General features: G+C 61.6%; 53 protein-coding genes, 2 tRNA genes and 2 pseudogenes (2 of these 57 running past the window's edge). 22 read left to right on the forward strand and 35 right to left on the reverse strand.

Translation table 11 applies throughout. The features are described from left to right. The 12 genes from atzF to ACQK2M_RS23020 form a co-directional block, all read right to left on the reverse strand. Positions 1 to 863 carry the 5' end (the start) of an allophanate hydrolase gene (gene atzF / locus ACQK2M_RS22965; RefSeq protein ID WP_425419732.1) on the reverse strand. Its footprint begins 883 nt before the window's first position, so 863 of the gene's 1746 nt are visible here — the first part of the coding sequence; its start codon is at positions 861 to 863; its stop codon lies off the left edge, out of view. A 222-nt stretch (positions 864 to 1085) separates the two neighbouring features. After that, positions 1086 to 1925, reverse strand: coding sequence for a fumarylacetoacetate hydrolase family protein (locus ACQK2M_RS22970; protein WP_425419733.1), 840 nt, complete (start codon positions 1923 to 1925; stop codon positions 1086 to 1088). Positions 1926 to 1949: 24 nt separating this feature from the next. Further along, positions 1950 to 3245, reverse strand: a complete 1296-nt coding sequence (locus ACQK2M_RS22975) for an L-fuconate dehydratase (RefSeq protein ID WP_425419734.1) — start codon at positions 3243 to 3245, stop codon at positions 1950 to 1952. 23 nt (positions 3246 to 3268) lie between these two features. Further along, complete coding sequence (locus ACQK2M_RS22980) at positions 3269 to 4003, reverse strand: SDR family oxidoreductase (RefSeq protein WP_425419735.1); 735 nt, start codon at positions 4001 to 4003, stop codon at positions 3269 to 3271. An 18-nt stretch (positions 4004 to 4021) separates the two neighbouring features. Further along, positions 4022 to 4474 carry a MaoC/PaaZ C-terminal domain-containing protein gene (locus ACQK2M_RS22985; RefSeq protein ID WP_425419736.1) on the reverse strand — a complete coding sequence of 151 codons (453 nt, stop codon included), beginning with the start codon at positions 4472 to 4474 and terminating at the stop codon, positions 4022 to 4024. 2 nt (positions 4475 to 4476) lie between these two features. Beyond that, positions 4477 to 5550 (reverse strand): Gfo/Idh/MocA family protein, encoded by a 1074-nt coding sequence (locus ACQK2M_RS22990; RefSeq protein WP_425419737.1) that lies wholly within the window; start codon positions 5548 to 5550, stop codon positions 4477 to 4479. Continuing rightward, a complete protein-coding gene (locus ACQK2M_RS22995) occupies positions 5543 to 5872 on the reverse strand; it encodes an L-rhamnose mutarotase (protein ID WP_425419738.1) in 330 nt (109 codons plus the stop codon). Before ACQK2M_RS22995 ends, ACQK2M_RS22990 begins: the two co-directional genes overlap by 8 nt. A gap of 3 nt (positions 5873 to 5875) precedes the next feature. Further along, positions 5876 to 6997, reverse strand: a complete 1122-nt coding sequence (locus tag ACQK2M_RS23000; RefSeq protein ID WP_223476527.1) for a mandelate racemase/muconate lactonizing enzyme family protein — start codon at positions 6995 to 6997, stop codon at positions 5876 to 5878. A gap of 4 nt (positions 6998 to 7001) precedes the next feature. Further along, positions 7002 to 8099, reverse strand: coding sequence for an ABC transporter ATP-binding protein (locus ACQK2M_RS23005; RefSeq protein ID WP_425419739.1), 1098 nt, complete (start codon positions 8097 to 8099; stop codon positions 7002 to 7004). Between the two features lie 2 nt (positions 8100 to 8101). After that, on the reverse strand, positions 8102 to 8968 hold the full coding sequence (locus ACQK2M_RS23010; protein ID WP_425419740.1) for a carbohydrate ABC transporter permease: 867 nt from the start codon (positions 8966 to 8968) through the stop codon (positions 8102 to 8104). Positions 8969 to 8970: 2 nt separating this feature from the next. Further along, a complete protein-coding gene (locus ACQK2M_RS23015; RefSeq protein WP_425419741.1) occupies positions 8971 to 9867 on the reverse strand; it encodes a carbohydrate ABC transporter permease in 897 nt (298 codons plus the stop codon). Positions 9868 to 9979: 112 nt separating this feature from the next. Next, positions 9980 to 11296, reverse strand: a complete 1317-nt coding sequence (locus tag ACQK2M_RS23020) for an ABC transporter substrate-binding protein (RefSeq protein WP_425419742.1) — start codon at positions 11294 to 11296, stop codon at positions 9980 to 9982. Between the two features lie 167 nt (positions 11297 to 11463). On the opposite strand from ACQK2M_RS23020, the gene ACQK2M_RS23025 reads away from it, so the two are divergent. Next, positions 11464 to 12246: an IclR family transcriptional regulator gene (locus tag ACQK2M_RS23025; protein WP_223476532.1), complete on the forward strand. Its 783-nt coding sequence runs from the start codon at positions 11464 to 11466 to the stop codon at positions 12244 to 12246. Positions 12247 to 12315: 69 nt separating this feature from the next. Next, complete coding sequence (locus ACQK2M_RS23030; protein ID WP_425419743.1) at positions 12316 to 13152, forward strand: amidohydrolase family protein; 837 nt, start codon at positions 12316 to 12318, stop codon at positions 13150 to 13152. Between the two features lie 106 nt (positions 13153 to 13258). On the opposite strand, the gene ACQK2M_RS23035 is transcribed toward ACQK2M_RS23030, so the two are convergent. The 4 genes from ACQK2M_RS23035 to ACQK2M_RS23050 form a co-directional block, all read right to left on the reverse strand. Next, positions 13259 to 14398: a carbohydrate ABC transporter substrate-binding protein gene (locus ACQK2M_RS23035; RefSeq protein WP_425419744.1), complete on the reverse strand. Its 1140-nt coding sequence runs from the start codon at positions 14396 to 14398 to the stop codon at positions 13259 to 13261. Beyond that, on the reverse strand, positions 14395 to 15555 hold the full coding sequence (locus ACQK2M_RS23040; protein ID WP_425417678.1) for a CaiB/BaiF CoA transferase family protein: 1161 nt from the start codon (positions 15553 to 15555) through the stop codon (positions 14395 to 14397). The genes ACQK2M_RS23035 and ACQK2M_RS23040 overlap by 4 nt, the downstream gene beginning before the upstream one ends. Beyond that, on the reverse strand, positions 15552 to 16127 hold the full coding sequence (locus ACQK2M_RS23045; RefSeq protein WP_425417677.1) for a MaoC family dehydratase: 576 nt from the start codon (positions 16125 to 16127) through the stop codon (positions 15552 to 15554). Before ACQK2M_RS23045 ends, ACQK2M_RS23040 begins: the two co-directional genes overlap by 4 nt. Positions 16128 to 16238: 111 nt before the next feature. Next, positions 16239 to 16361, reverse strand: coding sequence for a hypothetical protein (locus ACQK2M_RS23050; protein WP_425419745.1), 123 nt, complete (start codon positions 16359 to 16361; stop codon positions 16239 to 16241). Between the two features lie 300 nt (positions 16362 to 16661). Between ACQK2M_RS23050 and ACQK2M_RS23055 the strand changes: the two genes are divergently transcribed. From ACQK2M_RS23055 to ACQK2M_RS23075, 5 genes are all read left to right on the forward strand, one after another. After that, a complete protein-coding gene (locus tag ACQK2M_RS23055) occupies positions 16662 to 18008 on the forward strand; it encodes a substrate-binding protein (protein WP_223476537.1) in 1347 nt (448 codons plus the stop codon). A gap of 114 nt (positions 18009 to 18122) precedes the next feature. Continuing rightward, positions 18123 to 19151, forward strand: coding sequence for a branched-chain amino acid ABC transporter permease (locus ACQK2M_RS23060; protein WP_223476538.1), 1029 nt, complete (start codon positions 18123 to 18125; stop codon positions 19149 to 19151). A 3-nt stretch (positions 19152 to 19154) separates the two neighbouring features. Continuing rightward, on the forward strand, positions 19155 to 20333 hold the full coding sequence (locus ACQK2M_RS23065) for a branched-chain amino acid ABC transporter permease (protein ID WP_223476539.1): 1179 nt from the start codon (positions 19155 to 19157) through the stop codon (positions 20331 to 20333). Between the two features lie 10 nt (positions 20334 to 20343). Continuing rightward, entirely contained in the window at positions 20344 to 21162 is an 819-nt protein-coding gene (locus ACQK2M_RS23070) for an ABC transporter ATP-binding protein (protein WP_425419746.1), read from the forward strand. A gap of 23 nt (positions 21163 to 21185) precedes the next feature. After that, positions 21186 to 21920: an ABC transporter ATP-binding protein gene (locus ACQK2M_RS23075; RefSeq protein ID WP_223476739.1), complete on the forward strand. Its 735-nt coding sequence runs from the start codon at positions 21186 to 21188 to the stop codon at positions 21918 to 21920. Positions 21921 to 21975: 55 nt separating this feature from the next. Here the strand turns inward: ACQK2M_RS23075 and ACQK2M_RS23080 are convergent, their stop codons facing one another. Both ACQK2M_RS23080 and ACQK2M_RS23085 read right to left on the reverse strand, forming a co-directional pair. Beyond that, entirely contained in the window at positions 21976 to 24219 is a 2244-nt protein-coding gene (locus ACQK2M_RS23080) for a caspase family protein (RefSeq protein ID WP_425419747.1), read from the reverse strand. A gap of 65 nt (positions 24220 to 24284) precedes the next feature. Further along, positions 24285 to 24440 carry a hypothetical protein gene (locus tag ACQK2M_RS23085; RefSeq protein WP_425419748.1) on the reverse strand — a complete coding sequence of 52 codons (156 nt, stop codon included), beginning with the start codon at positions 24438 to 24440 and terminating at the stop codon, positions 24285 to 24287. Between the two features lie 111 nt (positions 24441 to 24551). On the opposite strand from ACQK2M_RS23085, the gene ACQK2M_RS23090 reads away from it, so the two are divergent. The 3 genes from ACQK2M_RS23090 to ACQK2M_RS23100 are packed head-to-tail and all read left to right on the forward strand — an operon-like array spanning position 24552 to position 28026. Beyond that, positions 24552 to 25712 carry an acetyl-CoA acetyltransferase gene (locus ACQK2M_RS23090; protein ID WP_425419749.1) on the forward strand — a complete coding sequence of 387 codons (1161 nt, stop codon included), beginning with the start codon at positions 24552 to 24554 and terminating at the stop codon, positions 25710 to 25712. Next, positions 25712 to 27226, forward strand: coding sequence for an AMP-binding protein (locus ACQK2M_RS23095; RefSeq protein ID WP_425419750.1), 1515 nt, complete (start codon positions 25712 to 25714; stop codon positions 27224 to 27226). Before ACQK2M_RS23090 ends, ACQK2M_RS23095 begins: the two co-directional genes overlap by 1 nt. Continuing rightward, positions 27223 to 28026 carry a 3-hydroxybutyrate dehydrogenase gene (locus ACQK2M_RS23100; RefSeq protein ID WP_425419751.1) on the forward strand — a complete coding sequence of 268 codons (804 nt, stop codon included), beginning with the start codon at positions 27223 to 27225 and terminating at the stop codon, positions 28024 to 28026. The genes ACQK2M_RS23095 and ACQK2M_RS23100 overlap by 4 nt, the downstream gene beginning before the upstream one ends. Before the next feature lie 34 nt (positions 28027 to 28060). On the opposite strand, the gene ACQK2M_RS23105 is transcribed toward ACQK2M_RS23100, so the two are convergent. Beyond that, positions 28061 to 28237 (reverse strand) — tRNA-Arg (locus ACQK2M_RS23105). Positions 28238 to 28426: 189 nt separating this feature from the next. Between ACQK2M_RS23105 and ACQK2M_RS23110 the strand changes: the two genes are divergently transcribed. Continuing rightward, a complete protein-coding gene (locus tag ACQK2M_RS23110) occupies positions 28427 to 29239 on the forward strand; it encodes an IS5 family transposase (RefSeq protein ID WP_425416307.1) in 813 nt (270 codons plus the stop codon). Here ACQK2M_RS23110 and ACQK2M_RS23115 read toward each other — a convergent pair. From ACQK2M_RS23115 to ACQK2M_RS23125, 3 genes are all read right to left on the reverse strand, one after another. Further along, a complete protein-coding gene (locus ACQK2M_RS23115; RefSeq protein ID WP_425419752.1) occupies positions 29231 to 31912 on the reverse strand; it encodes an AAA family ATPase in 2682 nt (893 codons plus the stop codon). The two genes, ACQK2M_RS23110 and ACQK2M_RS23115, sit on opposite strands and share 9 nt — an antisense overlap. Before the next feature lie 315 nt (positions 31913 to 32227). After that, positions 32228 to 34849: an AAA family ATPase gene (locus ACQK2M_RS23120; RefSeq protein ID WP_425419753.1), complete on the reverse strand. Its 2622-nt coding sequence runs from the start codon at positions 34847 to 34849 to the stop codon at positions 32228 to 32230. Then, positions 34846 to 35979: a metallophosphoesterase family protein gene (locus ACQK2M_RS23125; protein ID WP_425419754.1), complete on the reverse strand. Its 1134-nt coding sequence runs from the start codon at positions 35977 to 35979 to the stop codon at positions 34846 to 34848. Before ACQK2M_RS23125 ends, ACQK2M_RS23120 begins: the two co-directional genes overlap by 4 nt. A 614-nt stretch (positions 35980 to 36593) precedes the next feature. Here ACQK2M_RS23125 and ACQK2M_RS23130 point away from each other — a divergent pair. Continuing rightward, positions 36594 to 37613: a nucleotidyltransferase family protein gene (locus ACQK2M_RS23130; RefSeq protein ID WP_425419755.1), complete on the forward strand. Its 1020-nt coding sequence runs from the start codon at positions 36594 to 36596 to the stop codon at positions 37611 to 37613. Positions 37614 to 37799: 186 nt separating this feature from the next. Here the strand turns inward: ACQK2M_RS23130 and ACQK2M_RS23135 are convergent, their stop codons facing one another. The 3 genes from ACQK2M_RS23135 to ACQK2M_RS23145 all read right to left on the reverse strand — a co-directional run bounded on the left by ACQK2M_RS23135 (position 37800) and on the right by ACQK2M_RS23145 (position 39056). Continuing rightward, the gene (locus ACQK2M_RS23135) at positions 37800 to 38285 is read right to left on the reverse strand and encodes an RrF2 family transcriptional regulator (protein WP_425419756.1); all 486 of its coding nucleotides are present in this window, start codon (positions 38283 to 38285) and stop codon (positions 37800 to 37802) included. Between the two features lie 2 nt (positions 38286 to 38287). Beyond that, positions 38288 to 38701, reverse strand: a complete 414-nt coding sequence (locus ACQK2M_RS23140; RefSeq protein WP_425419757.1) for a group III truncated hemoglobin — start codon at positions 38699 to 38701, stop codon at positions 38288 to 38290. 142 nt (positions 38702 to 38843) lie between these two features. Then, a complete protein-coding gene (locus tag ACQK2M_RS23145; protein ID WP_425419758.1) occupies positions 38844 to 39056 on the reverse strand; it encodes an NnrS family protein in 213 nt (70 codons plus the stop codon). Here ACQK2M_RS23145 and ACQK2M_RS23150 point away from each other — a divergent pair. Continuing rightward, positions 39009 to 40330, forward strand: a protein-coding gene (locus ACQK2M_RS23150; protein WP_425420120.1) for an IS3 family transposase whose coding sequence is annotated in 2 segments (ribosomal slippage) — positions 39009 to 39315 and positions 39315 to 40330 — 1323 coding nt in all. Because the reading frame shifts where the segments join, the coding sequence is not laid out codon by codon here. The two genes, ACQK2M_RS23145 and ACQK2M_RS23150, sit on opposite strands and share 48 nt — an antisense overlap. A 34-nt stretch (positions 40331 to 40364) precedes the next feature. Here the strand turns inward: ACQK2M_RS23150 and ACQK2M_RS23155 are convergent. From ACQK2M_RS23155 to ACQK2M_RS23165, 3 genes are all read right to left on the reverse strand, one after another. Further along, positions 40365 to 40796 (reverse strand): PACE efflux transporter, encoded by a 432-nt coding sequence (locus tag ACQK2M_RS23155; protein WP_425419759.1) that lies wholly within the window; start codon positions 40794 to 40796, stop codon positions 40365 to 40367. Positions 40797 to 41229: 433 nt separating this feature from the next. Continuing rightward, positions 41230 to 42951 carry a SulP family inorganic anion transporter gene (locus ACQK2M_RS23160; RefSeq protein WP_425419760.1) on the reverse strand — a complete coding sequence of 574 codons (1722 nt, stop codon included), beginning with the start codon at positions 42949 to 42951 and terminating at the stop codon, positions 41230 to 41232. Between the two features lie 74 nt (positions 42952 to 43025). After that, positions 43026 to 43286, reverse strand: coding sequence for a helix-turn-helix domain-containing protein (locus ACQK2M_RS23165; RefSeq protein WP_425419761.1), 261 nt, complete (start codon positions 43284 to 43286; stop codon positions 43026 to 43028). 1025 nt (positions 43287 to 44311) lie between these two features. Here ACQK2M_RS23165 and ACQK2M_RS23170 point away from each other — a divergent pair. Next, positions 44312 to 44764: a hypothetical protein gene (locus ACQK2M_RS23170; RefSeq protein ID WP_425419762.1), complete on the forward strand. Its 453-nt coding sequence runs from the start codon at positions 44312 to 44314 to the stop codon at positions 44762 to 44764. Positions 44765 to 44863: 99 nt separating this feature from the next. Here the strand turns inward: ACQK2M_RS23170 and ACQK2M_RS23175 are convergent. Continuing rightward, a pseudogene (locus ACQK2M_RS23175) lies at positions 44864 to 44980 on the reverse strand (type I restriction-modification system subunit M N-terminal domain-containing protein); the annotation flags it as partial. Positions 44981 to 45106: 126 nt separating this feature from the next. On the opposite strand from ACQK2M_RS23175, the gene ACQK2M_RS23180 reads away from it, so the two are divergent. Together ACQK2M_RS23180 and ACQK2M_RS23185 are read left to right on the forward strand one after the other, a co-directional pair. Then, positions 45107 to 45406 (forward strand): hypothetical protein, encoded by a 300-nt coding sequence (locus ACQK2M_RS23180; RefSeq protein ID WP_425419763.1) that lies wholly within the window; start codon positions 45107 to 45109, stop codon positions 45404 to 45406. Continuing rightward, on the forward strand, positions 45393 to 46487 hold the full coding sequence (locus tag ACQK2M_RS23185; RefSeq protein ID WP_425419764.1) for a tyrosine-type recombinase/integrase: 1095 nt from the start codon (positions 45393 to 45395) through the stop codon (positions 46485 to 46487). The genes ACQK2M_RS23180 and ACQK2M_RS23185 overlap by 14 nt, the downstream gene beginning before the upstream one ends. Position 46488: 1 nt before the next feature. Here ACQK2M_RS23185 and ACQK2M_RS23190 read toward each other — a convergent pair. The 4 genes from ACQK2M_RS23190 to ACQK2M_RS23205 all read right to left on the reverse strand — a co-directional run bounded on the left by ACQK2M_RS23190 (position 46489) and on the right by ACQK2M_RS23205 (position 50459). Beyond that, a tRNA-Arg gene (locus ACQK2M_RS23190) sits at positions 46489 to 46565 on the reverse strand. A gap of 146 nt (positions 46566 to 46711) precedes the next feature. Beyond that, positions 46712 to 48220 (reverse strand): sensor histidine kinase, encoded by a 1509-nt coding sequence (locus ACQK2M_RS23195; protein ID WP_425419765.1) that lies wholly within the window; start codon positions 48218 to 48220, stop codon positions 46712 to 46714. 27 nt (positions 48221 to 48247) lie between these two features. Continuing rightward, positions 48248 to 49672: a dihydrolipoyl dehydrogenase family protein gene (locus ACQK2M_RS23200; RefSeq protein ID WP_425419766.1), complete on the reverse strand. Its 1425-nt coding sequence runs from the start codon at positions 49670 to 49672 to the stop codon at positions 48248 to 48250. A gap of 34 nt (positions 49673 to 49706) precedes the next feature. Next, the gene (locus ACQK2M_RS23205; protein ID WP_223476743.1) at positions 49707 to 50459 is read right to left on the reverse strand and encodes a TVP38/TMEM64 family protein; all 753 of its coding nucleotides are present in this window, start codon (positions 50457 to 50459) and stop codon (positions 49707 to 49709) included. A gap of 335 nt (positions 50460 to 50794) precedes the next feature. Between ACQK2M_RS23205 and rpmH the strand changes: the two genes are divergently transcribed. From rpmH to yihA, 6 genes and pseudogenes are all read left to right on the forward strand, one after another. Beyond that, positions 50795 to 50929: a 50S ribosomal protein L34 gene (rpmH, locus tag ACQK2M_RS23210; RefSeq protein WP_425419767.1), complete on the forward strand. Its 135-nt coding sequence runs from the start codon at positions 50795 to 50797 to the stop codon at positions 50927 to 50929. A gap of 20 nt (positions 50930 to 50949) precedes the next feature. Then, positions 50950 to 51384 (forward strand): ribonuclease P protein component, encoded by a 435-nt coding sequence (gene rnpA / locus ACQK2M_RS23215; protein WP_425419768.1) that lies wholly within the window; start codon positions 50950 to 50952, stop codon positions 51382 to 51384. Beyond that, positions 51374 to 53188 (forward strand): membrane protein insertase YidC, encoded by a 1815-nt coding sequence (yidC, locus tag ACQK2M_RS23220; RefSeq protein WP_425419769.1) that lies wholly within the window; start codon positions 51374 to 51376, stop codon positions 53186 to 53188. Before rnpA ends, yidC begins: the two co-directional genes overlap by 11 nt. A gap of 146 nt (positions 53189 to 53334) precedes the next feature. After that, positions 53335 to 53910, forward strand: a pseudogene (locus ACQK2M_RS23225) (fasciclin domain-containing protein); the annotation flags it as partial. A gap of 60 nt (positions 53911 to 53970) precedes the next feature. After that, complete coding sequence (locus ACQK2M_RS23230; RefSeq protein WP_223476744.1) at positions 53971 to 54495, forward strand: fasciclin domain-containing protein; 525 nt, start codon at positions 53971 to 53973, stop codon at positions 54493 to 54495. Positions 54496 to 54655: 160 nt separating this feature from the next. Beyond that, complete coding sequence (gene yihA, locus ACQK2M_RS23235) at positions 54656 to 55321, forward strand: ribosome biogenesis GTP-binding protein YihA/YsxC (RefSeq protein WP_425419770.1); 666 nt, start codon at positions 54656 to 54658, stop codon at positions 55319 to 55321. 3 nt (positions 55322 to 55324) lie between these two features. Here yihA and msrB read toward each other — a convergent pair whose 3' ends face one another. After that, positions 55325 to 55813 carry a peptide-methionine (R)-S-oxide reductase MsrB gene (gene msrB, locus ACQK2M_RS23240; protein WP_223476634.1) on the reverse strand — a complete coding sequence of 163 codons (489 nt, stop codon included), beginning with the start codon at positions 55811 to 55813 and terminating at the stop codon, positions 55325 to 55327. A 132-nt stretch (positions 55814 to 55945) separates the two neighbouring features. Next, a protein-coding gene (locus ACQK2M_RS23245; RefSeq protein WP_238484232.1) for a fasciclin domain-containing protein crosses the window boundary here: on the reverse strand, positions 55946 to 56077 show its 3' portion. The gene runs 345 nt beyond the window's last position; only the last 132 of its 477 coding nucleotides appear in the window; the start codon falls outside the window, past its right edge — the gene reads right to left on this strand; its stop codon occupies positions 55946 to 55948.

Below are 56077 nucleotides of genomic sequence, written 5' to 3' on the forward strand. Positions count from 1 at the left end.
GGCTCGAAATCGATCTCGCGGATCGTCGCGCCGAGCGCAGCCAGGCTGTCGAGATCGGCCTCATATGCGGCTTGCGCCATCGCATCGCCGAAGAACTGACGCTGGCCGGGCAATGGCACGCCGACGGTGATGTGCGGCGGCATCGGCGCGACGCCGGCCGGCGGCAAGTCACGCGACATGAAGTCGGCAGCGTCATAAGCCTGCGCAACCGCGGTGGCCTCGGCGGCATCGGCGACGGTCGCGGCGAAGACCGAGATCGTGTCGAGTGTCCGGCAGGCCGGCACCATACCGGTCGCCGACAGGAGACCGACGCTGGGTTTCAGACCGACGATCCCGTTCATGCCGGCGGGAATGCGGCCGGAGCCGGCCGTGTCCGTGCCCAGCGCGAAGGCGGCAGCGCCGATCGCGACCGCGACCGCAGAACCGGAGGACGACCCGCCGGGGATCAGCGCCGGATCGAGCGCGTTCTTCGGGACGCCATAGGGCGAGCGGACGCCGACGAGGCCGGTCGCGAACTGGTCCAGATTGGTCTTGCCGATGCAAATCGCGCCCGCCGCTTCCAGCCGGGCGACCGCGAATGCCGACACCTCGACCTTGTGGGCAAACTCGCGACAGGCCGCCGTCGTTTCCATGCCGCCGACGTCGATATTGTCCTTGACCGCGAAGGGCAGACCGAAGAGCGGCTTGCCTTCCGGGCCGGCCGCATCGAGCGCCTCCGCCTCGACGAGCGCTTCTTCCTCTGGTTTCAGGCTGATGAAGATCGCCGGATCGTCCGCGTCGCGGATTGCCGCGTAGGACTGGCGGACGGCATCCGTCGCAGAAAGCGTGCGCCACTGCGCAAATGACCGGCTTGATGTTCGCACAGATTATCCCTCCAGATTAAAATATAGGCAATTCAGCACGGATTGTATGCCGAATATCACTGCGCCTCAAAGCAGCAATATGCGTGCCAATCGGCCGCGCTCACGCCGCAGGAGGGTGGCGGTCGCGAAACGAGGGGGTGCGTTTGGAAGCGGCGACACATCCGCCGCTTCCGACACGGACCTCAATCGGTCCGCGTCATTCAAAGTGGAGTTATCGGCCGGTCAGGCCCTGCCGACGGTCTGGCGCTGGGTGCCAAGGCCCTCGATGCCGAGTTCGATCACTTCGCCACCCTTCAGGTAGACCGGCGGCTTCTGGCCCATGCCGACGCCGGGCGGCGTGCCGGTGGAAATGATGTCGCCCGGCTGCAGGCTCATGAAGCGGCTGACATAACTGACGAGGTGCGCGACGCCGAAAACCATGGTTTCGGTCGACCCGTCCTGGAAGCGCTTGCCGTCGACCTCGAGCCACATCTTCAGTTTCTGCGGATCGGCGACCTCGTCGGCGGTAACGAGCCACGGGCCGATCGGGCCGAACGTGTCGCAGCCCTTGCCCTTGTCCCATGTGCCGCCGCGCTCGATCTGGAATTCACGTTCCGAAACGTCGTTGACCACACAGTAGCCCGCGACGTGTTTCAGCGCGTCCGCTTCATCGATATAGGCGCCACCCTCGCCGATCACGACGCCGAGTTCGACCTCCCAGTCGGTTTTCTTGGAGTCGCGCGGGATCCTCACCTCGTCATTCGGACCGCAGATCGCGCTCGTCGCCTTCATGAAGATGACCGGTTCCGCCGGCACATCCGCGCCGGTTTCCGCGGCGTGGTCCGAATAGTTCAGGCCGATGCAGATGAACTTGCCGACGCGTCCGACGCAGGGACCGATGCGGCCGCCCGCGATTTCCGGCAATGCATCCAGTTCCAGCTTCGCGATATCGGCGAGGCTGTCGGGCCGCAATACGCCGTCGGCGATGTCGGCGACAATGGAAGACAGGTCACGCGCCTTGCCGTCGCCATCGAGGATGGCGGGTTTTTCGTGTCCGGGTTCACCGATGCGCAGCAGTTTCATGAATGTATCCTCTGGAACTCTATGTCAGGCGGCCTTGGTCGAACCGCCGTGGAAAATGTGACCCTTGATGGAGGCCGGTTTCATCTCGATGGAAAAGCCGGGTCTCGAAGGCGGCATGTAAGCCGCATCGCGAATAACACATGGTTCGACGAAATGCTCGTGCAGGTGATCGACATATTCGATCACGCGCCCTTCCATGGTTCCCGATACCGCCACGAAGTCGATCATCGAGAGATGCTGGACATATTCGCACAGCCCGACGCCGCCGGCATGCGGCCAGACGGGAAGGCCGAATTTCGCGGCCATCAGGAGGACGCCAAGCACCTCGTTCAACCCGCCCATGCGGCAGGAGTCGATCTGCACGATGTCGATCGCACCGCCGGCAATCATCTGCTTGAAGATGATGCGGTTCTGGCACATCTCGCCGGTCGCCACCTTCACCGGCGCGACCGCCTCACGGATGCGGCGATGGCCGGCGATGTCGTCCGGGCTGGTCGGCTCCTCGATGAAATAGGGATCGGCGAAGGACAGTTTCTTCACCCAGTCGACGGCCTCGTCGACCTCCCAGACCTGGTTGGCGTCGATCATCAGGAAGCGGTCGGGTCCCAGTTCCTCGCGGGCGATGCGAAGGCGCCTGATGTCGTCGTCGACATCGCGCCCGACCTTCAGCTTCACATGGGTGTAGCCGGCCTCCACCGCCTCGCGGCACAGACGGCGCAGCTTTTCGTCGGGATAGCCGAGCCAGCCGGCCGAGGTCGTGTAACAGGGATAGCCGCTCGCCTCGAGCTTCGCGATCCGGTCCGCCTTGCCCGGCTCGGCGGCCTTGAGGATCGCCAGAGCCTCCTCGCGCGTGATGGCGTCGGTCAGATAGCGGAAGTCGACGATATCGACGATTTCTTCCGGGCTCATCTCGGCCACCAGCCTCCAGACGGGTTTGCCTTCATGTTTGGCCATCATGTCCCAAACCGCGTTGACGATCGCCCCCGTCGCCAAATGCATCGCGCCCTTGTCCGGGCCGATCCAGCGCAACTGACTGTCGGAGGTGACATGACGCCAGAAGCGGCCCGGGTTTTCGATTATCCAGTCGAGGTCCAGACCGACGACGAGATGGCGCATGGCCTCGATCGCCGCGACGCAGATCTCGTTTCCGCGACCGATGGTGAAGGTCAGCCCATGGCCTTCCAGCCCGTCCGTGTCCGTCGTCAGCACGACATAGGCGGCCGAATAGTCCGGATCCGGGTTCATCGCGTCCGACCCATCGAGGTTCTGCGACGTCGGGAAGCGAAGATCGAATGTCTTGAGGCCGGTGATTTTCGTCACGGGATTACGTCCTTCAGGCGTTGTCAGATCGTCCAGCCGCCATCGATGGCGTAGGCCTGGCCGGTCGTGTAGGTCGCGTTGGCGAGGTGCAGCGCCAGGTCGGCGATTTCCTCCGGCGTGCCGATGCGGCCCATCGGCTGGCGCGCAATGAAGGCCGCGCGGGCGGTTTCGAAATCGCCCTGGGCCCGCATGCGATCGTGAAGCGACGGGCTTTCCACCGTGCCGGGGCAGATCGCATTGCAGCGGATCCCCTGGCCGACATAGTCGGCAGCCACGGCCTTGGTGAGGCCGATCACGGCGGCCTTGGTGGTGCCGTAGGCGAAGCGGTTCGGAACGCCCTTCATGGAGCTTGCGACGGACGCCATGTTGATGATCGATCCGCCGCCGCGCTCCAGCATCGAAGGAAGCACCGCGCGGATTGTCCTGATCATCGAGCGGACGTTGAGATCGATGGCGAAATCGAACTCCTCGTCCTTCATCTCCATGATCGACCCGGCATGGACGAAGCCGGCGCCGTTGAACAGCACATCCACGGGGCCCGTCTCCGCGACGGCGTTGCGGACATCGTCATCCTTCAACACGTCGAGCCTGCGGGTTTCGATCCCCGTCTCGCCGGCCAGTTCCGCCAGCGTCGTCTCGTTGATATCGGTCGCGACCACGCGCGCACCGGCAGCGGCGAAGGCCAGCGCCGTGGCGCGTCCGATCCCCTGCCCGGCCGCTGTCACCAATACGGTCTTGTCCTTGACCCAATCCGTCATGTCGTCTCCGTCGGCCCGTCAGGCGGGCTTGTTCTTGCGTTCCACGATGTGAATGTGATCGGCGACGAGAACGACCTCGTCACGCTGGTTGAGAACTTCCGTGCGCTCGACAACGCGGCCGGCATCCGGACGTTTCGGATCGTCATCCTTGGCGACGATCGTCACGCGGGAGCGGATCGTGTCGCCGATGAAGACCGGCTTGACGAAACGCAGCCGGTCATAGCCATAGGAAAACGCCACCGGATTGATGACGCTCGCCGTCAGCCCGACCCCGATGGAAAAGACCATCGTGCCGTGGGCGATGCGCTGGCCGAAAGGCTGCGTCTTCATGAACTCGGCATCCATGTGATGCGGGAAGAAATCGCCGGTATGGCCGGCATGGACCACGAAGTCGGTTTCCGTGATCGTGCGGCCATAGGTCATGCGCTCATGGCCGAGTTCGTAGTCCTCGAAATAGATCGTCTGTTCCATCGTCAGGGTCTTTGTTCAAGCGGTGTCGCGGGCGCTGCGGAGGAGGTGTAGGCGGCCTCGACGAGCGCCATCGTGTTCCAGGCGTCCTCGACCGAGCTCACCAGCTCGGCATCCTCGCCGGATACGAAGCGCTGGAGATTGGCCATGCGGCCGACAAAGGCGTCAGGAAACCACGCCCCTTCGAGAGGCACGGAAACCCACGCGTCGCCGCCCTTCGGATGAATCTCCAGTATATCCGGCTCGCCATGGGGATAGTCGAGATTGACGCCGAGTTGCAGATAGGCCGCGCCTTCGGTTCCGCAGACGCGGAACTCGCAGGCCTGGTATTTGCGGCCGAATTTGTGGTCGTGATTGATCGACAGCGCGCAACGCACCGTGTCGCCATAGTCGAGGATCGCGCTGGTGCGAGTCTGCGCCATATCGTGGCTCGGATGACCGAGCGATTTCGCGTGGACCCCTTGCGGGTCGCCGAGGATCTGGCGAATGAGATCCAGGTAATGGATCGAGTGCATGGTGATCTCGATGCGCGGCAGGCCCTTCAGGAAGGCCCACAACTCCCACGGCGTCGCCAGCGCCAGCCAGGCGTCGAAATCGACGACCTCGCCGAGCCACCCTTTCGCGATGGCGTCCTTCAGGGCCAGCATCATCGGCGCGAAGCGGAGCTGGAAATTGACCGCGGCCTTCAAGTCCTTCTCGCGGCAGATCTTGAGGATCTCCGTCGCGCCGGCGAGGTCGGAGCCCATCGGCTTCTGGATCAGGGCGGCCGCGCCGTCCGGCAAGGCGCGCAGAACGTCGGCATGAACCTTGGGCGGCGTCGCCAGATCGAAGATCGCTCCGGGCTCTGCCGCCGCTTCCTCGATGGAGGAATACGCCTTCACGCCCCATTCGGAGGCAAGCTTTTCGGCTTTCTCGATATCCGGATCGTAAAGGCCCGCGACCGGGAACCCGCCCTTCTTGTAGGCGGGAAAATGCGCGTCACTGACGATGGAACCCGCGCCGAAGGTGACGATGGGGCGCGGATCGGCGGGCAGCGGCCAGGACTGGCGCAGCGTCTTGGGATCGAAACGCTCAGTCATGATGGAAGACCTCCTCCATCATCGCCCACCATTCGCCGTCCGCACGGGTTTCGAACGGCTCCTGACAGGGCATGCAAACGTCCCACCATTCCTGCGTCTTCGGATCGGCGGCCATCTTGGCGGCGTCTGCGGCGAAATCCGAACCGTGATATTCCCAATAGCCGAAGAGCAGGTTTTCCGGCTCCTTGAGGAAAATCGAATAGTTGCGGATGTTGCATTGGGAGATCATGTCGAGGATCTCCGGCCAGACCGCCGCGTGCAGGCGCTTGTATTCCGCGACCTTCTCCGGCTTCAGGCCGATCACCATTCCCATACGCTGCATGGCTTACTCCTCCCGTTGCGTGACCGTCGTCGTGAATTCGGGGATGCTCTTTGCCCGCAGCGCGTCCCAGTCCCAGTCGATGCCGATGCCCGGTTCGGACGGGGCCAGCGCGTGACCGTCCTCGATGGCCATGCGGCTGGACGTCAGGTCGTCGAGTTGCGGGATGTATTCGACATATTTGCCGTTCGGCACGGCGCAGGTCAGGCTGACATGCAGTTCCATCAGGAAATGCGGGCAGACGGGAATATCGAAGGCCTCGGCCGCGTGCGCAACCTTCAGCCACGGGGTGATGCCCCCGATTCGACCGACATCGACCTGCACGATCGAACAGGCGCCCTTCTGCATGTATTCGCGGAAATGGCGGATCGAGTAGAGCGACTCGCCAATGGCGATCGGCGTCGCGGTCGATCGGGAAAGGCGGACATGACCGTCGATGTCGTCAGCGGGAAGCGGTTCCTCGAACCAGGCGAGATCGAGTTCGCGCAACCGATCGGCACGGCGGATCGCCTCGTCGACGGTAAAGCCCTGATTGCAGTCCGTCATGATCTCGTAGCCGTCGCCGACGGCGGCGCGCACCGCTGACAGCCGCTCGAAATCCTCCGACCCGTGCGGCCGTCCGATCTTCATTTTCGATCCGGTGAAGCCCTTCGACTTCGCGTCGAGCGCATCATCGACAAGCGCCTGCGTTTCGATATGCAGCCAGCCGCCCTCGGTGGTGTAGAGCGGACAGCGATCCTTGGCCCCGCCGGCGAGTTTCCACAGCGGCAGCCCCTGCTTGCGCGCACGCAGGTCCCAAAGCGCCGTATCGACGGCAGCGAGCGCGATCGAGGTGATCGCACCGATCGTGGTCGCGTGGGTGGCGAATTCGAGTTCGTGCCATATGCCCTCGATCATGTCTGCGTCGCGGCCGATCAGGCGCGGTGCGAGATGATCGACCAGAAGGCGCATGACCGACGAACCGCCGGTGCCGATCGTGTAGCTGTAGCCGGTGCCGACCGCGCCATCGGAATCCGTGATCGTCACGATCGGCGTTTCTTGGCTGACGAAGCTCTGTATCGCATCGGTGCGCCTGACCTTTGGAACCAGGTCGACCATGCGAAGCTCGACTTTTTCGATACGCGCCATCGCCCTACCTCCTCAGGGTCTTCCCGGTTTCGGCGTCGAACAGATGCGCCTGGCTGAGGTCGAAGCTGAGATCGACGGTCTGACCCGGCTGCAACGGCCTGGGATTGAGCATTCGGGCGATCCAGTCCTCGCCCGCGAATTCGGCGAAGACGAGGGTTTCGTTGCCGAGCGGTTCCGTGATCGACACCGGCACAGAAGCCGTGTGCACGTCATGCGCCTCGCCGGAATGGATGCCGTGACCGGCCGGATAGAGATCGTCCGGACGAAGGCCGAACACGACCTTCTGCCCCGCTGTTACCGCATCGCGAAACTCGGCCGGCAAAGGCAGCGTGTCGCCATTGGCGAAGGCGAGCTTGCCGTCATCGACGCTCGCCTCCTGCAAATTCATGGTCGGCGAACCGATGAACCCCGCGACGAAACGGGTTTCCGGCCGCTGGAAGACTTCCTCCGGCGCGCCGACCTGTTCGATATGGCCGTCGCGCATGATGACGATCCGGTCGGCGAGCGTCATCGCCTCGACCTGATCGTGGGTCACGTAGATGACCGTGGACTGGACCTTGGCATGCAGCTTCTTGATCTCGGTGCGCATCTGCATGCGCAGCTTGGCGTCAAGATTGGAGAGCGGCTCGTCGAACAGGAAGACATCGGGATCGCGCACGATGGCGCGGCCCATGGCGACGCGCTGGCGCTGTCCGCCGGACAATTGCGAGGGACGCCGTTCCAGCATGGTCTCCAGCCCGAGCGTCTGAGCCGCCTGCGCCACGGCCGCGTCGATCTCCGATTGCGAGCGGCCCGCGATCTTGAGCGAGAAGCCCATATTCTCGGCCACGCTCATATGCGGATAGAGCGCATAGGACTGGAACACCATCGAGATGTTGCGCTGGCGCGGCGGCAGGTCGTTCACCTTGCGGTCGCCGATACGGATCTCGCCGCCGGTGATGTCCTCCAGCCCGGCGATCATGCGCAGCGAGGTCGACTTGCCGCACCCGGAGGGGCCAACAAGAGCGATGAATTCACGGTCCTGGACCTCCAGGTTGATGGAATGCACCACCTCGAGACTTCCGTATTTCTTGACCAGGTTCTTCAGCGATACGGTAGCCATGTCTATCCCTTCACCGCGCCGGAGGTGAGACCGGAGACGAGGTGTTTCTGAACGATGAAAGTGAGTGTGAGCGCCGGGATGATCATCACCACGGCGAGCGCGCACATGCCGCGCCAGTCGATGGTGAATTCGGCGGTGTAGTCGAGCAGGCCGACCGGCAGCGTCTTGGAATTGGTCGACCGCGTCAGCTGCGACGCCAGGGCGAATTCGTTCCACGAGATCAGGAAGGCGAAGATGCCGGCCGATGCGATGCCCGGGCGCGCCAGCGGGAATTCGACCTGCCAGAAAGCCTGCCAGCGCGTGCAGCCGTCGATCTGGGCGGCTTCGGCGAGGTCGCGCGGGACCTGGCGGAAGAAGCCGTCGATCAGCCACACCGTGAACGGGACGTTGAGCGCCACATAGGCGAGAATCATGCCGAAATGGGTGTCGATGATGCCAAGCTTCGCATAGACGAAAAACAGCGGCAGCGACAATGCGATGCCCGGCACGGTGCGCGTCAGCATGAAGCCGAGGAAGATCGCCGTCTTGCCGCGAAAACGGTAGCGCGCGAAGGCGTAACCGCCGGCCATACCCACCGCGAGCGCGATGACGGTCGAGGTGACCGAGATGATCACCGAGTTGCGGAAATACTCCAGAACCGGGATTCCGCCCTGCCCGACACCGGAAAACATCGCGATATAGGCGTCGAACGAAATCTCGTTGGGAATCCAGACCGGCGGCTTGGCCATGATTTCCACGGTCGGGCGCAAAGACGACAGCACGATCCAGAAACCCGGCAGGCAGATGATCGCCATGGCCAGGAACAGTCCGATCAGATGAGCGGCCTTCAGGAGGCTGCGTTTGAGGCGATGTCCGGCGTTCTCGTCCATGGTCACCACTCCGCGCCGACTTGCTGGCGGGCTTTTGCGAGCTGCCGGAAGAACAGCAGCGTGAACAGGATCGACAGAAGGATCGCGATATAGCCCATGGCGTTGGCGAGGCCCATGCGGGCATCGGAATAGGCGGTTCGCGCGATCAGCGTCCAGAGGATTTCCGTGCGGCCGGCAGGGCCGCCATCGGTCATGATCTTCACGATGTCATAGGCGCGCGCGATATCGAGCGAGCGGATGGTCATCGCGATGAAGGCGAAGGGCATGACGAAGGGCCACGTCACATAGCGGAAGCTCTGCAAGGGCGTGCAGCCATCGACCTTGGCCGCTTCGAGCGGTTCGCGCGGCATGGCCATCAGGCCCGCGAGAATGAAGATCGCGAAGACCGCCGTCGAGGACCAGATTTCAGCGATCAGGATGGAGATGAAAGCCAGTTGCCCATCGATGAGCCACGGTATCGCCCGATCGGTCAGGCCGAGCGACTGCAGGGCGTTGTTCACGAGACCGATATTGTCATTGAACATGAACTTGAACTGGAAGCCGACGAGGATCGGCGAGAACATCATCGGAAACATCATGATGGTGCGCAGGATCCGCTGTCCGCGAGAGGCCTTCTCGACCAGTAGGGCCAGAAGAAGACCCAGCACCATCTCGAGGTTGAGCGCGAAGGTGAGCAGAAGGACGGTGCGCCCGAAGGCGATCCAGAAGTCCTTGTCGGTCAGCAGGCGCTCATAGTTGCGGAAACCGATAAAGGTATAAATCGAATCCGGCCGCGTCAGCCGGAACGGCGTGAAGCTCGAATAGAGCGACAGCATAAGCGGCACCACGACCACTGCCGCCAGCACGATGAAAGCCGGCAAAAGCAGGAGCACATGCGGCGCGGGCTTCCACCCTCTCATTGTTTCCTCGTGTTCTTTTCGCGTGGGATGCGGGCGGTCGCCAGTGTCTTTGGCCCGGCGGTCCGGTCAAGGGAAAAGGGCGCGACCGAGCCGCGCCCTTTCGGGAGGAAGCTTAAAGCTCTCCGGCGTCCTCAAGGATTTCCTGGGCCTCGGCAGCCGCGTCGTCGAGCGCCTGCTGCGTGGTCTTGTCGCCGAGGATCGCGGCCTGAAGCTGCGGATAGACGGCGTTGGAAATCTCGATCCAGGACGGCGACTGGGGAACCGGATAGGCACCCTTGGCGGCTTCCTGGAAGGCCTGCAGCACTTCCTTGCGATACGGATCGTCCGCGGCCTCGGCAATCACCCAGTCCCAGACGGCGTCCCGCGTCGGCAGCGGACCGGCGGCGGCTTCGAGCTTCTGGCTGTCCTCGTTGGTGAGGAACCAGATGAGCGACGCGGCCGCTTCCTTGTTCTCGCAGCTCTCGGTGACCGAAAAGCCGTGATGGCCCGACCAGCCGGTGCGTGCGCCCGAGGACCCCTTGGGCGGCGCCACGACGCCGACATTGCCGGCAACCTTGGATGCGCCCGGATCGTTGAAGAAGCCTGCCCAGCCCGGCCAGTCCAGGTTGATCGCCACGGTGCCGGAGGCAAAGCCCTGACCGAGATCGTCCCAGAGATAGTTGGTCGTGCCGGCGGGAACCGCCTTTGCAGAGTAGAGGTCGACAAACCAGTTCAGAGCGCGAACACCGGCTTCGGAGTTGAAGGCCGGACGGCCGTCGGCGTCGAGATACTCGCCGCCCTCGGCGCGCAGCATCTCGTAGAAGCGGCCATTGATGGCCTCTTCCTTGCCGGCATATTGCGTGCCGTAGAAGTCCGGCGGATTGGCGAAGAACTTGGCCTGGTCGGTCACCTGCTCCCAGGTGTCCGGCGGCGCGAGATCGTAGCCGTACTGCTCCTTGAACGCGGCCTTGTTGTCCTCGTTCTCGTAGATGTCCTTCTGGTAGTACAGCGCCGAGACGTCGAACTGCGCGCGCGGCAGCATCACCAGCTTGCCGTCGAGTGTCGAGGCGGCGATGTTGGCATCGACATAGGCGTCGATCTCTTCAGCCGGAAGCAGCGCGTTCAGGTCGGTATAGATGCCCGGATATTGCGGCGCGAAAGATGAGTGGTTGGAGCCGACGCACCAGTTCACGGCGCCGACGGCGATATCCGACTTGATCTCCTTGTCGAGATCGAAGTGGTTCTTCTTGGAGATGACGTTGACCTTTGCGCCGGTCGCGGCTTCCCAATCCGCGATACGCGAATAGAGGTTTTCATATTGCTGACCGCCGATCAGCTTGGCATCGATGGTGACGCCTTCGAATTTGCCTGGCAAATCCTGCGCGAGCGCAGCCCCGCCGGCAACCAATGCGAGGACACCGGCGGATACGCCGGCCAATAGCTTGTTCATGAGCCTCCTCCCGAGACGTTTGATCATGATGGGCGATCCGCCCAAACCCTCACTGATGAGTGGTTCATTCATATACAAACACCTTCTTCACTGGCGGTCAAGGTATTCCTTGATTGTTATTTGGATTTTGTATGCGTATATGAATGATCGCATTCACGGAGAAAAGCATGGAACAGGAAGACGACCGCTACAGGGCTCCCGCCCTCGACAAGGGTCTCGATATCCTGGAATTGCTTGCCGATATCGACGGCGGCCTCACCCAGGCCGAGATCGCCAAGCGGCTCGGCCGCAGCCCCAACGAATTCTACCGCATGCTCGATCGTCTCGTGCGCCGTGGCTATGTCACCCGTATCGACGGCGACCGCTACTCGCTGACGCTGAAGCTGTTCGGCCTGGCGCAGTCGCATGCGCCGGTGCGCCGGCTGGTGTCCTTCGCGACGCCCTTCATGCGCGAACTGGCCGAGGAAACCCGGCAGGCGAACCAGCTCGCCGTCTTCGACCGCGGTTCGGTGGTCGTCGTCGCCCAGCTCGAAGCCCCCGGCTACTGGGGCATTTCGATCCGCGTCGGCTCCCATATCAGTCTCTACGACACAGGCTCCGGTCACGTCCTGCTGGCCTTCAGGTCGCAGGAAGAGCGGCTGATGATGATCAACGAGTACTCGCGCAGCACCGAGCATCCGACGATGGCGAAGGAGTTCTTCGACCGGCTCGACCAGATTCGCGAACGCGGCTACGAGATGATGCCGAGCGCGCAGACGGCCGGCGTCTACAACCTCTCGGCCCCCATTCTCGGACCGGACGGACGCGCCATCGCGTCGCTGACGATCCCCTATATCACGCTGGTCAACGTGCCCCAGGCGCCCGACATCACCGAGACGCTGGAGATACTCACCAAGACGACACGGCAGCTCTCCGAACTGGCCGGGGCGGGCACGAAACAGACCGCATAAATTCTTATTTGAATAATCTATTCTCCTGTGGGAGCATATTGGCGACACGGCTCGCGAGGAGGAAGCACCATGATCGTCGACACCCATCTGCACGTCATCGACCAGACAGCCCTCGACTATCCGTGGCTCGCCGGAGTCGAACCTCTGAACCGGAACTGGACCTATGACGACTATAAGCTCGAGGCGCGGCGGGCCGGTATCGACGCGACATTCCACATGGAAGTCGATGTCGCGCCCGAGAGGATCGAGGACGAGACAGCCTATGTCGGCACGCTCGCCGACCGCCCGAACAGCCTGATCGTTGCAGCCATCGCCTCCTGCCGTCCGGAAGACGAGGGCTTTCCCGCCTATCTGGAACGTCAGCAGGCCAATCCGCTGGTCAAGGGCTTCCGCCGCGTGCTGCACGTCATGCAAGACGACCTGTCGGAGGGCGCCCGGTTTCGAGAGAACATCAAGCTGCTTGCCGGCACCGGTCTGACCTTCGATCTCTGCGTCCTGCCCCGCCAGTTGGACAAGGCCATCGCGCTTGCCGATCTCGCGCCGGACGTCACCTTCATCCTTGATCATTGCGGCGTGCCGGACATCGCGGGCGACGCGCGCCAGCCCTGGCAGGACGGGATCGCCGAGCTCGCGAAACGGCCAAATGTGGTCGCGAAGGTCTCCGGTGTCGTCGCCTATGCGGACGCGGAGACCTGGATCGCGGACACGCTGCGCCCCTGGGTCGAACATACGATCAAAAGCTTCGGCTGGGACCGCGTGGTCTGGGGCAGCGACTGGCCGGTCTGTACACTCGGCGGCGGCCTGATGGCATGGGTCGCGGCAACCCATGCGCTGCTTGAAGGCGCAAGCGAAGACGAGCGCCGCAAACTGCTCTCGGAAAACGCCCGGCGGATCTGGAGCCTATAGCGAGCGGCTGGCGCACTTCAGATTATAACGGAATCACAATGCGCCGCCTCTCGCCTTTGGCTCGAATGCGCATTCCGTTGCTGATGTTTCAATCAGAAGCTGAATTTCACGCGCCGAAGCTCTTTGCGAACATCGCATTGATGTCGGCGATGACCGACGCGCCTGCTTCGCCGGCGAGAAGTCCCTCGTTCAAACGCTCCGACGCCGCTGCCTGGAATGCCATGTAGCCCTTGTGGCGCGGCCGTATCCAGGCATTGTCGAGCGTGCGGCGTGTGTTGCGATAGAAATCACTGGTCGCCGCATTGACCGTCTCGTCGTCCCATCCGTCCGCATGGCCCGGCTGTCCGCCGGCGGCAGCAAACGGTCCGCGCTGCACCTCGCCGCTCGCGATCCAGTAGGCGAATTCGGCGGCCTCGATAATGCGATCCGAGAACGCCGATACCGCGATGCCCGTGCCGCCGAGCGCAGAGCCGACCGGCCCGGTCCCGCCCGCATCCGGAATATCCGAGAAGGCGAGCCGGTTCGGTCGGAAGCCCGCAAGGCCGTAATTGACATAGCCGTAGATGAACGGAATGCAGGCGATCCCGCTATCCGCCTCGCAGACCCGCTCGAAGACCGCGATCGGGTCCATCGCGTAACACGCGTCCGGCACGTGGCGCATCAGGCCGGCGATTGCCTCGTAGACCCGCCCCCCGTCATCCGGCGCGATCAGGTCGCCCGGGCCTTCGGTCGCGCAGGGCGTGCCGAGATTGGCCGCAAGCGTATAGAACGTCATCAGCGAATGCGGCGGCCGCATCGGGATCATCACCCTGCCTTTGGCGGCAAGGTCCATCACCGCGTCGAAGCGAGTGGGCGCCACCCCGATCAGGTCCGGACGCCAGGCCTGCACCTGCGCCGCGGCATCGATGGGAAAGGCCCATTGATGGCCCTCCCATTCATAGCTTTCATAGGAGCCCCCGACGCTTCCTGCCGCAAGCCTCTCCCGCGCCTCGCCCGTGCCGTGCCGATCAAGCGGGACCAGGCAGTTCTGCGCGGTGATCTCGCCGACATGAGGATGGTCGATAACGATCAGGTCGTAGGATCGCGCCAGATCCTCGACCGGGTAGGATTCGAAGTCCTGCAGCGAGCGCTTGTCCCAGTCGATGTGAACCCCGGTCTTCTCCGCCCAGAGGCGCGAGCAGGCGATCATCGGATCGTAGCCGCGCGGATGGCTCCACGTCATACCTTTCAGGCGGATGTCGCTCAAAGACCGAACTCCTCGACGATCGCCGCCGTATGCTCGCCGACGCGCGGCGCGGCGCGGACGACGGCCGGCCGTTCGCCATTGACCCGGATCGGCGAACGCGTCGTCATGATCGAAACATTGTCCTCGCGTTCGACCGTCTGGAGGAGGTCGAGAACGTTGAAGCCCTCGCTTTCCATCAGATCGTCCCAGTCGAGCACCGGCGAGCACCAGATATCGGCGGGTTCGAAGATCTGCATCCACGCGTCCACCGTCTTCGTCGCAATCGCGCCGGCGATGAGCTTCTTGATGTCGTCTCGCGCGGTGAACCAACTGGCCGGATCAGCGCAATAGGGATCGAGCGATTCCAGCCCCATCAGGTCGCGCAGCCGCGAAATCGGCGTCATCGCGATGGCGATGAAGCCATTCTTCGCCTCGTAGACGCCATAGGGCGCGGAGAGATAGGCATGCGCGCTGCGAAAGCCGGACCGTTTCGGCATGCGCCGCCCGTCATTGAGATAAGTTGTCAGGACCTCGAACTGGAAATCGACCAGGGCCTCCAGCAGGCTCGTCTGGACATGGCTGCCCTCGCCCGTCATGCCGCGTTTGACGAGGCCGGCGAGCAGCCCCTGCGCCAGTGCTGCCCCGGCGAACATGTCGCCGACAGCAAGGCCCATCGGCACCGGGCCGTCGCCATCATCCCCGCTCAGCCACATGACCCCGGACCGCGCCTGGGCCAGCAGGTCCTGTCCCGGCCGCTTGACCCACGGCCCCTCCTCGCCATAGCCGCTGATCGAGCCATAGACGAGGCGCGGATTGATCGCGCGGACGGTTTCATAGTCGAGCCCGATACGCTCGATAACGCCTGGCCGGAAATTCTGGACAAGCACATCAGCTTTGGCGATCAGGCTCTTGAGGCGGGCGAGGTCGGCGGGATTCTTCAGGTCGACTGCAAGGCTTTCCTTGCCGCGATTGATGGCGTGGAAAATCGTCGAATCCCCGCCGATCTCGGTGTCGCTGAGATAGAGCGTGCGGGAAAGGTCGCCCGCGCCCGGGCGCTCGATCTTGATAACTCGCGCGCCGAGATCCTGCAGGCGCAATGTCGCATAGGGGCCCGACAGAAACTGGCTCATGTCGAGCACGACGAGCCCGGCAAGCGGCAAATCGGAACTGGTTGTCATGGTGCTTTCTGTTCGCTCTTGCGTTCCACCTGTTCCGCGAAATCAGCCGGGCTGCGGTATTTCACGGTTTGAAGATGCTCGCAGTAGAGGACGAGTTCGCCCTCGCCCTTGAACACTTCATAGGACGCGCGGATGAGCCCCATCTCCTCGTATTTCGGCTTTTTGTCGAGGTTGGTCCGGATCGTGTAGATCGTATCACCGATAAAGACCGGCTTGATGAAGCGCAGCTTGTCGTAGCCGTATGAAAAGGCGTTGATGCAATTGGTGGCCACCAGCCCGAGCCCGGCGGAAAACACGAAAGCCCCGGCCACCAGCCTGCGGCCGAATATGCCGTCGCTTTCGGCGAAATTCTGGTCCTGCACATAGGGGTGGATATCGACCACCAGCGTATTGAACAGGTGGCTCTCGCCCTCGGCGATCGTGCGCCGCAGGGAGCGAATGCGGTGGCCGGGCTGCCAGTCCTCGTAGAACCAGTTCTCCGAATTCCACACGGGGATGTCCGCGTGATCGCCGGGCATATCCGACGGATGCGTGCTGGACACCCCGACCGTGGGTGCAAAAGGGGTTCCCATGATTCCTCCCAAATTCTTATGTAAATAATATATTCACATATGGGAGCATGGTGCAAGCGTCGAATCCGGACCGGCTGAGCAGCACCGACTTCAGGTCGAGAGCGGCATCCATCAGGCTTTTGTGTAATCCCGCGCCGGCGCTTCGAAGACGTCTCGGGTCGCGCCTTCTTCCGCAATATCGGGGTCCTTCATCGCGATGAGATAGCCGGACAGCGCGCACATAGGTCTCGGCATTCGCACGACCCGGGCGTTGAGAATCAATTGCGGGAAGGCGTCAAACACACCTTACCGAGCGAATTCGGGAGCGATCTGGCGGAAGGACTTCCGCGAACAGTATCGATGCAACACGACGATACGGCGCAAAACTGCCAAAAAATTGGGCAGCTGCAGCAGATCGAGAGTCTTTTTGCGGCGGTCTGTACGCACAATGGATAATTGCGGCGGTTGCGGACGATCCGTTACTTACGACGCTCCGGCCGGGTTTTCCCGGAAGTTCTTTATCCGGAAACAAGTTCACTCTTTGGGAGGAGCCCTATGAGCAAGAAACTCATCGTCAATCGCCGTTCCGTACTTAAATACGGCGGCGCCGCATCCGTGGCGCTGGCAACACCGTATTTCTTTACCCGCGGCGCGCTCGCGCAGAGCAACGACTATCGCAACGCCCCGACCGGTGACACGGTCACTTTCGGTTTCAACGTGCCGCAGACCGGCGCCTACGCCGATGAGGGCGCCGACGAGCTTCGTGCATACGAACTCGCCGTCGAACACATCAATGCCGGCGGTGGCGGCATGCTGGACACCTTCTCGTCGAAAGCTCTGACGGGTGGCGTCAACGGCAAGAAGGTCGCCTTCGTGACCGGCGATACGCAGACCAAGTCGGATGCGGCTCGCGCATCGGCCAAGCGCATGATCGAGAATGACGGCGCTGTCGTGATCACCGGCGGTTCGTCCTCGGGCGTCGCCATCGCCGTCCAGGGCCTCTGCCAGGAAGCCGGCGTCATCTTCATGGCCGGCCTGACCCACTCCAACGACACGACCGGCAAGGACAAGCGCGCCAACGGTTTCCGTCACTTCTTCAACACCGAGATGAGCGGCGCCGCGCTGGCACCGATCCTCGAGAAGAATTACGGCCGTGACCGCAAGGTGTATCACCTGACCGCCGACTACACCTGGGGCTGGAGCCAGGAAGGCTCGATGCAGAAATACACCGAGCCCTTCGGTTGGGAAACTGTGGCAGCTGTCCGCACGCCTGTCGGCGCGGGCGACTTCTCGCAGTACATCACGCCGATCCTCAATTCCGGCGCGGATACGCTGGTGCTGAACCACTACGGCAAGGACATGGTCAACTCGCTGACCCAGGCCGTCCAGTTCGGCCTCCGCGACAAGCAGGTCAACGGCAAGGACTTCGTGATCGTCGTTCCGCTCTACTCGCGCCTCATGGTGCAGGGCGCTGGCGATGCCGCGAAGGGCATCTTCGGTTCGACGAACTGGCACTGGTCCCTGCAGGACGACGCCTCCAAGGCCTTCGTCAAGTCGTTCGGTGAGAAGTACGGCTTCCCGCCGTCCCAGGCCGCGCACACCTGCTACTGCCAGGCGATCCTCTACGCCGATGCCTGCCAGCGTGCCGAAACCTTCCGCCCGAGCGCGGTCGGTGCCGCTCTCGAGGGCTTCGAGTTCGACGGCCTCGGCAACGGTCCGGTCCTGTACCGCGCCGAAGACCACCAGTGCTTCAAGGACGTTCTGGTCGTGAAGGGTAAGGAAAACCCGTCATCGCCGTTCGACCTTCTGGAAGTGGTGGAAGTCACGCCGCGCGCCCAGGTTGAATACCCCGTCGATCTGCTCGGCGGCGAGCTGGGCCCGTACAACGACGGCGCGGCGTAAGCCTCACCTTCTGCACAAGAACAACCGGCCGCCTGTTTGGCGGCCGGTTGGCAACAGGGTACAATCAAGGTCCGAACGGGAGGAGCCGTCGGACCATTTCGGCGGTATATCGTTATGGATGCAATATTCCTTCAGATTCTGAACGGACTGGACAAGGGCGGCGCCTACGCGCTGATCGCGCTTGGCCTGACGCTGGTTTTCGGAACGCTCGGTGTCGTCAATTTCGCGCATGGCGCCCTCTTCATGATGGGCTCTTTCTGCGCGGTGACACTCAACCGGATCTTCAACATCTCGTTCGAGCGGGTGAGCGAAACCGAGGTGGACTTCCTCGGCAATCCGCTGAAGGAGAAGATTCCCTACCTGCAGCAATGGTTCGGCGCCGATGTCAGCAATTTCCTGCTGGAATGGTCGGTTCCGATGTCGATCCTGCTCGCCATCGTGGTCATGGGCATTGTCGGCGTGATCATGGAACGCGGCCTGATCAAGCATTTCTACAAGCGACCGCATGCCGACCAGATCCTCGTCACCTTCGGTCTCGCCATTATCCTGCAGGAACTGGTGCGCCACTATTTCGGCGCCAATCCGATTCCGCAGTCGGCCCCTGACGCTTTTGCCGGCGCCGCGAATGTCGGCGCATGGATCGGGCTTGGCGACAACGTCATCTATCCGTGGTGGCGGCTTATCTATTTCGTCTTCTCGGCGCTCGTGATCTTCGGCGTCTTCGCCTTCCTGCAATTCACCACTTTCGGCATGGTCGTGCGCGCCGGCATGCAGGACCGCGAGACGGTCGGGCTCCTCGGCATCAACATCCAGCGCCGCTTCACGATCGTGTTCGGGCTTGCCGCGGCCGTGGCGGGTGTGGCCGGCGCGATGTACACGCCGGTTCTGCCGCCCGACTACCATATGGGGATGGACTTCCTGGTCCTGTCCTTCGTGGTCGTGGTCGTCGGCGGCATGGGATCGCTTTCCGGCGCCGTCCTGGCCGGCTTCCTGCTCGGCATCCTTCAGAGCTTTGCCTCTATGAACGAGGTGAAATCCATCCTGCCCGGTATCGACCAGATCATCATCTATCTCGTTGCCGTCATTATCCTGCTCACGCTGCCGCGCGGGCTGATGGGACGCAAGGGCGTGATGGAGGACTAAGACATGCTATCGACTTTCACACGCAACGACTGGCTCCTGCTGATCGGGTTCGCCATCATCATCCTCGTCCTGCCATGGGCCCTGCAGCCCATTGGCGCCGCCTATCCGGACCTGCTGCAGAAGATCGCGATCTTCGGCATCTTCGCGATCGGCTTCAACATCCTGTTCGGCCTGACCGGCTACCTGTCCTTCGGCCACGCCGCGTTTATCGGCATCGGCTCCTACGTGTCGGTGTGGTCGTTCAAGCTCTTGACGATGAACGTGCTTCCGGCGGTCATCCTGTCGGTGGGCATGGCGGCGGTGTTCGCCTTCCTGATCGGCTACGTGTCGCTCCGGCGTTCGGGCATCTACTTCTCGATCCTGACGCTGGCCTTCGCGCAGATGAGCTACAACCTCGCCTATTCGGTGCTCACGCCGATCACCAACGGCGAAACCGGCCTTCAGGTCCGCGCGATCCGCGACAGCGCGGCGGTCTCGCTGCGTGACGGCGACGTGCGCCTGATCGACCAGGCGATGGGTATCCAGGAAATCGGCGTGCCGATCACCAATTTCTTCGGCATGAAGATGAGCGGCTATCCGGGCTTCTATTTCTGCGCCGTGCTGCTGATCATCTGCTTCTTCATCGCGATGTGCATCACCAAGTCGAATTTCGGCATGATGCTCAAGGCGATCAAGTCGAACCAGAACCGGCTGAACTACACCGGCATCCACACCCGCCCCTACCTGATCTCGGCCTTCGTGATCTCGGGCATGTATGCGGGCCTCGCCGGTTCGCTGCTGGCGGTCACCGACCCGATCGCGGGTGCCGAGCGCATGCAGTGGACGGCGTCGGGCGAAGTCGTTCTTATGACGATCCTCGGCGGCGCCGGCACGCTTGTCGGTCCGGTGCTGGGCGCCGGCCTGATCAAATATGCCGAGCAGAAGGTCTCCTCCTGGAACGAAGGTATCCTGCACCAGGCGTTCTCGGGTCTGCCGGACGGGCTACAGAACTTCTTCGTCGAGTTCTTCTCATTCTTCGTCGGCGAAGGCTGGCACCTGACGCTCGGCTTCCTGTTCATGGTGATCGTCATCTTCCTGCCCGGCGGGCTGATGGAAGGTGCGCGTCGCATCGCTTCAATCTTCCGCAAGCAGCGGACCGACAAGGCCGATGAGGCCAATGCCGTCGGCCAACCCGCGGAATAAGGGGAAAATCATGTCTGTTGCCGAAAACATCAGGGATGACGAGGACGACCGCGGCTTCAAGAGCGGTATTCCCGACAAGGTCCTGCATATCGACGACGTCCACAAGAGCTTTGCCGGGCTGCATGCCCTGTCCGACGTCGATCTCGACGTGCGCAAGGGCGAGACCCATGCGATCATCGGTCCGAACGGCGCCGGCAAGTCGACGCTGCTCAATGTCTGCGTCGGCCGCCTGAAGCCCGATCGCGGCGCGGTGATCTTCGACGGCGATACGCTGACCGGCAAGTCGCCGCACGAGATCAACCAGCTCGGCGTCGCCCGCGTGTTCCAGACGCCGGAGGTCTTCCTCGACCTGACCGTGCTGGAAAACGTCATGGTGCCGGCGCTGTCGAAACGGGACGGCCACTTCAAGCTCAATCCCTTCAAGTCCTTTGCCGGCGAGAAGGCGATCCGCGAAGAAGCGATCGACGTGATCCACAGCGTCGGCCTGCATGCGCAACTGAACGCGCCGGCGACAAGCATGTCGCGCGGCGACAAGCGGCGGCTGGAACTCGCCATGGGCCTGATCCAGCATCCCAAGCTGTTGCTGCTCGACGAGCCGACGGCCGGCATGGCGCGCCACGACACCAACGCCACCATCGATCTTCTCAAGAAGATCAAGGAAGGCGGCATGACCAAGGTGATCATCGAGCACGACATGCATGTCGTGTTCTCGCTGGCAGACCGCATCAGCGTGCTGGCCGGCGGACGCATCATCGCCCAGGGCACGCCCGACCAGATCAAGAACGACCCGAGGGTCAAGGAAGCCTATCTCGGGGAGGAGCAGGTATGACGGACGCAACAGATCCCGCCACAATGGTCCAGCCGAAGGCGGCCGATCCGAAATCGCAATATTTCGCGGTCCGCAACCTCAAGGCCTTCTACGGCGACAGCTACATCGTCCAGAACGTGTCCTTCGACATCAACGAAGGCGAGATTCTTGCCCTGCTCGGCCGCAACGGCGCCGGCAAGACCTCGACGCTGCGCACCATCGCGCGCGCCGGATCGCCGGAACTGCGCAACGGCGAAATCTGGCTGAAGGGCGAGCCCGTTCACAAGATGCAGTCCTTCCAGGCGGCACTTCACGGCATCCAGCTCGTCCCGGAAGACCGGCGCATCATTCCGGGCATGAGCGTCGAGGAAAATCTCGACCTCGCCTGCATCGCGGGCGAACTCGGCTGGGACTACGAGCGCATCTACGCGCTGTTCCCCCGGCTGAAGGAGCGCCGCAAGCAGGAGGGCACGACCCTTTCCGGCGGCGAACAGCAGATGCTGGCGATCGGCCGCGCCCTGGCGCGCGACCTCAAGCTCCTGCTTCTCGACGAGCCCTATGAAGGCCTTGCGCCGGTGGTGCGTCACGACATCGAGAAAGCGCTGATCGAAGTCCGCAACGCGGGCATCACGACGATCATCGTCGAGCAGAACGCGGTCGCCGCACTGAAACTCGCCGACCGTGCGATCATCCTCGATACCGGCGAGGTCGTCTATGACGGCTCGGCCAAGGAGGTGCTCGAAAACGAAAAGCTGCGCCACGACTACCTGGCGATCTGACCGCGATCATCGCAAACGACGAGAGCAAGGCCCGCCATCGCGCGGGCCTTTTTCGTCAGTCGTCGCGCGCGAGGAACACGAAATCGCCGCCGTCGTGCCCGGCTCCGTGGATCGGGCGAAAGTCGGGCGTCTGCGACGCGAGCGCGGTCACGCGGGACACGACCTTGTTGAACAGTTCGCGGGCGGAGAAGGCGCTCTCGTCGGGCTCCCTCAAGGCCCGCAACAGGGCATCGGCGAAAACGGAGTGGCCGTCGTCTCCGCCGCTGTCGAGCACCGGCTCATTGAGGCCCGACGAAATCACGATGCGCGAGCGCTTGTCGGCGAGGCGCTGGAGCATTCGGAGGCGATCCTCGTTGCCGGGCATTTCGGCGTCCTGATGTGTGCTGCGCAGAAGCATGCCGGAATAACAGCTGTCCGAGATCAGCAGGACGTTCTTCGCCCTCATGCGGTTGAGCGCCCGCGTGATGTCACCGGCATCGATATAGGTGGAATAGGCATTGGCCACCGCATCGGCCGGCAACCAGTAAGCGCTGCCACGTTCCTTGTATTCGCCGTGGCCGGCATAGAACACGACGACGCTGTCGCGCTCGCCGATCGCCTGCGAGAGCTGATCCATGAGAAGGCCGGTTTCACGCTGGCCGGCATTCTTCAGGAAGAGATCCAGCGTACCGCCCTGCGGCAGTTCCAACTCGGTCTGGAAGCCGTAGCGCTCCGACAGCACCCGAGCGAGCGCCTCGGCATCGCCGACGGGCGTCTGCAGATCGGATATGCCGCTGCCGTCGGCATAGTCCTGATTGGCGATCAGTACAGCATAGCGCTTGCCCTCCCCGATGACGGCCCGGATATCGCCTTCATAGAAGAGCTCGAAACGATGAGTGATCGCCTCGTTCTGGCGGGTCACGGCGAAGATCTCGACGACATTGACGCCCGCCTGCAGGACAAGTTCCGCCTCGAAACCGCGATCGGGCGTCAGAACGGCCGGCCTGCCATTGACCTCGACGGAAATCGGTTCGCCGCGAGACAGGACATGGCCGGCGACTCGGAGTTCGGGCCTCGTGCGCTTTCTGGCCGTGCGTGTCGTTTCCGGCGTGTCGATGACGATACGGCCCTCCTTCGGCCCGCGTTCGGGGCGGTCCTCCGCAATCAGGTCGAGATCCGGATCGGTAGTTATCATCCTGTACCGCTGGCGGCGCATGTCCATATCCGACCGCTCGGAAATATGCCGGGACAGCGCGCCGATCGTCGTCCGCTCGCTGACGGCAATGGCCGTCGCAAGCCGATAGGAAAACAGGCCGTATATCTTCCGGTCTCTCGGCGGCGCTGTGAGCGGAAGCTTCCGCTCCTGTCCGGCTTCGCCGCGCTGGGTTCCGTAGAACAGGGTCAGCGCCCCCGCCCTGGGCGAAAGCAATGTCGGCTCCCAGGTCACGGCCGCACCGCACGCAGTGAAGCTGCGCTGCCTTTGCGGACCGCACCACTGATCCTCGAGATCCAGTTTCGTATAGAGGCGCGGATCGATCTGCGCCTGGCGCGCTTCCAGAAGGAAGGTATTCGCCGAAGGCGCGTCGAGAATTACCGAGACGTCCGCACCGCGATTGCGTAGCACCGTCACCAATTCCGACAGCGCGGCAGCGCTCAGGACATCGCCATATCCGGGAGCGTGAAAATTCAGAAGTGCGAAGGGGCCGCCCGCGGCGATCGTGTCGCCTATCCCGTGCTTCATGGCGTCGCCGGTCAATTCATCGAGATTGCCCAGCTTCCTGCCGTTGGAAAACGGCCCGACACCTTCGTCCGGTACAGGGATGTATTCCGGGTCGACCGCGAAGCCCGAGAACTGGACGATTACGCTGTCTCCGCAATGCGTCGCCTCGGCGAGGGCGCGGGCCGCCACGGAGACGACCGAATAGGTCGCCTGATCTTCGCGGACAACGATCAGTTTATCGGGGTCCGCGCCGCGCAGCGCCAGCGTGTTTCGAAACAGTTCGACATCGTTATCCGGCCCCGGCAACCAGAAATTCTCGATCTCGAAACCCTTGCCTGCGGCAATGAACAAGCCCCGCGTCACACCCTGCCGCCCGGATTCGCAATCCGGCGGCGCAAGATCATCCGCATCGAACAGAGGCTGGTCCAGGCCGACGACGCGGTCGAGCAGACGCTGCAACTTCTGCTCGTCGGTCAGTTTGGCCTGCTCGGCCGGTTCCACCTTTTCGGCCGGTTCCTTCGGCGCGCCGACCGGCGTCATGCCGGCAGCGGCCTGGCCTGCATGGAGAACAAGGAGCAGCAATCCGAGAATTATCCGCATGGCGGAAGTATAATCACCTCCGGTTGCATTCACCATACGTTTGTCGATCCGGGCCGTCAGTGTGTTCAAAGCGGCACGCCGGAGAACTTGACCACCAGTTCGGCGATGTTGCGCGCGTCGAATATCTCGCGGAAGCGCAGGTTGCAGCGCCGGACGACCCTGTCCTCGGTCAGCACCGGCCCGACCGGCGCATTCTGAAAGGCAATTTCGTCACTCCTCATGCGGCCTGTCTGCCGCAAATGGCGCGCTGCGCCAAACCGCCTGTTTTCATATTGAATTGATCGCCTCGATCCGGAGTGCTTATTCTTGGTGCAATTGGAGGAGGAGACCTCATGGTTCATATCGTTGGCTGGGGCCACACCCCGTTCGGCAAGCTCTCTGCGCTGTCGCTCGAAGACCTGATCCGCGAGGCCGGCGCCGAGGCGCTCGCGCATGCCGGTGTTTCGGCTGACGATATCGACGGCATCTGGGTCGGTCATTTCAATGGCGGCATGGTACCGGACGGTTTTCCGGCCTCGCTGGCGCTGTCGATCGATCCGGGCCTCCGGTTCAAGCCCGCGACACGGCTGGAAAACGCCTGCGCCTCGGGGTCGGCGGCGGTTTTCGCGGCGCGCAACGCCATTCTCGCCGGCGAGGCGAAGATCGCGCTGGTGATCGGCGTCGAGAAGATGACGCATCTGCCGACGGCGGAGGTCGCGGCGGCGCTCGGTCATGCCTCCTACCAGAAGGAGGAAGCGGGCCTCTCTTTCCCGCAGGTCTTCGCGCAATTCGCCGAGGCCTATTTCGAGCGCTACGGCGATGCGACGGAGGCGCTGGCGATGATCGCCTCCAAGAACCACACCAACGGTGCGAAGAACCCGCTGGCGCAATTGCGCAAGCCGCTCGACATGGCGTTCTGCGCCACCGAGAGCGAGCGCAATCCGATGATCGCGCCGCCGCTGAAGAAAACCGACTGTTCACTGGTCTCCGACGGCGCGGCAGCGCTGGTGCTCGTCGCGGACGATCTCATCCCCGCCATGCCGCGCGCGGTAACGATGCGCGCCGCCGAACAGGTGAACGATTATCTGCCGATGTCGGCACGCGACGTGCTCGCCTTCGAGGGACCGCGCGAGGCCATCCGCCGCGCAATGCGCTCGGCGGGTGTCGAACTCGACAATCTCGATCTCGCCGAAGTGCATGACTGCTTCACCATCGCGGAACTGCTGATCTACGAGGCGATGGGCCTCACCGAGCCCGGCCGTGGCGTCGAGGCGTTGAAGAACGGTACGGTCTATCCGGGCGGCGCGCTGCCGGTGAACCTGTCGGGCGGACTGAAGGCCAAGGGCCATCCGGTCGGCGCGACGGGCGTCTCCATGCATGTGATGGTCTCGCGACAGGTGACGGGCGATGCCGGGGAGATGCAGGCGCCGGGCGCATCGACGGGCATGGTCTTCAACATGGGCGGCTCCGGCGTGGCCAATTACTGCTCGATCCTGGAAGCGGTGAAAACCTGATGAACCTCGCCTTGTGGCTTGAGCGGACGGCCGCCGTTTCCGGCGAGCGTCCCGCCCTGTTGCATGGCGAGACGGTCGTCGCGGACTACGCGACGTTCCATGCCCGCGCATCCGCCCTTGCGGCGGCGCTGGGCCGAGACGGCGTGAAGCCGGGCGACCGCGTGGCGCTGTTCATGAAGAATTGCCCGGACTATCTCGTCACGCTTTACGGCATCTGGATCGCCGGCGCGGCGGCGGCGCCGATCAATGCCAAGCTGCATGCGAAGGAAGCCGCCTGGATCATCAAAAACGCCGGAGCGAAGATCGTGTTCGTCACGCCCGATCCGGGGGCGGCCCTGGCCGAAGCGACCGACGCCGAGCCGATCGACATCTCGACGGATCGTTTCCTCGCCATGACCGACGGGCCCGGTCGGGTCGCGGAACCGAGGACGCCCGACGATCTCGCCTGGCTGTTCTACACGTCCGGCACGACCGGCCATCCCAAGGGCGTGCGCATCACGCATGGCATGCTGATGGCGACCTCGCTTTCCTATCTCGCCGATGTCGACACGGTGTCGGCCGACGACGCGGCGCTCTATGCCGCGCCGATGAGCCATGGCGCCGGCATCTACGCGCCGATGCATGTGCTCGGCGGCGCGCGGCATCTCTGCCCGATATCCGGCGGCTTCGACGCCGACGAGGTTCTAGACCTGTCGGAAAACTCCGGCCCGACCTCGATGTTCATGGCGCCGACGATGGTGCGGCGGCTGACGGACCGCGCGAAGGCGACAGGACGGCGCGGGGACGGCATCCGCACGGTCGTCTATGGCGGCGGGCCGATGTACCGCGCCGACATCGAGGAGGCGGTCGACTGGTTCGGACCGAAATTCATCCAGATCTACGGCCAGGGCGAGTGTCCGATGGCGATCTCGGCGCTGTCGCGCGCCGATGTCGCCGACCGGGCGCACCCGCGCTGGCGGGAGCGGCTCGTGTCCGTCGGCCGTGCGCAATCGGTCGTGGAGATCCGGATTGGCGACGCCGACGGAAATGCGCTGCCACCGGGCAAGATCGGCGAAATCATGGTCAAGGGGCTGCCGGTCATGCCGGGCTACTGGGACAATGCCGAAGCATCGCAGAAGACGCTGCGCGACGGCTGGCTGATGACCGGCGATGTCGGCACGCTCGATGCGGACGGCTATCTGACGCTGCAGGACCGCTCGAAGGACGTCATCATTTCGGGCGGCACCAACATCTACCCGCGCGAAGTGGAAGAGGCCCTGCTGACCCATGATGGCGTGCACGAGGTTTCGGTGATCGGCCGCCCCTCCACGGAATGGGGAGAGGAGGTGGTCGCCTTCGTCGTTCCAGCCCCCGGGGCGGTGCTCGATCCGGCGGCGCTCGATGCACATTGCCTGGCGCGGATCGCCCGCTTCAAGCGGCCGAAGGCCTATTTCGAAATCCGCGAATTGCCGAAGAACAATTACGGCAAGGTGCTCAAGACCGCATTGCGCAAAACACTGGAGGAGAGGACATGACCGACCTGACGGGAAAGACAGCGCTGGTGACCGGCTCGGTGCAGGGTATCGGGTTCGCCATCGCCAAGGCGCTGGCCGAAGCGGGCGCGCGCATCGCCGTGCACGGGATCGCGGGCGACACGCAGATCCACGAGGTCTGCGGGAAACTCCGGCAGGCGGGCGCGCCGGAGGCCGAATTCTTCGACGGCGACCTGCGCGGACCCGAGCAGATCGAGCGAATGATGGAGGCGGTGGCAGCATGGGGCGGCGCCGACATCCTGGTCAACAATGCGGGCATCCAGCACACCGCCCCGCTCGCCGAGATGCCGCGTTCCGTCTGGGACGACATGATCGCCATCAACCTGTCCGCGGCGTTCCACACGATGAAGGCGGCGCTGCCCGTCATGGCCGAGCGCGGCTATGGCCGGGTCGTCAATATCGCGTCGGTGCAGGGCATCATCTCATCGAAGGACAAGGCGCCCTATGTCGCCGCCAAACACGGGCTCGTCGGCCTGTCGCAGGTGGCGGCGCTCGAATACGCCGCGGCGGGCGACCGGACGAAAGGCGGCGTGACCGTCAACTGCATCTGCCCGGGCTGGACCAAGACCGCCATCATCGAGCCGCAGGTCCGCGACCGCGCCGAGGCGTTCGGCGGCGACAGGGATGCGGCGATCGCCGATCTCCTGAAGGAAAAGCAGCCGTCGCTGCGCATGTCCGATCCGTCGGAAATCGGCGCATTGGCGCTCTGGCTCTGCGCCCCGATCGCCCACAACGTCACCGCCACAGCAATTCCCATCGACGGTGGCTGGACGGCGCAATAGCTGACGGAAATTGGCCGAAGCGCCCCGGAAAAAATGGCGCGCCCGAAAGGATTCGAACCTCTGACCCCCAGATTCGTAGTCTGGTGCAACTTATTGAATTTAATGAATAATCTTGCAAACCGAGGCGGTTTTCGTGTTAAAGAAATCAAAGGGTTAGCAATAGGGCTGCAAACCAAATTTGCCTTCCCAGCTTAGCAGCCTGCGCAACCGCTTCAACACTGCCCGCGACAGAAGAGCGTGAGGGTTGGCCAAAACCCCTTTAAGTCAAAGGAATTCCGGAAGCAGTCCTTTCTCGTAGTTATGGCCGTTCTCAGAGGCCGTCCTGAAACTCGGGGCGAGGCTGGATGGCCGGTCCCGAATGTGATTCCAAACGGTTGTCAAAGCCAGTTTGGAGAGCCTCATGTGGACACCGGCCACCCGGCGGCAGCATAGCCGCGATCATCTGCGTTATGGAAGCGATCTGAGTGATGCGGAATGGGAAATTCTCGCCCCTTTCATGCCGGCGCCGGCAAGGACCGGCCGGCCGCGTCAATGGCCGATGCGCGAGATCATGAACGCCATCTTCTATGTGCTGCGGGGTGGCATCGCCTGGCGGCTTCTGCCCAAGGACTTCCCGCCGATGACGACGGTCTATGGCTGGTTCCTGCGCTTCCGCCGCGAAGGTCTGTTCCAGACAATCAATCACCACCTTGTCATGACCGATCGAGAACGGACCGGACGTGAGGCCAGTCCCTCGGCGGCGGTGATCGACAGCCAAAGCGTCAAGACCGTCGAGGCCGGCGGCCCCAGGGGCTTTGACGCTGGCAAGAAGATCAAAGGGCGCAAGCGCCACGCCATGGTCGATACCGATGGCCGGGCCTTGGTCATCCAGGCGCATCCGGCCGACATTCAGGATCGTGACGGTGCCGTCCCGCTGCTCAAGGCGTCACGACGATCCTTCCCTTTCGTCGAAATCACCTTCGCCGACAGCGCCTATGGCGCCCAGAGGGTCAAGGATGCAACATGCATCGCCATCGAGGTGGTCAAGAAGATCGCCAACCAGATCGGCTTCCACGTCCTGCCGCGCCGCTGGGTGGTCGAACGCACATTCGCCTGGATCAGTCGCAACCGACGGCTGGCCAAGGATTTCGAAGGCACCATCGCCTCCGCCGAGGTCTTCCTCTACGCCGCATCCGTCATGCTGCTCACACGACGACTGGCCCGGTCAGCATGAGTTTCGAGTCGGACTCTCAAGGCCTGATTTTCGATCCGATACCTTCTTATGAAAATCCTGTAGGGCTTGGAGGTCAGCTTCAATTGCTTCCTGTGACGGCAATTCAGATGGTAAATCCGCAGCTTGATCGTGCCCGGAATAGTGCGAACACCTCTTCATGCCCTCAAAGATCGCCGGATAATCTTCTGTTGGGTCGTAGCAGGCATGTTTTAAGCTTTGTGTCATGATCTCGGGGCGAAATCGCTGTATCGCGCCGTTGAACAAAATTTCCTCGACCAACCTTTCCCACGTCTCGCGCATGAGCGTATAGATGGCTGTGACCTGATCCCGGTATTCTGGAGAAGCGGGGTCATAGCCATCCCTGAAAAGCCGATTCTTGGCTTCGGTGAGTTCACCAATGCGCTGCTTGGTCTTTTTGGAATGGGACGGCTTTCCTGACTCATCTATTATGCCGAACTTAGTTCCACCAATGCTCATCATCCATTCAGCGTGGCATGGAACACCGACCCGTCGCGCTTCGTTCTCCACCATGTAGTGAAAAACGATATTATGCGTAAAGATGACCACCTGGCGTCCTGCGCCAGCCTCCGCAACAAGCCTCTTCGCCACGGCTTCCATGCGAGAGTGATCTAGTGAGGATACCGGGTCATCGACAATGATGCCGTGTTCAGCGCCAACTTCGTTCAACTCAGCAAGAAAACAGGACAAAGCAAGCGCCCTTTGCTCGCCTTCACTAAGCACATCGCTGTTGTTTCTCACACGCTGTTGGGCTGTTAGACCGATTTCGATAACACTGTCGCCCCCGGCACTTCTGTCCGAAAGATCGATCGGGATATGTGAAAGCCGCAGTGCTTTGAGTTCGTCAGAAAGCTGCGTCTTGAGACTGTCTGTTAGTAATGCACGCCGGCGCACCGTGAGTTGTCGCGCGATAGGCCCTGAAGCACATTTTTTCCGCGCGTCTTTAATCATCAATCGTTCGACGAGCTTCTTCTGGCGCTCGGCAACGATCTCGATTTCTTGGCTCAATCGCTTTGCATCTTCCAATTCTGCAGCTTCAGACAGGAGCGTATTCATTCGCTCACCGTCCGCTTCAGCCCCTTCGAGAGCTCCAATCTTCACTTGAAGGTTCGTGACGTCACTCTCGATCTTATCCAAAAGGTCGGCCGGCAGGTTCACCAATCGGTTGATACCATCGAACGAGCCTCTCTCGATCATTGCCGCTATAGCTGCCAAGCGGGCACCAAGCGCCGTGAAGGCTTCAGCTATCTCGCCCGAAAGCGCCTCGCGCGCGTCACTCATACCCGCGTAAGCGGCGAGCAACTCACCGGCTTGCCGTGCGGTTTTAATGCGGAGTGAGTTGATGGATCCTACAAGCTTGTCATAAGCCTCTCTTGCATCCTTGCTATCACTCGCGGCACGCCCGGAGATATAGCGATCGAATTCGGTCATGCGTGCCGCGGCTTCACCATCTAGGCGTTGCTGGCAAAGGACACAGGTATCTCCCGTGACAAGCTTGGGATCTTCATGATCGGGGAACGCTTCACCGGCAAATTCACGCGCGTAAATTAGCATCTGACGCCAGGCTGCCGTGCCTATTTCCGGGATCGGCATACCGTCACCAAGGCCCAGCGCGGCCGCTCTAGCGGCCTCAGCCTTGGTCACGAGTTCGGTGTGCGTTTCGACAAGTTTGGTGACACCTCCGTCTCCAAGCCACGCAAGATGGCCGGCAAGCTCGGTCTTCATATTTTCGAGCTCCTGCTTCGCTGTTCTATGCGCGCGAAGCTGAACTAAAGGATCATCGCGAATACTGTTGCTAATGCGCTGGAGATCCGCTTCCTTTTCGTTATCCCATTCCGCGAGCGCCCTAAGAGCAGCTTCTTCGGGCAGGTCAGCTCGAGCGGTTTCTGATGAGAGCTTGGCCAACGCCCGCGATACCGCCGTGTCTTCGTTATAGCCGGCCGGAAGAGGCGTCCTAATCGCAGTCTCGAGTATATTCTCGCGCGCTTCGAAGTCACCATCGATAGCCTTTGCCGCAAGTGCCAGCTTGTTAATCAGATCGAGTTCGTATGGGAGAAATTCTACTTTGCGATCCTTGTCGACATATAGGCGCGCGGATTCTGTATCGAATACGGAAACCCGTGCCAACTCCTGCGGTGGCGGATCACCTCGTTTCCAGGTCGCCTCCCGACGCTCCGGCTCTCCCCCTTCAACGCCGAATACAAGATCAACCTCCGGCGGATCAGGCGGAGCTTCCTCATAAACGTTTCCCTTGAGTTCTTGGGGGCTCAAAGAGCGGCAAAGCTGTTTCGCTATCCGGCAGTATCCGCTCTTCCCGGAAGCATTGGCACCGTGGACAAGCGTGACACCGCGCTTGGCAAACCTAATTGGAGGTTGATCGCTAGCGAGCCTGTCAATGCGACGCACAGGCCCGATAGAGCCGAGGATCGTTCTGGGCGCATCTGTTGCGGCGTCAGATAAATGTTCGACACCCAGTGGAATTACCAACGGAACTTTGTCGTCATACAGCCCAACATCTTTCTCAATTATCTTGCTAAGAGCTGTGAGATCGTCATCAGTCAACTCTCCGGTAGTCGCTATTCGCCGAAGCGCGTCTTTTTGCCAATCAGGGCGCCCTTCTTGATTCGACCATGAGAGAAGCTCTTCAAACGACATTGCTCATCACCGCGCTGAACTTGGATCCTCGAACAAACCATAGTCGTAAGTCGATGACCTATACCAGTGGCAGATATAAAAGTTCATTAGTAAATCTTTGCGGTGCGCAGTCTTATTCAGCACTGCACATGCTACAAGTGGCCGATCGCGACATACTTGAGACGAGTCTTGAAGGCCGACCTTGGTCGGACGCCGCCAACTCTCCGTGCGCTAACTTCGCTACGCGATGTTAGCTCCGCTTCCCACCAATGGCTGGCTGGCGGCGTTCTCGGTGGGGACGTATACGCTTCGTTGAAGATTGAGAGCTTCCCCTTCTCAATCTATTGATGCCGTTGCCGGACTTGCAGGCGCGATGGAAAGGCTGCGACCGCCGAGATCGCGGAATGCCCTCTGTCGGCAGGTAAAAACGATGATCTGCTGGTCCCTTGCCTCACGCGTAAGGGTATCGAACATACGCTCGATTCGATCGTCATCGGTGTAAATAATCGCATCATCGAGGATGATGGGCGCGGCATCGCCGGCCTTCGCAAGAATCCTGGCGAACGCCAGGCGCACAAGGAGTGCGATCTGCTCCTTGGTGCCACCGGAGAGGACATCGAAGTCCTCCTCCGTGCCCGCGCGAACGAGTGCCGTTGGCAGGACGTCATCGGCATCGAGGTGGAGTTCGGCCTCCGGCCAAAACAGCCGGATGAGGGGCACGAGCTCAGCCAGAACTGGCTCAACATAGCGATCGCGCGCAGCGGCACGCGCACTTTCCAGAGCCAAATCAAGCCGTTGGAGAACCGCTACTTCGAACTCGATCTCGGCAAGTTTCTGGCGGGCCTGTTCCAGCCGTGTCGAGACATCTGCCAGTTCCTCGTCGACTGCTTCACCGGAATAGAGATCAATTGCCGTGTCGAGGCGCTGCAATTCCAAGCGAAGTTCCTGGCGGTCCCGGTCAGCGCGTTCGACGACGGAACGCGCGCGCTCGAACGCGGCTGTCGCCGCATCGAGATCTGGTGCGGTCTTTTCGATCTCTTTCCGCTTGCTACCGGCCTCCGCAAGAGCTGCCTCTAACGCGGGGAGTTGCTGCCGGAGAGTCTCTATTCCGGCCTCCAGCTCATCAAGATTTTCCAGGATGTTCCGCGACCTGGTCACCCGGGCTTCGGCCGCCTCGACAGCGGCTGCCGCGCGCGCCTCTTCCGACTTGGCATGGCTCAAACGTTCGCGTGCCTTTTCGAGATCTAGCATGACAGTATCGCGCGCCGCCTTCGCGTCCCGTTCGGCCTGCTCGGCTTCAGCCTGATCCGGCAGCTCACCGGCATTGGCCACATCTTCCGGAAGGGCCGCAATCCGCTTGCGCAGCGCCTCGATACCGTCGGGCGCCTCGGCAGCCAAGGCTGCCTTAGCGTCACGAAGCTGAGCCTCGACATCCTGCCGCTTGCGTCCGGACTCCCGTGCCGCCGCAATGTCCAGAAGGCCCAGTGATTGCAAGCGATCCGCCAGCGCAGCCTCGGCTTTTTCAAGATCCTGTTCTCTAGACCCGGTGGGTGTTTCGACAACCAGGCGTCCAACTCCGGCAATATCGATCGCCGCACCGCCGGGGACCGGGAACCGGACGCCGTCGGCGAGAGCCGAACCGTCGATAACAACCGAACCCGAGATACCTCCGTCGTAGTGCATGGTCACAGAAGCCGCCTCGCTTTCACGCAGGTGCTTCAGCGCCTGGATCTGTGCGCCGAATTCCTCGAGACCCTGGAGCGTCTTGACATCGATCTCGATCTCGGCCGCAGCCTTCGCATTTTCGACTTTCTGCCGCAGATCTTCGGCCCTTGCGAGCCGCTGCGTTAGTTCCGCCCTGCGCTCAGCAGCCGAAGCCGCCGACCTGGCTTGCAGGACACGGCGCAATGTGTCGGAGGTAGATGCAAGCGCCTTTTCGGTTCCCTCGAACCGTTGCGCAACGTCGGCATGTTCAGTTTCGGCATTTCGCCTCGCGCGTTTGCATTCTTCGAGAGTGCCCGCTTGGTCGGCAAAGAGGTCGCGTGCCTGCTTCGCTTCTGCGATCGCCTCCCCCTGCACTTTCAATTTGTCCTGGGCGCGACCAACCTCATGGAACCTGGATTTCTCGGATTCGATCGCTTTCTCAAGCGTTTCCGCATGACGTTGAGCTTCCGAAAAAGCGGCTTCAGCATTCTGTCGCCGCTCCTTCCGATCACGGTCGGATTCCGGATCCTCTATTGCCGCAAGCTCGCGCCGCACTGCATGCCTTCTGTCGATCTCCTCACGGAGCCTGGAAGCCTTGGCCGAAAGTTCCTCGTGCTTAGTTTCAAGGGCTGCAACAAGCTCTTCGGCCTCATTGAGCGGACCGCCCCTCCTAGACTTTCCGCTCTTAGTTGTGAGATATCGCTCCAACTCTTCGCTGCAGAGACGGCGCGCGACCTCCATTCGCCGGCCACCGGTCATCGCTTCGACTTCTCCGGCAACCGAAGACAACAGATCGCGGCGCGCGGTCAGACTTGCATCGTCATTCTCCAAACCGATGATGCCCTGCCTGACCCACAAGAGCCCAGCGGGTCCGCCATTCTTCGGCGACTTGAGAGCGGCGGAAAGCCAGTCCTCAGCATCGTCGCCCTGCTTGACCAGGCTGCCATCGCGGAACACACGCGCTTCGCCTTTGCGGTTTTTTGCCCACCGCTTTTCCACTTGGAAGACTTGGCCGCCAAGTTCCATTTCAAGCGCCACTTCAGGGTCGCCCCCGGCATGTGGCGCCAAGCTGGACACTTCCTTGTCCCAAGAGCGGTGACCCTTGAAGAACAAGGCATGCAGCGCATCGAAAATGGTGGACTTGCCGTTCTCGTTGGGCGCAGCGAGCACGTTGAGCCCGGAAGTAATGCCGGAAATCTCGACCGGATCCGTGAACCGGCGGACGTTATTGAGACGGATCTTGCGAAGTTTCACTGTTCCTGCCTCCTCGCAAACCCATAGAGACGGCGGAGCGCCGCCGCGGCGATGGCGCGCTCACCAGCAAGCGCCATCTCGTTTTCGGCATCCGCATAAAGTGCATCAGCGGCCAGCCTCAGCGCTCCGCCCTGTGCAATCTCGTCGAGATCATCGGTTTCTATCTCCGTCTGTAGAGCGGTTTCGACATACTCGAAGTAGCCGAACTCATGGCGGACGTGCTCGATCGCTCGCGACAGTGCTTCCCGCTCCGGCAAGCGCGTCCAGCCGCTCGCGTTGAGCTTCATCAGGATATCGCGCCTGTCTCCCGCCGAACCTGGCATGACGGCCTGCAAGGCGGTTCCCGGATCTTGCTCCGGCGTCAGGTGGATTTCGGTTTCCGCCCAATCAAAGCGGCCGGTCTCGACGACCTGAACTTCAGGGACGGCGCGAGGACCACTGATCGTGACCGCGAGACAGCATCCGCGGCCTGCATGCTTGAAACGATCCCGCTCAGGCGTGCCGGAGTAATAGGTTCTCTCACCGATCTTCTTAACGCCGTGCCAGTCGCCAAGGGCGAGGTAATCCAGACCAGCGGTGGAACTGCGATCCAAGGGGATGATCTCCTGACCGTCATCCTCAGACCCGAAACTGACGACACCGCCATGTGCGAGCCCGATACGGATGTTGGCGTCTGGGGTCGGGCATTCCCGCATCCAGTCGGTCAGATCCTTGCCCGGGAAACGCCGCGGCAAGGGCGCCGGTAAGAGGCTCACCTCTCCGGCGATTTCGATCGGTTCACCAGCATCTATCAAGTGAACCGTTTCTGGGGCTTGGACACGGAAACGATTCCACAAGCTCTCGGCAGCAAGACTGTCGTGATTGCCGGGAATGATCCACCAATGGATGTTAACGTCCTTGCCCATGGCTGCAACCGCCTGTCGCCAGACCGGTTCAGACGGCGTCTCAGTATCAAAGAGATCGCCGGCCACGAGGATGTGCTCGGCATTATGTGCGCGTGCAACATCCGCCAATTTCGCGATCGCCGAATGACGCGTCTCGACCAAACGGCCTCGAATCTCTTCGGGGAAATTGCTGAACCGACGACCGAGGTGAAGGTCGGACGTATGGATCAAACGAAACTCTGGCATATGCGCGTCCTAAATGAATTGAATCCCTTCATCATCGCTCGACCAAGAAATCGAATACAATCGTTCTGTCGCATATCTACTGAAATCGACTATTCAAGGCATTCGATAAGCACCATCATCTTCGAGCATAGGCGCCGGCAAACCATCGCGTTTGAACATCGCACTGATGCTTTCAGCGATGATATCGCCGCGGCTCTGGCTTATCTCAGCGTCCATATTCTTCTGGAGCCCTTCTAGATCAGCCTTTGTATCTCCCATATCCGTTAAGCCGAAATTGTCTCATTGGTGCTGAACCCGGACAGGCAAATGACGTCTGCTCTTAATCACTGCGCCCCGAAGGTCGATAGAAGCGGCGACATCAGTGAGAATGAACGCGCTTGGATCGATTTCATCAGGCTCTGCTCCCGAGGCGGCGATCCCGCTCCGACCCTTCAACGGGTGCAAAAGCTGAGGCTTCTTCTCAACCCCGCTATGGAGCATTCGCAAACCGGTTTTGAGAGAACTAATTGGCTGACTGTCTGAAAGGTGTGTGCATCAGTAATTTTTTTGATGCACACTTGCATTTGTGTGCAGCAAATAATAATTTGATGCACACAGCGCAAGGAATGCGAGACATGGAAATCACCGCTCACAGTCGCCCGGCCGTCGTGGCCTACCAGGACTTGCTGCGCCTTCATCTCGACGAAAGAGCATCCGGACTGGTTGGCACGATCGAGGAGCGAAAGCGCAACGGTCGAACCTATCTTTACGAGAAGTTCCGGATCGGCACCGAGATGGTTAGCCGATACCTGGGCGAAGACAAACCCGACCTGCGTGCGCGCCTGGAACGCGCGGAGGCGCTAAAGGCCGAAGCGGACGAGCGGCGCAAACGGATGACCAGGCTCGCAAGGACACTTCGGGCCGAAGGCTTCATCACGACCGATCGCGATACAGGCTCATTGCTTCTCGCCTTTTCCCGGGCAGGCGTGTTCCGGCTTGGCGGCACACTCGTTGGGACAACCGCCTACAGCCTATACCAGGGCGATCTCGGCGTGCGCATGGACTACGAGGAATTGGCCCAGACCGGCGACATCGATTTCGCCAGCTTCGAACGGCTCTCGGTTGCTCTGGAAGACAAGGTCGAGGAGAACCCCAACGAGATTCTCAAGTCGCTCAAGTTCGACCCGGTTCCGGGCGTGAACGATCGACAGGTTTGGAAATGGCGGCAGAGCCGCTCAGAAGCAATGGTCGAGTTCCTGACGCCGGCTTTTGGTGACGAAAGCGTCAAACCCCTGCCAGCGTTGGGGGTAAGCGCCCAGGCTCTCAACTACCTGAATTTCTTGATCGCGGATCCAATCCATGCGGTTGCGCTGTATCGATCCGGCGTCCTGGTCCAGATCCCGCGACCCGAGCGATTTGCAATCCACAAACTCATAGTGGCCGATCGGCGCCAAGGCGGTCCCGATCAACTGAAGGCTCGGAAAGATAGAGCCCAGGCTGAGTTCTTGGTGGCGGTTCTTGCTGAAGATCGTCCGGAGGAGCTCACAGAGGCCTATGAGGACGCACTGTCGCGAGGTCCTCGCTGGCGGGAGCGGATCGAGGCAAGTCTGAAACGAATGCCCGAAACTGAACAACGGCTATCGGCTTTGGTTTGATCAATACGCCAAAGTCCTACGCGATGGAGATTGTTCCAGTCTTTGTTCCCCGACAAAGACGATCGACCTCCCAGCCGGCATCATTGCCGACTGCCCGTCTTCCGTCTCGGCGCGAAACAGGGGATCGAGTTCATGCATAAAGCAGGGCGGCGAGGCGAATTGCGGATGGTCGTTGTCTGCCAAGTGTCATCCTCCTTCATGCACGGCGGCGCCGGGCTGCCCCACCAGGTCGCTTTCGGGTGGACTTGCGATGCCAAGCAGCGCCGCCAGCGCCTCACGGTTCCTGACGAGGTCACGTAGGTGATACTTGTCGAAGACTGAGAGGTAGGCGGCGAGCGCCTCCCGGACGACACCAGTAAGACGGCATGACGACGTGATCGCACAGGCGCCGCCATCGGTTTTCAGACACTCGACCATAGCCTTGTCGTCCTCCATCGCCCGAACGACGAACCCGACATTGATCTCTTCGGGAGGTCTCGCGAGACTTATCCCACCCGCGCGCCCGCGCAATGTCTCCACCAAGCCGAGTTGCGAGAGACCTTGCGCCACCTTGATAAGATGATTGCGGGACAGGCCATAGGCGGTCGCGACGTCGTTGACGGTGCACGGCCTGCCGTTGCGGACCGCCAGGAAGATCAGCATGCGAAGCGCATAGTCGGTATGAAGAGTCATTCTCATGCCGGCACTGACCCGCTGTATGCTGCAGGCAGCCGAAAGAACATCGCAAGCTTGAGGCTCTGCGCGATCCTCTCGGCTCGTTCAATAAAGACTCTGGCTGTGTCCGGGTCACAGAGATCGCCTGCAGTATCGGCAAATATCGAAAGCCAGATATCGAAATCGCCTTCTGTCACGCCCTTCAATTTGACGTGCGCGGGCACCGGGCGGCCCTGATAGCTTCGCGTCTTCAGGATTACCGAGCACCAGAAATCCGTCATCTTCTCAAGATGAGGCTCCCAATCGCCGGTGATTTCGCGAGCGAAGATCGGACCAAGCCGACCGTCTTGCCGGACCCGCAGATAAAATTCCCTGACGAGGCGTCCGATGAACGCCCTGTCGACACCCTCGCGATCCAGAGGATGTTCTTCCAATGGGGTGGAACCCGCAGTTCGGGAATGTCCCATCCCGTGACCTCATTAAAGTGGCATTTAGAATGCCACTTTAAGCGCGCCTTCCCGCAAACGCAATGCCGAGAGCCAAATCCCGTCCGCACTGCCATCGCATTGTCTGGTCTTACGCGGTGCGCAAGCGAGACTGCCACAGGAAGGGTCCATAGCGCCCGGCAAAGACCAGGAATGCCGCGCTCCAGAATCCGCCTCCAGCCATGAGCAGCGGAAGATACTGGAGCGGCAGCAAAGGAGCCGCCACGCGGAAAAGCGCGCCGATGGTGACAAGGACATAGATCGCGACTGTCCAACCGTCATCCGCCGTGCAACCCGCAAACATTATTCGGCGGAAGAGAAGATCCGCATCGTGCTGGAAGGCTTGCGCGGTGAGGAGTCGATTGCCGCGCTGTGCCGGCGTGAAGGCATTGCCGAGAGCCTCTATTACAATTGGTCGAAAGAGTTCCTCGAAGCCGGCAAGAAGCGGTTGGCCGGCGACACCGCGCGGGCAGCCACCAGTGACGAGGTCAAGCATCTGCGTCGCGAGGCCCATGATCTGAAAGAGGTCGTCGCCGAGCAGGCGCTGGAACTGCGGCTGCTTAAAAAAAGCATGATCGCGGATGGGGGCGACGACGAATGAGATATCCCGCCTCCGAGAAGCTGGAGATCATCCGGCTCGTCGAGCAGTCGCATCTGCCGACCAAGCGCACGCTGGACAAGCTCGGCATTCCCCGCTCGACCTTCAATCGCTGGTATGACCGCTTTCTCACCGGCGGCGTCGATGCGCTGGAAGATCGCAAGCCTCAGCCCGGGCGGGTCTGGAACCGCATTCCCGACGACATCCGAGAAAATATCATCGACCTTGCGCTTGATGAGCCGGAGCTGTCACCGCGCGAACTGGCGGTGACGTTCACCGACACGCGAGGCTACTTCGTCTCGGAATCCTCGGTCTACCGCCTGCTCAAGGCGCAGGATCTGATCACCAGTCCAGCCTTCATCGTCATCAAGGCTGCCGATGAGTTCCATGACAAGACGACCGCGCCGAACCAGCTGTGGCAGACCGACTTCACCTATCTGAAGGTCATCGGCTGGGGCTGGTTCTATCTGTCGACCATCCTCGACGATTACTCGCGCTACATCATCGCCTGGAAGCTATGCACCACGATGAAGGCCGGGGATGTCACCGACACGCTGGAACTCGCCCTGCAGGCATCGGGTTGCGACAACGCCAAGGTGATGCAACGTCCACGGCTCTTGTCAGACAATGGTCCATGTTACGTCGCCGGCGAACTGGCCGATTGGCTCTCCGGCATTGGGATGGAGCACACCCGCGGTTCGCCTTGCCATCCCCAGACCCAGGGCAAGATCGAGCGATGGCACCAGACGTTGAAAAACCGCATCCTGCTCGAAAACCACTTCCTGCCGGGTGCTCTCGAAACGCAGATCGACGCCTTTGTCGATCATTACAATAACCGGCGCTACCACGAGAGCCTCGGCAATCTCACACCGGCCGACGTCTACTTCGGACGCAGCCAGACCATCCTGCAGACAAGAGAAAGGATCAAACGCGAAACTATCAATCAACGGCGCTTGCTGCATCGCAAGGCCGCCGCTTAGAATGAAATCCTGATGGGCCAGAGCCTCCACTAGATCAGGCCGCCGAACTGCTCAAAACCTCTGACGACGGACAGCGGTCATACGCCCAGCCAAAAACGAACGCATAAACCATGTAGAAGAGGGCGAACGAGAGATCGATCACGAGCGCCTGAAGTAGCGGGACGCCCAGATACCAGGCGATGAACGGCATGAGCACAGCCAAGAGCCCGACCTCGAACAAGACCGCATGGACTACTCGCACTGGGCCGCTCTTGGCCGTGTTCCCGGTCGTCCGCTGCAAGATCAGATCAAACAGGTAGTTAAACGCGAGGTTCCAAACGGTTGCGATTGTCGCGCTTACAACAGCGACTATGCCGATATCATCAAGCGGGAACTGGAATGCCCACGCGCCGAGCGGAGCTACGACCAGCAGGCCGATTATCTCAAAACTGATGGCGTGGCGAATTCGGTCACCGAGAGAACGCATTTTGACCTCCAGGGTGCCGGGCCGTCCCGAATAGTCTGTCCAAAAAATTGGCGGAGGTCGTCCTCTTACCAAGTCACCTAGTTTCATGGCGGGCCAACTTCAAGCAACCTCGGACGGACCGGGATCCCGGCACATCCCCGGCGCATCCGACAGGCTCCGATCCTGTGACCGCTGCCTGAGGAGACAGCGCAGATCCACTCGCAATTTCGCATTGAAGGTTACGCCCGCCTCGGTTATCAAGGCCAAGCATTGGCTCAACGCCGCAAGCACCCGTAGCTCAGCTGGATAGAGCGCTGCCCTCCGATTGGTCCCCGGCTTGATCTCGGTTCTAACCGGTCCTCCTTGCCGGCCCTGACTTCTCTCGATTTGATGCTTCGCGGACTGGTGTTCTTGGCACGAAAACGCCACTCTGACGACATGCGGCTTCCCGACGTCATACGACCACCTGTTGATCGCCGGAGGTCTCTGCAACCGCTGACAACGCGTCGTCGACAGTTGCCGCGTAATGGACGAGGGGGCGTTTCAGACCATGGGTCACGAAGACCCTCTGGATGTCGCGGCTGGCGCCTGTAAGCCACAGGGCTACGCCGAGCTTGTGGGCCTTATGCGCTAGCCCCTCTATCATGTTAGCGCCGGTCGAATCTAGAAAGGGCACCTCCGCGAAATCCACGATCAGCGCCTTGTGGCTGTCCTGGATCCGGTCGAGCACGGAGCCGATGGAGGCGGTCGCACCAAAGAAGAGCGCGCCGGTGATCCGGTAGACGACGACCTCCGGGTTCGCCGCAACTGCTTCGTCATAGGTTCCGCGGGGCTGAGCGTTGTCGGCTTCATCGCGGCCCACGAAAGGCGTGTGCGACGCGATGGCGGTGGTCTTGCTCATGCGTTGGATGAAGAGGACCGAGCCGAGCGCGAAGCCCACCACGATGGCCTCGGTCAGATCGCGGAAGATGGTCAGGAGGAAGGTGGCCGCGAGCACTGAAGCTTCGCCCCAGCCAGATCGGACTAGAATGGCGATGGCTGGCTTCTCGATCATGTTCCAAGCGACGACCGCGAGGACTCCAGCAAGAGTAGCGAGCGGAATGTAGGCGGCGAGCGGTGCGGCGATCATCATAAAGAGCAGAATGAATAGGGCGTGCAGCATGCCCGAGACCGGCCCATGCGCGCCCGAGCGGACGTTGGTGGCGGTCCGGGCGATGGTTCCGGTTACGCAGAAGCCGCCGAAGAGAGCCGAGCCGATATTCGCGGCGCCTTGCGCCACAAGCTCGCAGTTCGACCGGTGCCGTCGCCCGGTCATGCCGTCCGCCACGACAGCTGACAGTAGTGACTCGATTGCGCCGAGAAGGGTGAACGAGATCGCGGCGGGCAGAACCGCCATGATCTTCTCGACCGACAGCTCCGGCAGGCTGGGGACTGGGAGGGTCGAAGGGATGCCGCCAAACTTCGTGCCGATGGTCTGCACCGGCAGATTCAGGAGCGCGGCAGCAATCGCCGCGACACCTACCGCGATAAGCATCCCCGGCCAATTCGGCCGCCACTTGCGCAATGAGAGAATGATCGCGACCGTCGCCGCCGAGACGAGGATCGCGGCGGGTGTGAGGCTCGCGCGTGCGTCCCACAGGGCGGGGAGTTTCTCGAGCAACTCGCCCGGCTCATGCTTCAACGTCAGGCCGAAGAGTTCCTTGATCTGGCTCGCGAAAATGATGGCTGCGATCCCCGCTGTGAAACCGACGGTGACCGGAAAGGGAATGAACTTAATGAAGGTGCCGAGCCGGAGGAAGCCCACGGCGGCCAGCATCAGGCCCGAGAGAAACGTTGCCAGGATCAGTCCCTCCATCCCGTGCTCCGCCACCGTCGCGGCAATCAGAACGATGAAGGCGCCCGCAGGGCCGCCAATCTGGAACCGCGATCCGCCGAGAAGGGAGACGAAGAAGCCGCCGACGATGGCGGTGTAGAGCCCCTGAGCCGGGGTCGCGCCCGAGGCAATCGCGATAGCCATAGACAAGGGCAGAGCCACGATGGCGACTGTCAATCCGGCAACGGCGTCCGCGCGCAATTGCGGCAGCCCGTAGCCTTCACGCAGCACGGTCACGAGTTTCGGGGTGTAAAGCTCCGCAAAGCTGGGCGCATCGCTGGTCTGTCTGGTCTGATCTTTCATCTGGGGCCGCACCTTGAATGGGTTGCGGCGGGATCGTCGGCTGTCGTCGGCGGTCGCCGTCGCGAGGTCTGGGGTCAGTGGTTCTGGGTTGGAGATTTTAACCGGACACCTCGTCCGAGCGCCGAGCTGGGGGTGCCCTCACCGATCAGTTCGATACCGGCGAGTTCCAGCGCAGCCACAACCTTCGTCAGGCTGTCGACCACGCCGCGCACATTGCCTGCGCTGGCCTCCATGCGCTGAATTGTCGGGACGGACAGACCGGAGAGATCGGCAAGGGTCTTCTGGTCGATGCCGAGAAGGGCACGCGCCGCGCGCATCTGGGGACCGGTAATCAATTGGCATATCCTAAGCTGGGAGGAGAGGTAAATAAAGAAGGCATATTGATATGTCAAATATGAAAAATTCAGCATGATACATCTATCTTAGCCATGTGATGGATAATGGCGTTGATGCGAAAAAGGTGCGAGGCTCGAATGAGATCGACCAAATGAATCGGAATGGCTGGAGTGTTACTCTTGAACGACTGCCGATTTTAGGCAGCGGTCTCCGGCGTGTCCTACGCTCCGGAAATCCTTACCCCCCCCTCTGCATCCCCTCGTGCGCGTGCACGTCGTCCAGGCGCGCCTCAGACGCTCATGGCACAATCTGATCACACTCGACCTGGGAAACCTCCTTGGCGCCGACTCGGCGGCGTCCTACGCGACAGAGGCACTATCAAAGGAGGTGCTTCATGGCGACAATTAGCAACACAGCAAGCACGTCATCCGAAGCCGACTGGAAAGGAACGACAAGAATTTGTGGGAACCAAGGCGATCCGATCTTCGATGGGATCCTTCGAAGCGAAGTCCTAGGAAAATTCGCGATGCTCGTAGGTGATGCCTTCTGGCGCCACCGAGATATTGGAGTCGGGCCCACCTGTGACTGTGGGGTGCCGTCTAAGGCGCCTCTCCGAACTGCGGGACATTGTCATATGGTAAACTTCGGCGCCTGAAATGATGGCTCTTGGGCCTAGCTGACCTTTACCTCGCGCGTCTCCGGAAGCCGATCTCCTTATGCGAAATAAGGAAAAAGTTGACGGGAGTTTCCATCAAGTTGACGAAACTCCACGAAAACAGAAATTTCTCGCGGATGTAAACGTCTGCCACGGTGCCGCCAGTAGGCCAGATAGCAATCTGCGAGGGCAAACCTCCGTCTTGGCGCCCCTCAATACCGAATTCCCGAAATAGCTATTTCCAGTTTTCGCGAATTCGCTATTGGTTGAGCGATTTCCACTGCGGGATCCCTTGGGCAGTAAAGAACAATACCTATCGGACTTCCCCTGTATGTCATTCGGTAAGGGCAGATCCCAACCCACGATCTTGTGGCTGATCCGCGCTTTATTGCCAATGATCGGATCGCGATCGCCAATCAATGCGCCTTTGGGCGCGCGCTATCCATGGCGATGCCATCGCTCGTTATCGGTCCGATCATTCAAAAGGGCCGGATGGAAACCAAGGAAGATCGAAAGCACATCGCGAACTACGTGGTCCAGGTGATGGCCGGCCCCTATGCCGAATTCCATTTCAGCCCGATGGACTTCCAAGAAGAAGTCCGCAACGCTGACGAAAGACAGGCACGCACCGTTGTGGCTACGCTGCACAATTGCTCGAAGCTGGCGAAGATCTTCTTTAACGACGCGAACCGCCTCGTCCCAAAGTTCGTGGAGCAAAACTTCGAAACGATCACCCGGCTCGCAAATGAACTTGGCAAGCGTGGAACGCTTCATCAGGACGAGATAGACGCCATCATTGATCCGGTGGTGATGGCCGCCTGACGCCCCCAAAAAACCTGAAGATCGAAGACCGCGCCCAAGTCCGGCGCGGTTTTTTTGTGTTGATCCTATCAACGCTTTGTTCGATTTCTTGCTCGGGCCGTCGAGCTTATGCATGTTGTCGAGGCCGCGAATGAATAGCAGGTAGGTGATCTGCTCGATCACCTCGAGCGGATTGGCGATCCAGCCAGCCCAGAAGGCGTTCCAGATGGTGTCGATCTTGTTGCGTAATTCACCAGTATCGGATCCATCGCAGCATCACTGATAAAAATTCGCGCTTTAAACGAAACGCCGCCGGCAGCTTGCTATAATCTTCACTAGATACTCCAGTGAAGGATTCCGCTGATGTTTGCCGCCGGTCTCATCCATGCCCTCCCTCCGTCCGAACGCCGATGCCTCGATCGCAAAGAGGCGGCGAGCTATGTGAATGTTAGCGTCGGGAGCTTCGATAAGCTTATCCAAGAGGGCAAAATGCCAAGACCTATTCAGCTTCTTCGCCGCAAAGTCTGGGATAAGCAAATGATCGATCGCATGATCGACAGAATGTCGGGACTCAAACCCAGAGATGCCGCCGATCAACCTTCGGACACGGAGAATGGGGAGTCCTCCCTCGACGCTTGGCGGCGCGCGAATGCCGCCGACTAAGATCCGCGGAATCAACAAGGTCAAGAAGCGTCTCGCCGACGGCTCGGTGCGCCTCTACTATTACCACCGCGCGACCGGTCGGGCGCTGAACGGCGAACCCGGATCGGTTGAGTTCCTCTCCGACTACGTGGCCGCCGAGAAGACCCTCACCGATCGCCACGCGGGAACTTTCAACAGCCTTGTTAGGGACTACACGCTGTCACCAGAGTTCGAGAAATTGGCAGAAAGCACCAGGGGCGAATATCGACGGATGCTGACCAAGTCGGAGGCCAAATTCGGAGATCTTCCGATAGGGGCTCTTAACGATCCGCGCGTCAGGCAGGATTTCATGTCCTGGCGCGCGACCGTCGCCAGAGAGTCCGGATATCGCGAGGCAGACAACCGGCTTTCCGTGATTTCCTCCATGCTTACTTGGGCAAGAGAGAACGGCCGAATTCTACACAACCATGTCGCGGGATTTCGCCGTCTTCACAAGACCGATCGCTCCGAGCTTATCTGGCTGCCTGGGCACATTGAGGCCTTCATGAACATCGCCCCACTCGAACTGCAGCGGGCTCTTATCCTTGCTCTGCACACTGGCCAAAGACAGGCCGACCTTCTGAAGTTGTCATGGAACAACTACGACGGCTCGACGATCTCGTTGCGCCAAGGAAAGACTAACCGCCGCGTAGATATCAAATGCACGGCGGCTTTGCGGCGAATGCTCGACGGTCTCGACCGAGACACGAACCTTGTCCTGACGACGAAGACCAAGCTTCCTTGGAAGGCGCGTTATTTCAAGGCGCAATGGGAGGCCGCCACGAAGGCTGCCGGCATCAGCGATCTGCATTTCCACGATCTGCGTGGAACGGCGATCACTCTACTCGCGCAAGCTGGCTGTTCCACTCCCCAAATCGCAGCAATCACCGGCCACTCGCTGAAGACGGTGACGACCATTCTGGATAAATATCTCGCTCGAACGCCAGCGCTGGCTGAAGGCGCCGTCATGTTGTTCGAGAACGCAAAGAGCACAGAATTTGCAAACCGGCTGCAAACTGCGGCACAGGAAAAAGCGGTCGTCGAAGCTAAGTCTTTGAAATAAATGGCGCGCCCGAAAGGATTCGAACCTCTGACCCCCAGATTCGTAGTCTGGTGCTCTATCCAGCTGAGCTACGGGCGCGCAGCGCGAAAACGAAGGGCCTTGCGGCGACGTATCGCGTCGAAGCGGCTTCCTAGTCTGTTGTGCGGGTTAATTCAAGCCGTTTCGGTGGAAAAAAGCAGATAGGCCTCGCTACGCGAATTCGCGAGCCACGGGCCGCATTTCGGCTAGCCTTGCCCGCCCGTGCCGCGGGTCTGGACGCGGCGCGCCCGCTCCTGTTCCAGCGAAACGGGGGCGTCGGGGAGCCTGATCTCGAAATGCGTGCCGATGCCGCGATCGTCGCGCAGTTCCAGCGTTCCGCCATGGGCGCGCACCAGTTCCTGTGCGATTGCGAGGCCCAGCCCCGTGCCGCCGGCGCGTGCCGAGCCCTTGAAGGCGGAAAACAGGTTCTCGCGCGCCTTGGCGGGCAGGCCAGGGCCCGTATCCTCCACGCTGATCAGCGCCGTCGTGCCCATGCGTGCGGCGGTGACGGAGAGGCGCTTGACGGTCGCGGGATCGGTGTCGCCGCGCATCGCCTCGACGGCGTTGCGGCAGAGATTCATCAGCACACGGAAAAGCTGCTCGCTGTCGGCATCGAGTTCGAAATCATCCGGGATGCTCGCCGAGAACTCTATGCCCGATGCCGGATCGATCCCGAGCAGTTCCTCGACATCCAGGACGATGGGCGCGAGCTTGACGCGGCGCCGGTTCGGTGCGGCCTCGCCGGCGCGTCCGTAGGACAGGACGTTTTCCGAATAGCTGACCGCGCGGCCGAGCGTGCGCATCAGTTTCGGCGCGAAGCGCTGCATGGCGGGATCGGAGACCGAGCCTAACCGGTCCGACAACAGCTGCGCGGAAGCGAGAATGTTGCGCATGTCGTGATTGATCTTGGACACGGCGAGGCCGAGGTCGGCGAGGCGTTTCTGGCTCTTCAGGGTTTCCTGCAACTGCCCCTGCATCGCGGCCAGCTCGCGCTCGGCGATGCCGATCTCGTCGCCGCGCTTCGACGGCGCGATGATCGCGTCGGGACTTTCCGGCGTCATCGAGAAGGTCAGCATCGACTGTGTCATCCGCCGGATCGGACGGATCGCGATGCGGTTGATCGCCAGGAAGACAAGGCTGGCGGTGATCAGCGAGATGATCAGCGACAGGACCGCGACATTGCGTGCGTAAATGAGCATGGCGGCGCGCAGCGGCGCGTCCGGGAGAACCAGTTCGATCATGTTGTCGCTGTCGCCGATCGGGCCGTAGGCCCGGATATAGCGATCGCCGCCGAACAGCAGCGTGTCGAACGTGTCGCGGATGGCGGCAAATGCGCTGAACTCGGCGACATTCACCTCGTCATGGATTTCCGGCATCGTGTCCGTCAGCCGGATGAAACGGGAGCGCTCGCCGAGTTTCAGGGCGATCGCCTTGGCCCCGGTCGCCATCAGCACGTCATCCTGGGCCTGGAGGGGCAATTCGATATCGGCATCGGACGCGATCAGCACGCTCGCCGCCGCCGCGGTGTTCACCTTGCCAGCGAGCCATGTCATGCGGAAATTCGCGACCGACGGCACGAAGATCAGCACTTCCGCGATCATGACGAACAGGATAGTGAGAAGCAGGATCTTGGCCGACAGGCGACGGGCCGGCCGAAGCTCCGCCCGGGTCTCGAGCAGGGCCTTGCCCTTCTTCGCCGCGTCCGTTTCGCTCATGGCGTGCACATCCTCATGGCCCGCATGTTATCCGAAACGGCGCAGAAATACGATCAGCCTGCGCACCCACGGATTGCGGGTCGCCGGGGCCGAATAGGCGGTCGCGGCGCGCTTGGCCATTTCGGTCATGGTCGGATAAGGCGGGATGTAGGCGCGGATGTCGGACGCTTTCATCTTCTTCGCCACGGCCAGCGCGAAGATGTTGATCATCTCGCCGGCGCCGGCGCCGGCGATGCCCGCGCCGAGGATGCGCCCCCTGCCGTCGGTGACCAGTTTGACGATACCGTCGGTCTTGCGCTCGGTCCGGGCGCGATCATTGTCGGCATAGGACCATCGGAACACCTGCGGCGAGAGGTTGCGCGCCGAGGCTTCCTCCTCCGTCAGGCCGACCTGTGCGAGCTCCGGATCGGTGTAGGTCGCCCAGGGCACGATGTCGCGGTTTTCCTTGCCCGGCACGCGGAACAGGATCGACTGGATGACAAGCGCCGCGTGATAGCTCGCGACATGGGTGAACTGCAAGCCACCGGTGACGTCGCCGATGGCGTAGACGTGGCGATTGGAGGTCCGCAGCGCGCGATCCACAGCGATGGCCCGTCCGTCGAGACGAACATCCGCCTTGTCGAGGTCGAGACGCTCCACATTCGGCTTGCGTCCGGTGGCGACCAGGAGGTGCGACCCCGTGACCTCCGCCTCGCCCTCATCGCTCTCGTAACGGACGGTCGTCCTGTCGCCTTCACGCGAAACGCCGGTGACCTTCGCGCCCTCATGGATGGTAATCCCCTCGCCGCGCAGCCGCTCCAGCACGATCGCGGTCAGTTCGGGATCGTCCTTGCCGAGCGCCTTCAGCCCCTCGATCACGGTAACCTGCGCGCCGAGCCGCCGATGCGCCTGCGCCATTTCCATGCCGATCGGTCCGCCGCCGATGACGATCAGATGTTCGGGCTTTTCGGTGTTCTCGAAGATCGTCTCGTTGGTGTGGAAAGGCACCGCGTCGAGGCCGGGGATCGGCGGCACGAAGGGCGACGATCCGGTGGCGATGACGAAGCGGCGCGGCTTGATCTCATAATCCCCCGCGACCAGCGTGCCGGGACCGGTGAAACGGCCATAGTCCTCGATCACGCGGACACCGAGCCCGGTGAAGCGCTCGACGGAATCATGCGGCGCGATCGACTCGATCACGGAGCGGACATGCGCCATCACGCCGGGAAAATCGACGTCCGGTTCGACAGGGGCAATGCCGAATTCGCCCGCGTGACGCATGGTGGAAGCGGTCTTGCCGGCCGCGATCAGGGCCTTGGACGGGACGCAGCCGTAATTGAGACAGTCGCCGCCCATCTTGCCGCCCTCGACGAGGACGACCGGGACGCCAAAGGCGGCGGCCGCGGCGGCGACCGTGAGGCCGCCCGATCCGCCGCCGATGACGCAGATATCGGGTTTGAGTGTTTCCGGCATTGATAGCTCCAGTCGGGTTGCGTCGTCCGGCGTTTCAGGACGGCCGGCGTGCGGCGCGCAGCCGTTTGATGATCGGCGGGATCGCCGCGATCACCGCCAGCGCGACGAAGGCGATGGTGATCTGCGGCGTGACGAGGTCGGAGACGGACACCTCCGCCCCGGCCTCGCGTGCCTTGACGATGACGCTGTCTACGCCTTCTCCGAGATAGGCATAGGCGAATGTGCCCGGCAGAATGCCGAGGAAAGTCGCCGCGACATAGGTACGGACAGGCACATTGAAGAGCGCGGGTGCGATGTTCATGACGAAGAAGGGAAAGACCGGCGCGAGACGCAGGACGAGCAGGAACGAGAAGGCGTTTTCCTCGAACCCGTCGGCGAGGCGCTTGACGCGGCCACCAACCTTCTCGCGCAGAAAATCCCCGAAGGCGCTGCGGGCGGCGAGGAACAGCGCCGTCGCGCCGGCGGTCGCGGCAAAGGCGACGACGACGCCGCCGACGAACCAGCCGAAGAGAAACCCGGCGAAGATGGTCAGGATCGAGGCGGCGGGAAAGGAAAAGGCGACAGCCAGGGCGTAAAGGCCCGTGAAGCCCGCCAGCGTCAGCAGGTAATTGGCTTCCACGAAGCCAAGCAGGCTCTCGCGGCTTTCCGCGAGAAAGGCGAGCGAGAAGTAGCGCTGCCAGCCCATGGCGTAGGCAAAGGCCAGTCCGGCGACGATGATCGCCAACGGAGCAAAACGCTTCCAGGCGCCGGCGCGTCCGGCACCTGGTTCGGATCGGTTCATGTCCATTGTCTCATCGCTCACGGGCCATACCCTCTTAGACCGTATCGCGCGGTTTCGCACGGGTCGTTGATCCGCATTTGGCGTTCTGCCCGGTAAAGAACAATTCACAAACCATTGATGCCGGATGGCGTGATCACGCGATGCCTCGCGCTCACGGTCGCGTGATGCGTTTTGGCGCGCCTGCGAGTCGCGACGGGCATTGACTTGACGGGCCGTTTGAACGATAAGCGCGCAACGCTCGGGCACGTCTCAGGCGGCGCTTCGTTATTGCGCATCGCCGGAAGACCAGGGTCCCATTCGAAAAGTTCAAGACAAGGGCCGCCTTTCCGGCGGAAACGACTATGAAACGCACCTATCAGCCTTCGAATCTGGTCCGCAAGCGCCGGCACGGCTTCCGTGCGCGCATGGCAACGGTCGGTGGTCGCAAAGTCCTCGCGAACCGTCGCGCACGCGGCCGCAAGCGCCTTTCGGCCTGATCGCACTAAGCGACGCTTCGATGCGCGAACCGGCGAACAGAGCCGGCGCGACCGATCAGCGCGGTCAAAGACCGTATGGCGTTTTACGCAAACGCTCCGAATTTCTGGCAGTGCGCCGCGGAACCAGGGTCCGCGGCGCTTTTGTGCTTGTTGAAGCGGCAAAGCGGAGCGACAGCGATGCGCCGAGGCTCGGTCTCACCGTATCCCGGCGCAACGGAAACGCAGTGAAACGCAACCGCATCAAGCGCCGCCTGCGCGAAGCGGTTCGCCTCTTCGGCGCGGGTGACATGGCGGTCGGAAATGACTATGTGATCGTTTCAACGCCCAAGGCGCTTAACGCGCCGTTCCAGGACCTGTGCTCCGACGTCTCATCGGCACTCGCGCGGGCGAATGAAAAATTGCTGCGTCGGCAAGACGGCGCAAAAGAGGACCGGAAAGCCCACGATGGAAAATAACCGCAACCTGTTCATCACGATCATTCTTTCCGTCGTGATCCTCGCGGCTTGGCAGATTTTCTATATCGGACCGAAAATCGAGGCCGAAAAACAGGCGCAGCTCGAGTTGCAGGCGCAACAGCCAGAGACGGCCACGCAGGACACGCCAGCGGCAACGAGCGACGGATCGCTCCCGCAGGCAACGTCGACGCCCGGCGCCGAGGCACCGGCCGGTGGAACGGCGGCAGAGGCCGAGGTCGAAGCAGGACGCATTCCCGTCGAGACCCCGACGCTGACCGGTTCGATCAATCTTCGCGGCGCGCGCTTCGACGACCTGAAGCTCAAGGATTATCGCGAGACGATCGAAAAGGACTCCGACATCGTCACGCTGCTGCGCCCGTCGAGCGACGCTCAGGGCTATATCGGCGAATTCGGCTATATCGGTTTCGAGGGTGCGCCGCAGTCCGACACGATCTGGCAGGTTGCCGACGGCGCGACGCTGACGCCGACGACGCCGGTCGAACTGACCTATTCCGCGCCCAACGGCCTGACCTTCACGCGCACGATCTCCATCGACGACCGGTACATGTTCGAAATCGAGGATTCGGTGACGAACACTTCCGGCGGCGCCGTCTCGATGCAGGAGTATGGCCGCGTGACCCGATATTCGAAGCCCGAGAAACCGCCGATCTACGTTCTGCACGAAGGCCTGATCGGCGTGACCGGCGAAGACGGCCTGACCGAGTTGAAATACAACGCCATCGAGGATGACGGACAGGTTCAGCCCGGAAAATCGACCGATGGCTGGCTCGGCATCACCGACAAATACTGGGCGACGGCGCTGATCCCGGTCGGCGGCGAGACGTTCCAGCCGCGCTTTTCCTATTTCTCGGACAACCGCTCGCGCTTCCAGTCGGATTTCCTGACCGACGCAGTGGCGGTCAATGCCGGCGAGACCGTGACCTTCGACAACCTGTTCTTCGCAGGCGCCAAGGTGTCGAGCCAGCTCGACGCCTACAAGGACGAGTACGGCATCCGCCAGTTCGAACTGCTGATCGACTGGGGCTGGTTCCACTTCATCACACGGCCGATGTTCCACCTGCTGGACTTCCTGTTCAACCTCTTCGGCAATTTCGGCGTCGCGATCCTGATCACCACGGTTATCGTCAAGGCGATCTTCTTCCCGCTGGCCAACATGTCGTACAGGTCGATGGCGCGCATGAAGGTCGTTCAGCCGAAGATGCAGGAACTGAAGGAAAAGTTCGGCGACGACCGCGAGAAGATGCAGAAGGCGATGATGGAGCTCTACCGGGAAGAGAAGATCAACCCGGTTGCCGGCTGCTGGCCGATGCTGATCCAGATTCCGGTGTTCTTCGCGCTCTACAAGGTGCTTTACGTCACCATCGAGATGCGCCATGCGCCCTTCTTCGGATGGATCCAGGACCTGTCGGCGCCGGATCCGTCGCATGTCTTCAACCTGTTCGGCCTGCTGCCCTACGATCCGGCGGCGATTCCGGTCCTCGGCACCTTCCTGGCGATCGGCGTCTGGCCGCTGATCATGGGCCTGACCATGTTCCTGCAGATGCGCATGAACCCGGCCCCGCCCGATCCGACCCAGGCGATGATCTTCAACTGGATGCCGCTGGTCTTCATGTTCATGCTGGCGTCGTTCCCGGCCGGTCTCGTGATCTACTGGGCATGGAACAATACGCTGTCGATCATTCAGCAGGGCGTGATCATGAAGCGCAACGGCGCCAAGATCGAACTCTGGGACAATCTTCGAGGGATGCTCGGCCGCAAGAAGAAGGCCGACGCGGCCGAATAGCGTCACCTGCGCAACAAATACCGAAAGGCGGGCCTCGAGCCCGCCTTTTTTATTGCCGTTTTGCGCATGGCCGCGAGCCGGATGAAACTTCTTCGCGTTTGCACTCGTCCATGGGTCGGAAGCTGACAACAGAGGAGGTTCTTCCAATGACCAGTAAATTCGCAAAAGCACTGTTTCTTTCGACCGCGCTGGCCTTTACCGGCGCCACCGCGACCGTGCTCGCCCCGGTGACAGCGATCGCCCAGGAAAACCCGATGGTCGGCGGCGCGCCGATGTTTGCGACGAAAAACATCGTCGAGAACGCGGTCAATTCGGCCGATCACACGACGCTCGTCGCGGCGGTCAAGGCTGCCGGTCTCGTCGAGACGCTGTCCGGCGAAGGCCCGTTCACGGTTTTCGCACCGACCAACGCGGCGTTCGACAAGCTGCCTGACGGCACTGTCGAAACGCTGCTGAAACCGGAAAACAAGGATCAGCTCACTAAGATCCTGACCTGTCATGTCGTTGCCGCCAACGCCATGTCCGACGCCATTATGGGCATGATCGCCGATGACAATGGCGAACACCCGGTCAAGACCGTTGGCGGGTGTACCTTCACAGCCAAGATGAGCGGCGACAACATCGTCATCGTCGATGAGCAGGGCAACGAGGCGACGGTGACCATCGCCGACGTCAAGCAATCGAATGGCGTGATCCACGTGATCGACGCGGTGCTGCTGCCGGCGGCCGATGACGGCATGGAGGCCGACAGCGCCGCCATGGACGACAGCGGCGACGGCTACATGGCCGACGACACCATGGCCGAAAGCGCGATGGCGGACGAAGAGACCGTCACGGTCGGCGGCGCTCCGATGTATCCGTCGAAGACCATCGTCGAGAACGCGGTCAATTCGGCCGATCACACGACGCTCGTCGCCGCGGTCAAGGCTGCCGGCCTCGTCGAGACGTTGTCCGGCGAAGGACCGTTCACGGTCTTCGCACCGACCAACGCGGCCTTCGACAAGCTGCCTGACGGCACGGTCGAAACGCTGCTGAAGCCGGAAAACAAGGATCAGCTCACCAAGGTGCTGACCGCACACGTCGTTGCCGGCGATCTCTCGGCCGAGGAACTGATGCGCCGCGCCCGCAATCATGGCGGCCGCTACAACTTCAACGCGGTCAGCGGCGATGCACTCACCGCCGTCATCAAGGGCCGCAGCCTCTATATCTTCGATGAGGCCGGCGGCGCCGGGAAAGTCACGATCTCGAACGTGAACCAGTCGAACGGCGTGATCCACGTCGTCGATGACGTTCTCCTTCCGAGCTAAGCAGCGCTTTCGGACTACCCCCAGTCCAGGCGCCGTGGCGGCCGGTTCCCCTTCGGGGGAGCCGGCTTTTTCATGCGGGTCTTTACGTGCATGCGGGTCTTGTGGCCCGCGATCGCGTTTCGCGCTTTCATCACGCGGAGGAACCGTTTAATCCCGCTGCATGACCAGCGAACCTCCCGCGCAAGACACGACCGACAGCCTCACGAGCTTTCCCATGCAATGGGACTTCATTCGCGGCGTGCCCTCGATGAAATTCCTGCCGCCGGAAGGCCCGCCGGAGGTGGCCTTTGCGGGCCGGTCCAATGTCGGCAAGTCGTCGCTGATCAATGCAGTCGTGTCCAAGAAGGGCCTGGCGCGCACATCCAACACGCCGGGCCGCACCCAGGAACTGAACTTCTTCGTGCCGGCCGGGCATGCGGGATCGGCCGACGACCTGCCGCCGCTCGCCATCGTCGATATGCCGGGCTACGGATTCGCCAAGGCGCCCAAGGCCCAGGTCGACAACTGGACGAAGCTCGTCTTTTCCTATCTTCGGGGTCGGGTGACGCTGAAACGCGTCTATCTGCTGATCGACGCGCGGCATGGCGTCAAGAAGAACGACGAGGAGGTGATGGACCTGCTCGACAAGGCCGCCGTGTCCTACCAGGTGGTGCTGACCAAGATCGACAAGATCAAGGAAGCGGGCGTGCCACGCATGTATGCGGAAACCGCCGACCGCATCAAGAAGCGGCCGGCGGCGTTTCCGGAGGTCCTGGCGACCTCGTCTGAAAAGAATATCGGTCTGGAAGAACTGCGGGCGGCGATGCTCGCCGCCGCGCAGTCATGAGCCTCAGGCGGTTTCGCCCGGCTTGAAGGTCAGAGCCACGCCGTTGATGCAGTGGCGCTTGCCGGTCGGTTGCGGGCCGTCGTTGAAGACATGGCCTAGGTGGCCGCCGCAGCGGCGGCAATGTTCTTCCTTGCGCGGATAGATCAGCTTGAAATCCGTCTTGTTGGCGACAGCATCGGGTAGCGCCTCGTAGAAGCTCGGCCAGCCGGTGCCGCTGTCGAATTTCGCCTCCGAGGAATAGAGCGGAAGGTCGCAGGCGGCACAATGGAATATGCCGTCGCGCTTCTCGTCGTTGAGCGGGCTCGAAAAGGCCCTTTCCGTCGCTTCCTTGCGCATGACCGCGAACTGATCGTCCGTCAGGATCTTGCGCCATTCCTCTTCGCTTTTCATGATTTCGAACTCACCTTCAGAACCTGCCGCGAGGGCGTAAACCGATGCGCCGCCGAGAAAGGCCGTTGCGGCGCCAAGGCCAATGAATGTACGTCTTTTCATAGCGGATTCCTCCTTGGATTGTCAGTGATATATGCGCAGCAACGTGACGGCGCACATCACGGTTCTGAACAATTTCGTGAGGTCCCCGGCGCCAGCGGGGGACAAGTGTGGCGCCGGGAACCATCCCGGACATCAGGACGCCGGGAGAAGAACCGTGTCGATGACGTGGATGACGCCGTTGGACTGGTCGACGTCGGCAATGGTCACCGTCGCCTCGTTACCCTGGCCGTCCTCGATGACGATGTTGTCGCCATCCATCTTCGC

Origin of the sequence: Oricola indica, from assembly GCF_965227485.1 — a bacterium.
Lineage (GTDB): Bacteria > Pseudomonadota > Alphaproteobacteria > Rhizobiales > Rhizobiaceae > Oricola > Oricola indica.

Excerpts from the sequence above, each read along its gene's own strand:
- ACQK2M_RS23095 (WP_425419750.1), top strand. The coding sequence starts at position 25,712 with ATGAACCTCGCCTTGTGGCTTGAGCGGACGGCCGCCGTTTCCGGCGAG.
- yidC (WP_425419769.1), top strand. The coding sequence starts at position 51,374 with ATGGAAAATAACCGCAACCTGTTCATCACGATCATTCTTTCCGTCGTG.
- ACQK2M_RS23065 (WP_223476539.1), top strand. The coding sequence starts at position 19,155 with ATGCTATCGACTTTCACACGCAACGACTGGCTCCTGCTGATCGGGTTC.
- ACQK2M_RS23090 (WP_425419749.1), top strand. The coding sequence starts at position 24,552 with ATGGTTCATATCGTTGGCTGGGGCCACACCCCGTTCGGCAAGCTCTCT.
- rnpA (WP_425419768.1), top strand. The coding sequence starts at position 50,950 with ATGCGCGAACCGGCGAACAGAGCCGGCGCGACCGATCAGCGCGGTCAA.
- ACQK2M_RS22990 (WP_425419737.1), bottom strand. The coding sequence starts at position 5,550 with ATGACTGAGCGTTTCGATCCCAAGACGCTGCGCCAGTCCTGGCCGCTG.
- ACQK2M_RS23000 (WP_223476527.1), bottom strand. The coding sequence starts at position 6,997 with ATGGCGCGTATCGAAAAAGTCGAGCTTCGCATGGTCGACCTGGTTCCA.
- ACQK2M_RS23040 (WP_425417678.1), bottom strand. The coding sequence starts at position 15,555 with ATGACAACCAGTTCCGATTTGCCGCTTGCCGGGCTCGTCGTGCTCGAC.
- ACQK2M_RS23055 (WP_223476537.1), top strand. The coding sequence starts at position 16,662 with ATGAGCAAGAAACTCATCGTCAATCGCCGTTCCGTACTTAAATACGGC.
- ACQK2M_RS23205 (WP_223476743.1), bottom strand. The coding sequence starts at position 50,459 with ATGGACATGAACCGATCCGAACCAGGTGCCGGACGCGCCGGCGCCTGG.
- ACQK2M_RS23145 (WP_425419758.1), bottom strand. The coding sequence starts at position 39,056 with ATGTTTGCGGGTTGCACGGCGGATGACGGTTGGACAGTCGCGATCTAT.
- ACQK2M_RS23100 (WP_425419751.1), top strand. The coding sequence starts at position 27,223 with ATGACCGACCTGACGGGAAAGACAGCGCTGGTGACCGGCTCGGTGCAG.
- ACQK2M_RS23195 (WP_425419765.1), bottom strand. The coding sequence starts at position 48,220 with ATGAGCGAAACGGACGCGGCGAAGAAGGGCAAGGCCCTGCTCGAGACC.
- ACQK2M_RS23185 (WP_425419764.1), top strand. The coding sequence starts at position 45,393 with ATGCCGCCGACTAAGATCCGCGGAATCAACAAGGTCAAGAAGCGTCTC.
- ACQK2M_RS23075 (WP_223476739.1), top strand. The coding sequence starts at position 21,186 with ATGGTCCAGCCGAAGGCGGCCGATCCGAAATCGCAATATTTCGCGGTC.
- ACQK2M_RS23015 (WP_425419741.1), bottom strand. The coding sequence starts at position 9,867 with ATGAGAGGGTGGAAGCCCGCGCCGCATGTGCTCCTGCTTTTGCCGGCT.
- ACQK2M_RS23005 (WP_425419739.1), bottom strand. The coding sequence starts at position 8,099 with ATGGCTACCGTATCGCTGAAGAACCTGGTCAAGAAATACGGAAGTCTC.
- ACQK2M_RS23110 (WP_425416307.1), top strand. The coding sequence starts at position 28,427 with ATGTGGACACCGGCCACCCGGCGGCAGCATAGCCGCGATCATCTGCGT.
- ACQK2M_RS23045 (WP_425417677.1), bottom strand. The coding sequence starts at position 16,127 with ATGGGAACCCCTTTTGCACCCACGGTCGGGGTGTCCAGCACGCATCCG.
- ACQK2M_RS23160 (WP_425419760.1), bottom strand. The coding sequence starts at position 42,951 with ATGAAAGATCAGACCAGACAGACCAGCGATGCGCCCAGCTTTGCGGAG.
- ACQK2M_RS23010 (WP_425419740.1), bottom strand. The coding sequence starts at position 8,968 with ATGGACGAGAACGCCGGACATCGCCTCAAACGCAGCCTCCTGAAGGCC.
- ACQK2M_RS23070 (WP_425419746.1), top strand. The coding sequence starts at position 20,344 with ATGTCTGTTGCCGAAAACATCAGGGATGACGAGGACGACCGCGGCTTC.
- ACQK2M_RS23080 (WP_425419747.1), bottom strand. The coding sequence starts at position 24,219 with ATGCGGATAATTCTCGGATTGCTGCTCCTTGTTCTCCATGCAGGCCAG.
- ACQK2M_RS23060 (WP_223476538.1), top strand. The coding sequence starts at position 18,123 with ATGGATGCAATATTCCTTCAGATTCTGAACGGACTGGACAAGGGCGGC.
- ACQK2M_RS23025 (WP_223476532.1), top strand. The coding sequence starts at position 11,464 with ATGGAACAGGAAGACGACCGCTACAGGGCTCCCGCCCTCGACAAGGGT.
- ACQK2M_RS23200 (WP_425419766.1), bottom strand. The coding sequence starts at position 49,672 with ATGCCGGAAACACTCAAACCCGATATCTGCGTCATCGGCGGCGGATCG.
- ACQK2M_RS23125 (WP_425419754.1), bottom strand. The coding sequence starts at position 35,979 with ATGCCAGAGTTTCGTTTGATCCATACGTCCGACCTTCACCTCGGTCGT.
- rpmH (WP_425419767.1), top strand. The coding sequence starts at position 50,795 with ATGAAACGCACCTATCAGCCTTCGAATCTGGTCCGCAAGCGCCGGCAC.
- yihA (WP_425419770.1), top strand. The coding sequence starts at position 54,656 with ATGACCAGCGAACCTCCCGCGCAAGACACGACCGACAGCCTCACGAGC.
- ACQK2M_RS22995 (WP_425419738.1), bottom strand. The coding sequence starts at position 5,872 with ATGCAGCGTATGGGAATGGTGATCGGCCTGAAGCCGGAGAAGGTCGCG.
- ACQK2M_RS23230 (WP_223476744.1), top strand. The coding sequence starts at position 53,971 with ATGGCCGACGACACCATGGCCGAAAGCGCGATGGCGGACGAAGAGACC.
- ACQK2M_RS23130 (WP_425419755.1), top strand. The coding sequence starts at position 36,594 with ATGGAAATCACCGCTCACAGTCGCCCGGCCGTCGTGGCCTACCAGGAC.
- ACQK2M_RS22985 (WP_425419736.1), bottom strand. The coding sequence starts at position 4,474 with ATGGAACAGACGATCTATTTCGAGGACTACGAACTCGGCCATGAGCGC.
- ACQK2M_RS23180 (WP_425419763.1), top strand. The coding sequence starts at position 45,107 with ATGTTTGCCGCCGGTCTCATCCATGCCCTCCCTCCGTCCGAACGCCGA.
- ACQK2M_RS23020 (WP_425419742.1), bottom strand. The coding sequence starts at position 11,296 with ATGAACAAGCTATTGGCCGGCGTATCCGCCGGTGTCCTCGCATTGGTT.
- ACQK2M_RS23050 (WP_425419745.1), bottom strand. The coding sequence starts at position 16,361 with ATGCCGAGACCTATGTGCGCGCTGTCCGGCTATCTCATCGCGATGAAG.
- ACQK2M_RS23135 (WP_425419756.1), bottom strand. The coding sequence starts at position 38,285 with ATGACTCTTCATACCGACTATGCGCTTCGCATGCTGATCTTCCTGGCG.
- ACQK2M_RS23030 (WP_425419743.1), top strand. The coding sequence starts at position 12,316 with ATGATCGTCGACACCCATCTGCACGTCATCGACCAGACAGCCCTCGAC.
- ACQK2M_RS23155 (WP_425419759.1), bottom strand. The coding sequence starts at position 40,796 with ATGCGTTCTCTCGGTGACCGAATTCGCCACGCCATCAGTTTTGAGATA.
- msrB (WP_223476634.1), bottom strand. The coding sequence starts at position 55,813 with ATGAAAAGACGTACATTCATTGGCCTTGGCGCCGCAACGGCCTTTCTC.
- ACQK2M_RS23115 (WP_425419752.1), bottom strand. The coding sequence starts at position 31,912 with ATGTCGTTTGAAGAGCTTCTCTCATGGTCGAATCAAGAAGGGCGCCCT.
- ACQK2M_RS22970 (WP_425419733.1), bottom strand. The coding sequence starts at position 1,925 with ATGAAACTGCTGCGCATCGGTGAACCCGGACACGAAAAACCCGCCATC.
- ACQK2M_RS22980 (WP_425419735.1), bottom strand. The coding sequence starts at position 4,003 with ATGACGGATTGGGTCAAGGACAAGACCGTATTGGTGACAGCGGCCGGG.
- ACQK2M_RS23085 (WP_425419748.1), bottom strand. The coding sequence starts at position 24,440 with ATGAGGAGTGACGAAATTGCCTTTCAGAATGCGCCGGTCGGGCCGGTG.